The organism is Actinoplanes couchii (assembly GCF_016862075.1).
In the GTDB taxonomy this organism is placed as follows: Bacteria; Actinomycetota; Actinomycetes; order Mycobacteriales; family Micromonosporaceae; genus Actinoplanes; species Actinoplanes couchii.
The window spans coordinates 1-57671 of sequence record NZ_BOMG01000120.1 but is presented as its reverse complement, the minus strand read 5'-3'; the positions used below and the strand labels follow the sequence as shown (position 1 = coordinate 57671).

At 68.2% G+C, this 57671-nt stretch carries 45 protein-coding genes and 3 pseudogenes (1 of these 48 running past the window's edge); 21 read left to right on the top strand and 27 right to left on the bottom strand.

What is annotated here, in order from left to right; genetic code table 11:
* The 8 genes from Aco03nite_RS47655 to Aco03nite_RS47620 form a co-directional block, all read left to right on the top strand.
* A protein-coding gene (locus Aco03nite_RS47655) for a LuxR family transcriptional regulator (protein WP_203808914.1) crosses the window boundary here: on the top strand, positions 1–2424 show its 3' portion. It extends 324 nt beyond the left edge of the window; the window shows 2424 of its 2748 coding nt (coding positions 325–2748); the start codon falls outside the window, past its left edge; it ends in the stop codon at positions 2422–2424.
* Positions 2425–2791: 367 nt separating this feature from the next.
* Positions 2792–10888, top strand: a complete 8097-nt coding sequence (locus tag Aco03nite_RS47650; RefSeq protein ID WP_203808912.1) for an RHS repeat-associated core domain-containing protein — start codon at positions 2792–2794, stop codon at positions 10886–10888.
* Positions 10889–10920: 32 nt separating this feature from the next.
* Positions 10921–11487 carry a phage tail protein gene (locus Aco03nite_RS47645; RefSeq protein ID WP_203808910.1) on the top strand — a complete coding sequence of 189 codons (567 nt, stop codon included), beginning with the start codon at positions 10921–10923 and terminating at the stop codon, positions 11485–11487.
* Between the two features lie 9 nt (positions 11488–11496).
* On the top strand, positions 11497–12120 hold the full coding sequence (locus Aco03nite_RS47640; RefSeq protein ID WP_203808908.1) for a phage tail protein: 624 nt from the start codon (positions 11497–11499) through the stop codon (positions 12118–12120).
* The gene (locus tag Aco03nite_RS47635) at positions 12117–12713 is read left to right on the top strand and encodes a phage tail protein (RefSeq protein WP_203808906.1); all 597 of its coding nucleotides are present in this window, start codon (positions 12117–12119) and stop codon (positions 12711–12713) included. Before Aco03nite_RS47640 ends, Aco03nite_RS47635 begins: the two co-directional genes overlap by 4 nt.
* A gap of 862 nt (positions 12714–13575) precedes the next feature.
* The gene (locus tag Aco03nite_RS47630; RefSeq protein ID WP_203808904.1) at positions 13576–15267 is read left to right on the top strand and encodes a condensation domain-containing protein; all 1692 of its coding nucleotides are present in this window, start codon (positions 13576–13578) and stop codon (positions 15265–15267) included.
* A 52-nt stretch (positions 15268–15319) separates the two neighbouring features.
* Entirely contained in the window at positions 15320–15760 is a 441-nt protein-coding gene (locus tag Aco03nite_RS47625; protein WP_203808902.1) for a hypothetical protein, read from the top strand.
* A gap of 14 nt (positions 15761–15774) precedes the next feature.
* A complete protein-coding gene (locus tag Aco03nite_RS47620; protein ID WP_203808900.1) occupies positions 15775–17076 on the top strand; it encodes a cytochrome P450 in 1302 nt (433 codons plus the stop codon).
* Positions 17077–17078: 2 nt separating this feature from the next.
* On the opposite strand, the gene Aco03nite_RS47615 is transcribed toward Aco03nite_RS47620, so the two are convergent.
* Complete coding sequence (locus Aco03nite_RS47615; RefSeq protein ID WP_203808934.1) at positions 17079–18335, bottom strand: WD40 repeat domain-containing protein; 1257 nt, start codon at positions 18333–18335, stop codon at positions 17079–17081.
* Between the two features lie 58 nt (positions 18336–18393).
* On the opposite strand from Aco03nite_RS47615, the gene Aco03nite_RS47610 reads away from it, so the two are divergent.
* Positions 18394–18885, top strand: coding sequence for an SRPBCC family protein (locus Aco03nite_RS47610; protein ID WP_239146024.1), 492 nt, complete (start codon positions 18394–18396; stop codon positions 18883–18885).
* Between the two features lie 47 nt (positions 18886–18932).
* Here Aco03nite_RS47610 and Aco03nite_RS47605 read toward each other — a convergent pair whose 3' ends face one another.
* A complete protein-coding gene (locus Aco03nite_RS47605) occupies positions 18933–19130 on the bottom strand; it encodes a helix-turn-helix transcriptional regulator (RefSeq protein ID WP_239146023.1) in 198 nt (65 codons plus the stop codon).
* Between the two features lie 178 nt (positions 19131–19308).
* Here Aco03nite_RS47605 and Aco03nite_RS47600 point away from each other — a divergent pair, with 178 nt between their 5' ends.
* The 3 genes from Aco03nite_RS47600 to Aco03nite_RS47590 all read left to right on the top strand — a co-directional run bounded on the left by Aco03nite_RS47600 (position 19309) and on the right by Aco03nite_RS47590 (position 20440).
* Entirely contained in the window at positions 19309–19449 is a 141-nt protein-coding gene (locus tag Aco03nite_RS47600) for a hypothetical protein (RefSeq protein WP_203808895.1), read from the top strand.
* A 60-nt stretch (positions 19450–19509) separates the two neighbouring features.
* Positions 19510–20010 (top strand): hypothetical protein, encoded by a 501-nt coding sequence (locus Aco03nite_RS47595; RefSeq protein WP_203808893.1) that lies wholly within the window; start codon positions 19510–19512, stop codon positions 20008–20010.
* Between the two features lie 70 nt (positions 20011–20080).
* Entirely contained in the window at positions 20081–20440 is a 360-nt protein-coding gene (locus Aco03nite_RS47590) for a PQQ-dependent sugar dehydrogenase (RefSeq protein ID WP_203808930.1), read from the top strand.
* Positions 20441–20445: 5 nt separating this feature from the next.
* Here the strand turns inward: Aco03nite_RS47590 and Aco03nite_RS53795 are convergent, their stop codons facing one another.
* Positions 20446–20736 (bottom strand): hypothetical protein, encoded by a 291-nt coding sequence (locus tag Aco03nite_RS53795; protein WP_239146022.1) that lies wholly within the window; start codon positions 20734–20736, stop codon positions 20446–20448.
* On the opposite strand from Aco03nite_RS53795, the pseudogene Aco03nite_RS54610 reads away from it, so the two are divergent.
* Positions 20732–21051: pseudogene (locus Aco03nite_RS54610) on the top strand (aldo/keto reductase); the annotation flags it as partial. The gene Aco03nite_RS53795 and the pseudogene Aco03nite_RS54610 overlap by 5 nt on opposite strands.
* Here the strand turns inward: Aco03nite_RS54610 and Aco03nite_RS47580 are convergent.
* From Aco03nite_RS47580 to Aco03nite_RS47565, 4 genes and pseudogenes are all read right to left on the bottom strand, one after another.
* Positions 21047–21163: pseudogene (locus Aco03nite_RS47580) on the bottom strand (aldehyde dehydrogenase family protein); the annotation flags it as partial. The pseudogenes Aco03nite_RS54610 and Aco03nite_RS47580 overlap by 5 nt on opposite strands.
* 250 nt (positions 21164–21413) lie before the next feature.
* Positions 21414–21620 carry a tautomerase family protein gene (locus tag Aco03nite_RS47575; protein ID WP_203808891.1) on the bottom strand — a complete coding sequence of 69 codons (207 nt, stop codon included), beginning with the start codon at positions 21618–21620 and terminating at the stop codon, positions 21414–21416.
* A gap of 28 nt (positions 21621–21648) precedes the next feature.
* Entirely contained in the window at positions 21649–22554 is a 906-nt protein-coding gene (locus Aco03nite_RS47570) for an SDR family NAD(P)-dependent oxidoreductase (RefSeq protein WP_203808889.1), read from the bottom strand.
* Positions 22554–23288: an SDR family oxidoreductase gene (locus tag Aco03nite_RS47565; protein WP_203808887.1), complete on the bottom strand. Its 735-nt coding sequence runs from the start codon at positions 23286–23288 to the stop codon at positions 22554–22556. The genes Aco03nite_RS47570 and Aco03nite_RS47565 overlap by 1 nt, the downstream gene beginning before the upstream one ends.
* Before the next feature lie 191 nt (positions 23289–23479).
* Here Aco03nite_RS47565 and Aco03nite_RS47560 point away from each other — a divergent pair, with 191 nt between their 5' ends.
* Positions 23480–24169 (top strand): TetR/AcrR family transcriptional regulator, encoded by a 690-nt coding sequence (locus tag Aco03nite_RS47560; RefSeq protein ID WP_239146021.1) that lies wholly within the window; start codon positions 23480–23482, stop codon positions 24167–24169.
* A gap of 35 nt (positions 24170–24204) precedes the next feature.
* Here Aco03nite_RS47560 and Aco03nite_RS47555 read toward each other — a convergent pair whose 3' ends face one another.
* Together Aco03nite_RS47555 and Aco03nite_RS47550 are read right to left on the bottom strand one after the other, a co-directional pair.
* Positions 24205–24606 (bottom strand): cyclophilin-like fold protein, encoded by a 402-nt coding sequence (locus tag Aco03nite_RS47555; RefSeq protein ID WP_203808883.1) that lies wholly within the window; start codon positions 24604–24606, stop codon positions 24205–24207.
* A 166-nt stretch (positions 24607–24772) separates the two neighbouring features.
* A complete protein-coding gene (locus Aco03nite_RS47550; RefSeq protein ID WP_203808881.1) occupies positions 24773–25225 on the bottom strand; it encodes a DUF6334 family protein in 453 nt (150 codons plus the stop codon).
* Positions 25226–25343: 118 nt separating this feature from the next.
* On the opposite strand from Aco03nite_RS47550, the pseudogene Aco03nite_RS54945 reads away from it, so the two are divergent.
* From Aco03nite_RS54945 to Aco03nite_RS47535, 3 genes and pseudogenes are all read left to right on the top strand, one after another.
* Positions 25344–25526: pseudogene (locus Aco03nite_RS54945) on the top strand (transposase family protein); the annotation flags it as partial.
* A 253-nt stretch (positions 25527–25779) separates the two neighbouring features.
* Entirely contained in the window at positions 25780–26685 is a 906-nt protein-coding gene (locus Aco03nite_RS47540; protein ID WP_344316680.1) for a transposase, read from the top strand.
* 53 nt (positions 26686–26738) lie between these two features.
* On the top strand, positions 26739–27536 hold the full coding sequence (locus Aco03nite_RS47535) for a mannan-binding protein (RefSeq protein ID WP_203808875.1): 798 nt from the start codon (positions 26739–26741) through the stop codon (positions 27534–27536).
* Here Aco03nite_RS47535 and Aco03nite_RS47530 read toward each other — a convergent pair whose 3' ends face one another.
* Complete coding sequence (locus Aco03nite_RS47530; protein WP_203808873.1) at positions 27537–27845, bottom strand: STAS domain-containing protein; 309 nt, start codon at positions 27843–27845, stop codon at positions 27537–27539.
* A gap of 119 nt (positions 27846–27964) precedes the next feature.
* A complete protein-coding gene (locus Aco03nite_RS47525; RefSeq protein WP_239146020.1) occupies positions 27965–28261 on the bottom strand; it encodes an ATP-binding protein in 297 nt (98 codons plus the stop codon).
* A 203-nt stretch (positions 28262–28464) separates the two neighbouring features.
* Between Aco03nite_RS47525 and Aco03nite_RS47520 the strand changes: the two genes are divergently transcribed.
* A complete protein-coding gene (locus tag Aco03nite_RS47520) occupies positions 28465–28950 on the top strand; it encodes a hypothetical protein (protein WP_203808871.1) in 486 nt (161 codons plus the stop codon).
* An 879-nt stretch (positions 28951–29829) separates the two neighbouring features.
* Here the strand turns inward: Aco03nite_RS47520 and Aco03nite_RS53785 are convergent.
* On the bottom strand, positions 29830–30822 hold the full coding sequence (locus Aco03nite_RS53785; RefSeq protein ID WP_239146025.1) for a VldE C-terminal domain-containing protein: 993 nt from the start codon (positions 30820–30822) through the stop codon (positions 29830–29832).
* Between the two features lie 266 nt (positions 30823–31088).
* On the opposite strand from Aco03nite_RS53785, the gene Aco03nite_RS47510 reads away from it, so the two are divergent.
* Complete coding sequence (locus tag Aco03nite_RS47510; protein ID WP_203808868.1) at positions 31089–31673, top strand: dihydrofolate reductase family protein; 585 nt, start codon at positions 31089–31091, stop codon at positions 31671–31673.
* Here the strand turns inward: Aco03nite_RS47510 and Aco03nite_RS47505 are convergent, their stop codons facing one another.
* From Aco03nite_RS47505 to Aco03nite_RS47450, 12 genes are all read right to left on the bottom strand, one after another.
* On the bottom strand, positions 31674–32672 hold the full coding sequence (locus Aco03nite_RS47505) for an RNA polymerase subunit sigma-70 (RefSeq protein WP_203808866.1): 999 nt from the start codon (positions 32670–32672) through the stop codon (positions 31674–31676).
* A gap of 94 nt (positions 32673–32766) precedes the next feature.
* Positions 32767–33627, bottom strand: a complete 861-nt coding sequence (locus Aco03nite_RS47500) for a DNA-processing protein DprA (RefSeq protein WP_203808864.1) — start codon at positions 33625–33627, stop codon at positions 32767–32769.
* A gap of 127 nt (positions 33628–33754) precedes the next feature.
* Positions 33755–34135 (bottom strand): hypothetical protein, encoded by a 381-nt coding sequence (locus Aco03nite_RS47495; protein ID WP_203808862.1) that lies wholly within the window; start codon positions 34133–34135, stop codon positions 33755–33757.
* 26 nt (positions 34136–34161) lie between these two features.
* Positions 34162–34902, bottom strand: a complete 741-nt coding sequence (locus Aco03nite_RS47490) for a hypothetical protein (RefSeq protein ID WP_203808860.1) — start codon at positions 34900–34902, stop codon at positions 34162–34164.
* A 94-nt stretch (positions 34903–34996) separates the two neighbouring features.
* Positions 34997–35725, bottom strand: a complete 729-nt coding sequence (locus Aco03nite_RS47485; RefSeq protein ID WP_203808858.1) for a hypothetical protein — start codon at positions 35723–35725, stop codon at positions 34997–34999.
* A 184-nt stretch (positions 35726–35909) separates the two neighbouring features.
* Positions 35910–36794, bottom strand: a complete 885-nt coding sequence (locus Aco03nite_RS47480; RefSeq protein ID WP_203808856.1) for a replication-relaxation family protein — start codon at positions 36792–36794, stop codon at positions 35910–35912.
* 193 nt (positions 36795–36987) lie between these two features.
* Positions 36988–39348, bottom strand: a complete 2361-nt coding sequence (locus Aco03nite_RS47475; RefSeq protein ID WP_203808926.1) for a helicase HerA domain-containing protein — start codon at positions 39346–39348, stop codon at positions 36988–36990.
* A 2-nt stretch (positions 39349–39350) separates the two neighbouring features.
* On the bottom strand, positions 39351–41078 hold the full coding sequence (locus Aco03nite_RS47470; RefSeq protein WP_203808854.1) for a VirB4 family type IV secretion system protein: 1728 nt from the start codon (positions 41076–41078) through the stop codon (positions 39351–39353).
* Complete coding sequence (locus tag Aco03nite_RS47465) at positions 41075–41959, bottom strand: PrgI family protein (RefSeq protein ID WP_239146019.1); 885 nt, start codon at positions 41957–41959, stop codon at positions 41075–41077. The genes Aco03nite_RS47470 and Aco03nite_RS47465 overlap by 4 nt, the downstream gene beginning before the upstream one ends.
* Positions 41960–42003: 44 nt before the next feature.
* On the bottom strand, positions 42004–42897 hold the full coding sequence (locus Aco03nite_RS47460) for a TrbL/VirB6 family protein (protein WP_203808852.1): 894 nt from the start codon (positions 42895–42897) through the stop codon (positions 42004–42006).
* A gap of 3 nt (positions 42898–42900) precedes the next feature.
* Positions 42901–43203, bottom strand: coding sequence for a pilin (locus Aco03nite_RS47455; RefSeq protein WP_203808850.1), 303 nt, complete (start codon positions 43201–43203; stop codon positions 42901–42903).
* A 769-nt stretch (positions 43204–43972) separates the two neighbouring features.
* Positions 43973–44662, bottom strand: a complete 690-nt coding sequence (locus Aco03nite_RS47450) for a hypothetical protein (RefSeq protein ID WP_203808848.1) — start codon at positions 44660–44662, stop codon at positions 43973–43975.
* A gap of 315 nt (positions 44663–44977) precedes the next feature.
* Between Aco03nite_RS47450 and Aco03nite_RS47445 the strand changes: the two genes are divergently transcribed.
* Entirely contained in the window at positions 44978–51151 is a 6174-nt protein-coding gene (locus tag Aco03nite_RS47445) for an RHS repeat-associated core domain-containing protein (RefSeq protein ID WP_203808846.1), read from the top strand.
* 414 nt (positions 51152–51565) lie between these two features.
* Here Aco03nite_RS47445 and Aco03nite_RS47440 read toward each other — a convergent pair whose 3' ends face one another.
* Both Aco03nite_RS47440 and Aco03nite_RS47435 read right to left on the bottom strand, forming a co-directional pair.
* Complete coding sequence (locus Aco03nite_RS47440) at positions 51566–54649, bottom strand: hypothetical protein (RefSeq protein WP_203808844.1); 3084 nt, start codon at positions 54647–54649, stop codon at positions 51566–51568.
* Positions 54650–54984: 335 nt separating this feature from the next.
* A complete protein-coding gene (locus Aco03nite_RS47435) occupies positions 54985–55944 on the bottom strand; it encodes a GlxA family transcriptional regulator (protein ID WP_203808842.1) in 960 nt (319 codons plus the stop codon).
* A 70-nt stretch (positions 55945–56014) separates the two neighbouring features.
* Here Aco03nite_RS47435 and Aco03nite_RS47430 point away from each other — a divergent pair, with 70 nt between their 5' ends.
* A complete protein-coding gene (locus tag Aco03nite_RS47430) occupies positions 56015–56692 on the top strand; it encodes a DJ-1/PfpI family protein (RefSeq protein ID WP_203808840.1) in 678 nt (225 codons plus the stop codon).
* Positions 56693–56953: 261 nt separating this feature from the next.
* On the opposite strand, the gene Aco03nite_RS47425 is transcribed toward Aco03nite_RS47430, so the two are convergent.
* Positions 56954–57671 (bottom strand): dihydrofolate reductase family protein (locus Aco03nite_RS47425; RefSeq protein ID WP_203808838.1); only part of this gene is annotated, 718 nt, incomplete at its 5' end.

The following is a 57671-nucleotide window of genomic DNA, read 5'->3' as shown; positions in this document are numbered from 1 at the left end:
TTTGCGGTCTTCCTCGCAGCGCTCAACCTCCTCAGCCGGGCCGCCAGTGAACGCCCGGTCCTGGTCATCGTGGACGACTTCCAATGGTTCGACGGAGAGTCGGTCGCGGCCGTCCTGTTCGCGGCCCGGCGGCTGCGCGCCGAACCGGTCGGGATCCTCCTCGCTACCCGGATCGCGAAGTCGCCGCCCGGATTCACCTCGCTGTTACTACGCGGGCTCGACGTGACCAGCGCAGCGACCGTTCTGACGACCATGTCGGGCCATCAGGTCGCACCTGACGTGGCAGCACGGCTGACCACAGCGACCGGCGGCAACCCACTCGCGCTGACCGAACTCGCCCGGTTACTGGGTGCCGACAAACTGACCGGCGTCGCACCGCTCACCGAGCCTGTCACCGTGCATGCCCACCTCGCATCCGCGTTCTGGCAGAGCCTCTCCCTGTTGCCGACCGCGACCCTGAACGCTTTGGTCGTACTCGCCGCCAGCGAGGCACCCGACACCACCACGGTGACCACCGCTCTGCAGACGATCGGACTCGACATCGAGGTTCTCGAAGCGGCCGAGGATGCCGGGATCCTGCGAACCGACGGCCACCAGGTTCGCTTCACCCATCCACTATTGCGTTCGGCTGTCTACCACGGTGCTACAGCAGCGGCCCGGCGCACTGCCCACACCGCACTCGCCGACGCACTCGGCACGGTCGGGGCCGCTGACCGCCAGGCATGGCATCGAGCCTCGGCGTGCATCGGACCAGATCCGGACGTGGCCGACGCATTGGCACGGGTGGCCGAGGAAGCCGGGCGCCGCGCCGGTGCCGGCGCGGCATGCAGCGCTCTGGAACGGGCCGCAGCACTGACCGTCGACCCGTGTTTCCGGGCCGAGCGACTGTGCGCGGCTGCTGCCTTCTCTGCATGGGCCGGTGGTTACCGACGAGCCGCACATCTTCTCGAACGAGCCGCTCGGGAGGACGACGATGCCGCCAGGAACCAGCGGATCGCGACCCTTCGGGCGTCCGTCGAAATGGCATGCGGCTCCCATCAACTGGGCCAACGCCTACTCGCCGACGTCGCCCGACAACAGACCCACGACGGAGACAACACCGGTGCCACGGTGAGCTGGGCAGGCGCCACGATGGCCGCGATGCTGTGTGGCGACCTGCCGACCGCCCGGAACCATGCGAAGGCGACCGCGCACAGCGCAGAGCTGGCACGACTACCGGCTGGTCATCCGATCCGGACAGCCGCTGACGCCACTACCGGCGTGATCCAGTGCTACATCGGCGAACTCGACCAGGGATATCCTGCCGTACGCGCGGTCCTGCAACCCGGAAACGAGAGCCTGACCCGGATGGTGGCCAGCGTGCCGGTGTTCGCCGCGCACATCGCCGCCACGATCGGCGACACCCACCATGCACGTGGCGCGCTCGAGAATCTCGTCATGCATCAGCGCACCGCTGGCGAACTGGGACGGCTGCCGGTGTACCTTACGCTGCTAGCCAATGTCGCGTTCCAAGACGGCCGGTGGCTGGAGTCCGAAGTCCTGGCCGACGAGGCGCTCGAACTCGCCCGGGAGACCGGCCAGGACACCGTCGTAGCCGTGGCACTCGGCGCCCTCGGCAACCTCGCGGCGGCCCGCGGCGAGGAGCAGTGCCACGCATTTCTGACGGAAGCCGACGAGAAAATCACCCAATCCGGGAACGGCGTGTTGCAGTTCGACACGAACACGGCACGGGCGCTCTTTCATCACTCCACGGGCCAGCCCGACCTTGCCCTGCCGCCGCTGCGCCGACTGGTGGCGACCGCGGCGCGGATCGGTGTGCGGGAACCACGCCTATCGCCCTGGCTGCCGATGCTCGCCGAGACACTTGCGCTAACCGGGCAGCCCGACGAAGCCGCCACAGTGCTTGGCGGCCTCACCACAGCAGCCACCGGGTTCAGTGGAAAAGCACTGGCGGTAGTGGTGGAACGTTGTCACGGCATGCTGTCGGCCGACGACGACGCCGATGCCCGATTCCACGAGTCGATCCAACTGTGCGGTGACGAACTCCCGTTCGAACGGGCTCGAACCCAGCTCGCGTGGGGACAGCGGCTCCGTCGTCGCCGACGCCGGGCCATGGCCCGGGAGCCATTGAGGGACGCGGCGGCCACGTTCGACGCCCTCCGCACGGCGCGGTGGGCCGATCTCGCCCGTAGCGAACTGATCCTCTGCGAAGGCCGGTCGGAAGCACCGCCGGCCTCCGTTTTTCCCAGCCTCACCAACCAGGAGACGCGAGTAGCACTGCTCGTCGCACAGGGGGCAACCAACCGTGAGGTGGCGGCAAGCCTGTTCCTGAGTGAGAAGACCGTCGAGGCACACCTGGGCCGGGCCTTCCGGAAACTCGGCGTGCGATCCAGGGTTGAACTCGCCCGCAACCTGCCGGTCTGACTAACCCTCCCCTAACCCCAATGTAGGGACTCCACGGATTTACTCGCTTTTGGCGGCTTCATAAGGTGAATCCAGTCGGCCACCGCAGGCCGATCCCAAAGACACCTTCCACCTCAATTTTCACGGCTTTCTCATCGCGAAAATGCCGCGACACTCATTCGTCTTCTTGAAACCGGCCTGGCATCACCCTGCGCAAATCCGGAAGCTGCAAGCGGATGACGGCACCCTGAATCGATGCGTGATCCACCCGGGCCTGACACCTTTCCGCGTTCGACCTGTCTCTGGGCCGCGAGGAAAGAACGAAATGGGGATACCAATGACAACCACGGCGCAACGCGCGGCAGCACCGGGTGTGCGAGCAAGTCAGATGCTGGTCGGCAACGACGTGGCCAACCTGATCAATCTGTTTCGCGGCGAGGTCACCATGCCGCTCGACCTCGTCAGTCTACCCGGCCGTAACGGCCTGAACGTGGCGATTACGGCGCTGTACGGCAGCGGCGTCCACCAAGCCGCGACTTCCTGGAACCGCAGCGAACCGACAGGGATCCTCGGGACCGGATGGTCCATGCCGCTCGAGCAGATCATCGTCGACCGGCAGAGCGCCGGAACCAACCTCGACGACACCTTCTACCTGGTCTCGGGCGGCGTGCCCCGGTTGCTCACCCGAGTCGGGCTCGCCGGGACGGCACAGCTGTTCCAGTCACAGGAGCACAATTTCTGGCAGATTCGGTACGTGCCCGACGCGGTCCGGCCGCAGGCGGAGTATTGGGAGGTCACCCGCACCGACGGGACCGTGTGGGTGTACGGGTCCGGTGCCGTCCAGTGGGGCGTTCGCTGGGGCAACTGGATCGGCCCGTCCACAGCCGATAACGGCACCAGGTATCCGGTGGCGTGGAACCTCCATGAGGTACGCGCAATCACCGGAGATCGGCTATCCCTCGAGTTCGACTATGACGAGGTGCCCATCGGCGATGGCACCACGGCCTACACCCGCGCCTGCCGGCTTCGCCGGATCGTCGCCCCCGACGCCACCACCATCGATCTGCGTTATCTACCGAAGGAGCCAGCCGAGGCACCGCCACCTGAGATCCCACCCCCGGGCGGACGGCAGGCCTACCAGTACCACCTGGACCCCTTCCACTTGGACCGGGTCGAGGTCAACGACCCGGCCGGCAATCTGATCTCCACCACCCGCCTCGGGTACGAGCTACGCAATGTCAGCCCTCAGCGCCACAACACCGACTATCTCAAGCGCTTCCTGACCAGCGTCCGGCAGGAGACTGCCGACGGTGCCGCCCTGCCCGATTTGCGGCTGGACTACCACGACGCGGACCAGGCCTCCCCCGGTGCGCTGGCCACGGTCACCAGCCCACAGGGCGGCCGGCTGCATTTCACCTACGCCTGCACCCCGCTGCCCAACAGCATCCTGCACCAGTCGATACCCAGCCCCGGCACCGGCTGGACACCCCGCATCTGGCACGGCCACCGCTATGCCGTCGTCACCTGGGTGAACACGGCAACCGGCGCGGTCACGGTCACGGTGTGTTCGTGGAACGGCAGTTGGTCCAGCCAACAGGACACCCGCGACTGGAGGGCAGTACCGAACAGTCTGCGGGTCTCCACCGGAGACGATTTCTTTGCCGTCTGGTACCAGGACTCCCACACCCAGCAGTACCGGGTACAACTGTTGCGCGCTGACCCGTACCGGTTCGGTACCTGGCAGCGCACCCCACACGAGGTGATCCTGTCCCGGCCGATGATCGCGCCCGCCGTCAGCACGGGGGCGGGTTTCGTCTCGGTCGCTGACGCCGCAGCCGGACAACTGGCTGTAGTGTCCTGGGACCCGATCGGGAATCAGTGGACCACTGCCGGTTTCGGTCTGCCCGCAGGCACCGGGCACACCGCCCTGGCTGCCGGGCTGAACTTCTGCGTGCTGTGCACCGCACCGGCTAGCGGCACCGGGCTCACCACCACCCTGTATTACAGCGGTCCCGACCGGCGGTGGCTGCGCGGCGGATCGGTCACCGACACCGTGAGTGTGGACTGGACGCTGACCCGCGCCGATCGGATGCTAGCAGCCGGAAACTCATTCGCCGCGGTGGGTTTCGTCACCGGCGTCGACGAGCTGGCTGCAACCGTCGCCTACGCCACCCGGTTGCTGCCATGGTCGACGAACTACCAGTTCGGGACGATCCTCAAGGCCGAGGGCAGCCAGCCGCTGGCGACCCGCAACCCGGTCGGGTACGTTACGGTCAACGGCTCCACAGTGGCCAACGGCCAGCATTTGTTCCGATTCGAAGGGTCGACCTGGCGTCAGGTGAGCACCGTGGCGCCGGTGCTCGGACCACGCTACGTCTATGCCTACGACACCGACGCGGCATACACGGTAACGGTACAGGACAGCGGCGCTTGGACTGCGGACCTGCGCCAGTACAACCCGTACACCGGCTCGTGGAGCACACCCACCCGAATCTCCGGGTCCGGCAGCGCGGTGCCGGTGATCGGCGGCGGCTATCGCACCGATGGTCGCAGCCTGTTGCGCCGCGAACCGGACGGCAGTTGGGTCACCGTATACACGCTGCCCGCTGACGCCGACCTGACCACACTGATCAACCACGCCCCCAGCTATCTGGTCTACCAGAACACCGCCGGATCGACCAGGGTGCTCACTCTCGCCGACGGCGGCGTCCGCACGTCCGTCACGCTTCCCGGCGAACACGTGATCGTGGCCGATCCCCGACCCGGCCAACATCTGACCGGACCGACCGCTCTCGTCACCTTCCGCGGTTCCGACTTCGACAATGCGACCAGCCTTACCCTTTACCGGTTAGTGGACGGACAGATCACCAACCGTCTGGTCGCCCGGCAGTTGGTCAGCGTCGCCAACGACACCGGGTACGGGGTCACCCCGACCACCGTGGACTACGACACCGCCACCGCCACATACGACCCGTACGGCCTGGTCACGCAGTACGTCCGGGTACGTGTCACGGTTGGCGACGGAAGTGACGGCGCGGTGGAACGGGTGTTCTTCAACGGGCTCAGCCCGAGTGTGCCCGGTGTGGTGTACCCGGTCTCGGACGCTTACACCAACGCCCGCACGTTCTTCAGCGCTCTCCATGGGCAGCTGTACCGTACTCGTGGTTTCACCGCCGACGGTCGGCTGATGAGTGAGAGCCACCGCTATCCGTACGTCAGCACCGGTGACACCGACCTGCGCATCTGCGGCACCTACACCCGGATCCGCCGGCAGACCGAGGCTGCCGCCGCGGAACTGTTCCCGGTCACACTGGACTACACGGCGGCGCTGGATGCCCGGACCGTCCCGGACGGGCTGAAGGACCGGTTCAGTGCCGCGGGGCTATCCCTGGCAGCACCGGTGACCGTCGTCGTGGAGCAGACCGGGCGGCGGTGGGCCGTGCTCGACGCGTCCGGCGCGCGCTACCAGGTGGCCACCGACGAGCAGGAACTACAGGTGTACGGGTGGCTGACCAGTTCGGCGGAGTTCGGGTACAACACCCGGGGACAGGTGTCCCGGCGGGTCTCGCACGGCATCGACGGCAGCGGGGTGACCCGGAAGCGACACGTCGACACCACCTACGGCTGGGAGGTGTACCCGGACCTACTGGCCTTGAACTGTCTGGACCCCGTCGCCCAGGTCACCGCCATCGACGACACCGCCGGATTGGTCACCGACAGTCGGGTCACCACCTACACCGACGTGTGGGGCCCGTGGGTGGCCGACTCCGAGTACGTGTGGCAGGGCGGGAACCCACGAGCGGACTTCCACGCTTGGGGACATGAGGACGAACCGGGTGACGGCTGGCTCCGGACCCGTGCCGTGCTGGCCATCGGTGACCACGCACAACCGTTGTCCGCTGCCGACGAAGGTGGTCACGTAGCCACGGTGATCTTCGATCGGGCTGGCCAGCTTCAGGTAGCCAATACCATCAATGCCGACCCGGGCGCCGGTGAGGCCAGCTCCTACGGGTTCGAGGCGTACGAGTCGACCGGCGGCTGGACGCTGACCCCGGCCGGTCTGGACCCGGACCGGTATCTGCTGGCCGGTGACGCCCACACCGGTAGCCGGGCCCTTGTGATCCCATCCGATCCGGATCTGACAGTCGGCATCACCAACCGGCTGAGCCCGGCCCGGGGCAATCTGGTCTATCTGCTGTCCTGCTGGGTGAAGACCACCGCCGGATTCGTCGTCGACCCTGACCGGTCCGCCTGGCGGATCACCGTCGAGGGTGAGCAAGGCACCGCCGTACCGATCGTGCTTCCCATCCCGGACACCGCAGGCTGCTGGCAATGGCTGTGCCAGAGCGTCGACCCGGACGCCCTGGGTGTCGGCACGATCCGGTCGGTCAACCTCGCGTTGACCAACCGACAGGACCACGCCGATCTGCTGGTCGACAACCTGGGCTTCGCGCCGGTATCCGGAGCCCTGCAGGCTACCGTGTACTCGCCGGACGGCTGGCAGTTGTGGGCAACCGTCGACCTGTTCGGCCAGACCAATCGGCTGGCCTACGATCGTTGGCAACGCGCGGTCATCGAGGTCGGACCGGACGACAGCCCACGGTCGATGGTGGCCACCCAACTATGGCGCCAGACCAGCGATGGCGAATTTGACCCCGCGACGCCCAGTTCGACCGTGCACGTGGTGCTGCGTGGCGGCGGTACCTTCACCGACTTCCGACGGGGCGAGCAGTGGCGCGATGGCTGGGACGCCACCGGCACGTGGCAACGCGGCCCCGGCCGGCTCAGCTTCTCCGGCGGCGGCCGGGCCACACTGACCTCACGGCCGTTGCTGGACGGCGGCGACCCGTTCGACGCGGTGGTCTACCGGTTCGCGCTGGCCGATCCGGCCCCGACGATGCCGCTGCATCTGTCCTTCGGTGGCGGCTGGTCAGTGGACTGGGCGGCTGGCACCTGGTCCCTGCTCGCGCCGGACGGCGAGCCGGTCGGCACATGCGAGTCGGCGCCCGGCAGCGACCTGATGCTGCTGCTGTGGCAACACCGGTTGCTGCTGCTGGTCGACGGCCGGGTCACCCTCCAACATGTGGTCGCCCCGGCCAAAACCGGAGCCGGGTTCACTGGTGCGGTAACGCTGGGCACCGAAGGCCCCCTGGCGCTGAGCTGGCTTGCGGTCGGCAGCGCCCCGGCCGCCGGTCTGACCTGGCTGGACAATGTCGGCCGGGCCAGGCAACTCCAACGTCTGGACGACACCGTCACCCGGGTCTCGGCTACCCTCCACGACCAGGCCGGCCGGGCGTACGCCGACACCAGAACCGCCCGGTTCGACCAGTCACCGGTGGGCTACCGTGCCAGCCTGGTCACCGAACTGAACCCAGCGACCGGGGCGTTGAACGATTGCGAAATGACCCGCCAATATCCCGATGACAAGGGATATCCCTTCGCCCGGACGAGGTTCGAACCGGCACCAGGGGGTCGCGCGATCGAGACCGGTCTGCCCGGCGAGGAGTTCGCCATCAACCCGGCGGTGCCGGCGGCCCAACGGCACACCACCCGGCGGCGGTTCCAGCTCAACACCGCCGAACCGCTGATGGCGCGACTACCGGCCGGCCGGTACCCGGTGACCGCCACTCTGGACCCTGATGGGCGACTCATCCGCACCTGGCAGGACCAGTTCGGCCAAGTCGTTGCCGAAGCCGCCGGTGACCTGACCGGGACATCCGGAGTCGCTTCATTGGAACGCACCTACTACGACGTCTTCGGCAATCCGGTCCGCCGGGAACAACCCAACATGTTCGATCCGGGTGTGGCCGATCGCGAGCATTTCGTGACGACGACGACCTACGACGCGGCGGGCAATCCCACGTCGGTGACTTCCCCGGACGTTGACGGCCCGGTCCAGTCGGTCTTCGACCGGCTCGGGCGGCTGCGATTCAGCAGCAGCCCGGTCGCGGCCTCCGCCGACTACCTGTGCTACCTGTGCTACGACGACCTCGGCCGGATCGTCGAGGAAGGCACCTGCCATACACCGTGGAACCTCGACCTGCTGCGTCGGCACGCGGACGACCCGGCCTGGCTACCGGCAGTCGGCAAGTGGCTGCACCGCTACCGCTATGACGGTGATGGTACAGACCTGAACCTGCACGGCAGGCTGTGGCAGGCTCGGTCCCGCAGTGAGTCAGCGGCGCGTAAGGGCAGCGACACCGGGGTGGTCACCACCCTCGGGTACACCTCTACCGGGCTGGTTGCCACGAGAAGCACAAGCGTTGACGGCTACGACGGCGGGCAGCCGCACACGATCGGGTACCGCTACGACGGCCTGGGAGCGATCACCGCCATCCGCTACGAAGCTCAGCGGGAGCCGGCGGCCTTCACCGCCCGGTATCGGGCCAACGGCTTCAACGAGATCGTTGAGGTCATCGGCGTCGCCGCTGACCGACCGGGCGTTCTGGCCCGGTTCGACTACACCCCGGACGGGAGCCTATCCAGCGAGGTGATCGCCCCGGGCACCTCCGGTGAGCTGCCCCGTTCCTACCGGTACACCTCGACCGGCTGGATGGCCGAGGTCAGCGACCGGTACCTGACCGAGACGACCCAGTACACCAGTGACGGGCTCACCGGCGTCGGCTACTACAGCGGTATCGTGGCCCGGGTAGCCAGCGTCTTCTCCGACGTGGACGGCCCCGGCTTCGTCACCGATCACGACTACCGATACGGCTACGATCCGCTCGGCCGCCTGACCACTGCGGTCGGCAGCGCCAGTGAGAGGCACAGCTTCCTGGATCTGGGCTACGACGCCAACGGCAACGTGCGCCACCGCGACGACCAACTGTTCACCTATACCGAGGGGACCAACCGGCTCCGCGCGATCGGGACGGGCGGGCCGGACGGGTACGCCTACAACGCCGACGGTGATCTCGCCGAAGCCCCGGCCCTGTCCCTGACCGGCGTCACTTATGACCCGGTGTCGACCCTGGTCACCGACATGGACACGGCCACCGGCACGGTACACTTGGACTACGCAGCCGACAACGGCCTGGTCTGCCGTAGCTACCCGGACGGCCGGCGACTCTACATCCCCGGCGCCGACGGTGAGCCGCTCGTTCTCGGCCACACCGGCAACGACGGCGGGTCCGCCCTCAGCTGCCTGATCCCCGGACCGAACGGACCGGTCGCGGTCTGGTCACCGACCGGGACGGCATACGTGCTGCGTGGTCGATTGGGCACCACTCGGGCGATCTACGACGGGACGGCCGTCGTCGGCGCGTTCAACTACCTGCCCTACGGCGGGTTCCTCGGTGCCCCGATCGAAACCGGTGCCACCGGCACCTTCCCGTATCTGTTCGCCGGAGCCGAGCGGGAGACAGTCACCGGCCTGTACATGTTCCCATTACGCCTCTACGACCCGGTCAGCGGGCGGTTCCTGTCCACTGACCCGGCCGGCCAGTTTTCGAGTCCCTATCTCTACGCCGGCGGCGACCCGGTCAACGGCTGCGACCCCACCGGCGGGTTCGCCTTCTCCTGGCAGTCGTTCCTGGCGGCGACGGCGGGTGTGGCACTGGTGATCGGTGGGGCGGCCCTGACTATCTTCACCGCCGGAGCCGCCACACCGCTGGTGACGGCTGGGGGCCTCCTGCTCGGTGGCGCGCTGATCGGGGCCGGTTTCGGTAGTGCCGCCTACGGAGTCACCCATGTCGATGCGGAGAAGCAGCCTTTCGACGCAGTCGAGTGGGGTATATCGGTGGGCCTGGGCGCGGCCTTCGGTACCGCGTCGGCCGGGCTGGGTTTCGCCATGGCGCCGCTGAGTTCGGCAGCCGCGTTCGTCGGGGAGACCGCCATCGGCGCCGGCTTCGGGGCACTGGACTCGGTTATGACCAACGGCGCCATCAACTCCTACTACGGCCGGAACTTCGGTGCGGGCGCCGCCACTGCGGCCTGGCAGGGGGCGCTGGGTGGTGCGGTCGGCGGGGCAATCGGCGGAACGCTGGGGCGCGGCCCGATCGCGCGGACTAATCGGGTGGTTCGCGCTGGCCGGACCGGCCCGGGCGGCCAGGTCGGGCACGTCGTGCAGGACACCTTTCACAGTGTCTGGCACTCGGTGGCTGCCGCCCGGCAGCAGCCGGGGGCCTGGTCGTTCACCCATCTGGTATTCGCCGGCTCTGGTTACAAAGGCAAAAGCAGCGTGTTCCTCGGCGGCATGGGCACCTCAGCGAGCAGACGCTCGCTAACCGAGATCATGAACTACGCGGGTACCCGGCGCACCGCGATGATCGAGGTGCCCGGCCTGAACGCCCAGCGTGCCGTCGCCTATGGCAATGCAGCCCTGGCACAAGGCTCTCTGGGCCCGTTCAACTTCCTCACGAACGGTTGCACCTCCTACGCGCGTGGCGTGCTACGTGCGGCCGGCCTCGAACCACCCGTGTGGGCCCTCACCGCCACCGGCATCGATTTCTGGCTACGAACCCTCGGAGCACGGGCGATCCGATGACCGCCCGGCTCTCCGCCTGGAAAGGAGACACCATGTCCACCACATCACCCTCGATGGTGCCGATCGGCACCATCGCCACATTCGCCGGCGGGCTCGACACCGGCTGGCTCAAGCAGCAGGGCTGGCTATACTGCGACGGCTCGGAGGTGATCAAGTCAGATTACGCCGACCTGTTCTTCGCCATCGGCGGCAACTACGGCTCCACTCGTACCACCTTCTTCCTGCCCGACCTACGTGCCCGCTTCGAACGGGGCGTGGACGCCCAAGCCAAGCGTGACCCCTATGTCGGCGACCGGCAGGCCGCCAACAGCGGCGGCCTGACCAGCGACAACCCCGGCTCGGTGGAAGGTTGCTACACGGCTCGCCCCGGCAACGCCTTCACCACCGCCAGTGGCGGCGCGCACAGCCACGGCGTGCCGCACATGCCGACCGAGAACAGCGCGGGCGCCATCGCCGGCAGCCACTACGGCATCTGGAACGACAACACCAGCCAGACCGACGCAGCCGGCGACCACAGTCACACCATCGTCACCGGCGGTGACATGGAAACCCGCCCCATCAACAAGTACGTGTACCACGTCATCAAATTCCAGGGCTAGGAGACGATCATGGCACAGACGCCACACACCCAGCAGCAACCGCAGGCCACCATGACCGACGGTGATGTCCTGGTCGGCACCGTCGTGAGTTACGGCTGCGTCGTGACGGTCAACTCACCGCCGCCCAACGGTTGGCTGTTGTGCGACGGCAGTCCGAGATCCCGTAAGGACTACAACGACCTGTTCACCGTCATCGGCACCCTGCACGGTGGCGGCGACGGGGTGACCACGTTCAACTTGCCCGACCACCGTGGCCGGTTCTTGCGCGGCGTGGACGACGGGACCGGCCATGACCCCGACGCCAACACCCGGCTGGCCGCGAACCCCGGCGGCATCGCGGGCGACGCGGTCGGCTCGGTGCAGAACCGGGCGACCGCCCGGCCCGTCGGCGACAACACCGGCTTCGCCACCGACCTTCAGGGCAACCACTCGCATACCGTCGCTCACCTACCGAACTCCAATTCCTGGTACGCGCTGGCTGGCAGCCATTACGCCAACTGGAACGACGGTTCCCCGCAGAGCGGCACCTCCGGCACGCACACCCACACCGTCACCGGCGGCGGCGACCTGGACACGTGCCCGATCAACATCTACACAAACACCATCATCTACTACGGAACGAAGGCCCCATGATGACGACCAAAAGCCAGGCCAAGCCGCTGGTACCCGTGGGTCAGATGGTGGTCGGCACGGTAACCCCGTACGCCGCACGGGTCGACGCCGCCGCCATCGAAGAACGCGGCTGGCTGTACTGCGACGGGCGTGAGCTCAGTCGTTCGGACTACGAGGACCTGTTCAGAGTGATCGGTACCCTGCACGGTGGCGGGGACGGATCCACCACCTTCAACCTGCCCGACTATCGTGGCTATTTCCTGCGCGGGGTCGACGCGGGCGCCGGACGCGACCCGGGTGCGGCCACCCGTACCGCGGCGGCACCTGGCGGGATGGGCGGCGACGAGTGCGGCTCCGTGCAAGGCGGCGCCACTGCCGCACCTCGACAGTCGTTCACCACCAGCACCGACGGGCAGCACACGCACGACGTCTGGCACATCCCGACCAACAGCTCGCTGTACGCGATCGCCGGATCGCACCTGTCGATCTGGAACGACGGCAATGCCGGCACCGACACGGCCGGCGCTCACCAGCACACCGTCACCGACGGCGGCGACCAAGAGACCCGACCAGAGAACGCGTACGTCGCCTTCATCATCCGCTACCGCGCCTGACCGGGTCCGGGATGGCGACCGCACTCCGGCCGCCATCCCGTCCGGTAACCGGGTGTAATCTCCACCTCCGACCGCCAGCAGCAGCGGGAGGCAGCACGCCCCGAGACACTCCCGAAGAGCCATCCCACTGGGGAACTCCATGTCGATCGGCGCCAGCCCGGCGGCGCCCGGCTCACCGACTGCGACCTCATCCGTCCCGGCTGGCATCTACGGCTCCCCGACGACGCCCGGCGAGAAGCCCGAGCGCCACACCAGCCGGCCCCCACACCACCACCCCGATCTCCGGTAGCCGATCGGCCCGTCACTACGCCGAGCCCGGCACGCCGACTCCGTCGCCGCCGTCGGCAACCACGTCGCCCGAAGCTGTTACCAGCGACGACGGCATCCACCTGCCCAGCGGCACTGTCATCACCTGGAGCCTCGCCGTTGCGATCAGCGCCACCGGGGCCCTGCTCTGGCGCCAGCGCAGCCGTAGACGGAGTCATCCCGCCGCTAGCATGCGGCTTCCGGCGCCCCGGGCTACCCGAGCCGGTCGACACCCTCCACCGGCACGCCCGCCGCCGTCCCGGCACACCCGCCATCACGGTGCTGCCGTCGCACCCGATCGGCGTCGACGGGCCCGGCGCGCCCGGAGCCGCCCGCGGGCTGCTCCTCGCCGCTCTCACCACCGGTGCACCGGACGACCCCGCCCAGCGCGCCGAGGTCATCATCGACCGCAACACCTTCACCGATCTCTTCGGTACGGGTATCAACAGCTGGTCACGGCTGCACATCGCCGCCGACTTCACCGACGCCGTCAACGCCGTCGGCACCCGCATCCTGCACCGCGCCCGGATCCTAGAGGAACACCACCTCACCACCCTTGCTGCCGTGCGCGAACACGCCCGCCGAAGAAGCAGTCCCGCCGATCCTGCTCATCGCCCCGGCCACCGAACCCGCACCGACCATCCAGCCCGTCGACCAGACCACCGGCGAACCCACCAACACGCAACCCGTTCAGATTCGGGTCCTCGGCACCCTGCGCATCGACGGCATCACCCGGCCCGGCAACAACCTGCGCGCCAGAGCCGCCGAACTCGCCGTCTTCCTCGCCTGCCACCCCGACGGCACCGACACCGACACCATCGGCGAACACCTCCTCGGCGACGTCCGCCTACGCCAGGCGAAACAGCATGTCGACACCAACGCCTCCAATCTGCGCCACGTCCTGACCCGAGCCGGCGGCCCCCACCCCGACGACCACCTGCTCAAACGAGGCACCACCAGCCGTTACCGCCTCAACCCCACCACCGCCACCGTCGAGCTGTGGCAACTACACGACCTGCTGCAGCGTGCCCGCCTCACGCCCGCACCGGAGCGCATCGGCCTGCTTCAGCAGGCTTGCGACCTGTACGTACCAGGTCGCCTCGGACGTCTCGGATACACGGTGAGCCTGGAGTATCAGGAGCTTTCCGAGGAAGAGCTGTACGAGGGGATGCAGGAGGCCTCGGAACGCCCGTTCGACCTCGAGCGCGACCTACCCCTGCGAGCATGGCTGTTCGCGCTGGGACCGCGGGAGCACGTCCTGCTCCTCTTGATTCACCACATCGTCAGCGACGGCTGGTCGCTGGAGCCGCTCACCCGAGACCTCGCCCGGGCCTACGCGGCGCGGCGCCACGGTGCCGCGCCGGACATGCCCCCGCTGCCTGTCCAGTACACCGACTACGCACTCTGGCAGAGACGGTTGCTGGGCAGCGCGGAGGACCCGGGCAGTCTGGCGTCGAGACAGCTCACGCACTGGCGTTCGGTACTCGATGGCATGCCCCAGGAACTGCGGTTGCCGGTGGATCATCCGCGCCGGCCGATCTCCGACTTTGTCCCAGGCGCCATCGAGTTCACCCTTGACGCCGATCTCCACACGGCACTGACGGAGATCGCCCGTGCGGAGAATGCGACGATGTTCATGGTCTTGCAGGCCGGATTCGCAGCGCTGCTGAGCAGACTCGGTGCGGTCCCCGACATTCCGATCGGAATACCCGTGGCCGGGCGCATGGACGACGCGCTGACCGACCTCGTCGGATACTTCGTCAACATGTTGGTGTTCCGCGTCGACACCTCCGGCGACCCGAGTCTGCGAGATCTCGTCAAGCGGGTCCAAACCGTAGCCCTCGATGCCTACGACAACCAGGACATCCCCTTCGACCACCTGGTCAGAGAACTCAATCCGGCCCGCTCGCAGACCCGTCACCCGCTTTTCCAGGTCATGTTCACCCTGGCGAACAACACCGACGCCGGGCTCGACCTCGACGGATTGACCGATGTGCCGTTGGACGTCGACGCCAGCGGCTCCGTGTATGACTTGACGTTGAGTCTGCGGGAGAACTTCGGTCCGGACCAGGAGCCGGCCGGCATGGACGCGTCCCTGGAATACCAGCTCGACCTGTTCGAACCGGAGACCGCACAGCGCGTGGCCGAAGGCTACCGGCGGATGCTGACCGCCCTCGCCGCGGACCCGGACGTGCCAGCCGGCACCGTTGACGTACACACCGCCACCCGGGAGGTGGCCTCGTCATGAGCGCCAGAGCCTCATTCTCGCCGACATGATCGACGAGTGACATCATCGGCGCATGATCGATGCGCAGACGCTGCGGGACACGTTGCCGGGTCAGTGGCGGGTGCTGGCGAGCACGTTCCCGATGTGGTTGTCCGGGCGGAGGATCAACCCCACCTTCTCGTACGGGCTACTGCCCGGCCCCGATCTACGTTTCAGTGACGACGTCGGCTACCGCACCCCGGCCGGCAAACAGCGGCGCATCTCGGGAGTCGACCGGTTCGACCCGGACAGCGGGTGGTTCACGTGGCGGGGCCGCGGCGTCCTGAGCGTGCTGACCAGCCGGTGGCGAGTGGAACACCTCAGCGACGACCGGGACCTGATCGTGCTCACCTTCGACCGCTCCCTGGTCACCCCGGCCGGTCTGGACGTCATCGGCCGGGGACCGGACCCACGCCCCGGCGCCCGTGACCGGCTGCCGGAACTGACCGCCACCGATCTTCAGTGGCTGCCGTAGTTCACAATGCACCGGTGACATTGCCACCGAAAGCGCCCGGACTGCCCCTGCTCGGCAACGCCCTGCGCATGATGGGCGACGTCGAACAGTTCTTCGCCGACACGTACCAGCAGCTGGGTCCGGTCTTTCGAGTAAAAGCACTCAACCAGGCGTTCGTCATCATGGCCGGCGAGCGCGCCAACCGGTTCCTGCTCGAACACGGCGAAGACGTCTTCTCCAGCGAAGTCAGCTTCGGCGGGCTCAACCGGGAATTCGGGATGCGCGTGCACGTGCTGCGCGGCCGCCCGCACCGCCACCTGCGCAAGGTCCTCGCCACCGGACTGTCGCGGGAACTGCTGGCCGCCCGCTGGGACGACGTCGTCCGCGAGACCGAGCAGGCCTTCGACGGCTGGCAGGGACAGCGGGCACTACCGGTGGTCGACGCCTGCCAGCGGCTGGCCGCCGCGCAACTGTCGGTCGCGTTCACCGGCGCCAGCTCGGCGGACCGGTTCGAGACTCTGCGATCGGCGTTCGAACTGGTCCTGGACGTCACCATCGCCGGGAAATGGCCCGCGGCCACGCTGCGGCTACCTCAATACCGGCGGGCGCGCGCCGAGATCCACGCCTTCGCCCGCGACGCCCTCACCGAACGGGCCGCCCATCCGACCGGTGGGCCGCGGGACCTGCTCGATCAGGCGCTCGACGCGGTGGACGAGAACGGCGAACCATACCCGCTTGACGTACGGGCGGGAATGGCTCTGCAGGGCTACTTCGCCGGGGTCAACACCGTCGCCTACCTGTACAGCTTCATGATGCGGGCGCTGCTGGACAATCCCGCCGTGCTCGCACGGGTCACCGCCGAAGCGGGCGCCGAACCGATCACGTGGGAACGGCTGCGGGAGCTTCCGGCGCTGCGGGGGCTGGTGATGGAGACACTGCGCGTCTACCCGCCGGCGCCTGGCTCCGCCCGTACGGTGACCAAGGCCTTTGACTTCGAAGGGTTTCACATCGCCGAGGGGTCACGGGTGCTGGTGGCGACCTGTGTGCCGCACCACTTGGCCGAGCACTTCCCCGACCCGCAGCGCTTCGACATCGACCGCGATTTCACGGCGGCCCGCCGGGCCTCGGTCTACGCCCCGTTCTCGGTCGGCGGCCACACCTGCCTCGGCGCGGGGATGACCGAGGTGCTCGCGGTCGCCACGGCGGCCCTTCTGGTACGGCGACTGACCGTCACGCCCACCCACCCGGGCCGGCCGTTGAGCATCACCGCCACCCCCGGCCCCAACCCGGGCCGCCGTTTCGCGGTATCGGTCGCGGCGGCCGGCGGGGTGCGCTGAGTTCAGGACCTCTGTCGAAGAAGGCTCGGCCAGCGGCGGAGGACGCCGTCGCGGATCTCGGCCAGTTCGGCGGTGCCGGGGTGCCGGCGCGACGGGCTGAAGCCGGGGATCCGGCCGGTGCGGTCTCCGGTCGTGGGATCCCAGATCTCCAGGCCGTCCGGGGCCACCGCGAACAGGCGCCCACCAGAGGCGAACAGGGCGCTGCGCGGGCCGGCGAACGTGTGCTGCCCGGTGCCGGAGGCGGCGTCGAAAATCTGGACACCGGCGAGCATGCTCACGTCGTCGGGGCCGATGCCGCTGACGGCCAGCAGGTCGTCACCGATCCAGCACATCGGTGCGTTCCAGTAGTAGTCGCGGCTGGTCAGGGACCTCAGGGACGGGCCGTCCTCGGATTCCCCGACGTTGCCGCCGAGCCACGCCCGCAGATCCCAGACCGACGGGCTGCCGACCGGATGCCAGACCCAGCCGTCGTCGGCGATCCACCGGCCGTTCGGGGAGACGTACAACGCGCCGTGGAAGTAGCCCAGGGAGTCGTCCGTCGTCCGCGCGGTGAGCAGGGCACCCGTCTGCGCGTCGCTGACGTCGAGACGGTTCCACGCGGTGCGGTGAACGACCACGGTCCGGCCCGCATGGACGGCGAAGGCGACCGAGAACGGCACCTGCTCCGGGTGGTAGTCGCCGCCGTCCAGGGACAGCGTGGTCTCGCCGGTGTCCAGGTCGAGCACCGCGCCATAGCGGCCGAAGTCGTTGGCCACGGCGGCGAACCGGCCGTCCGCCGAGACATGCAGTCTCAGTCGCGCTTTCTCCTCCTCGACGGCGACGCCGTGCTCCCGGACGACCGCGCACTCGTCCGGCCTTGCGGCGGTGGCGTCGAACCGGACCAGCCAGCCCGACTCGGTGAGCAGCAGCCACCGGGATTCTCCACCTACCGAGGGCAGAGCGGCGAAGTCCAGGATCGGGCCCAGCCCGGCGGGCAGCGGGCTGTCGGTGACGGCGCCGACGGGTTCGGGCCGGTCGACGATGCCCGGCTCGCCGCGCCACGCCAGGAAATAGCCGTCGTCGCGCAGGTCGAAGCAGGGCTGGCAGACCGTCGTGAGCGTCACCGGGGTACCGGAGGCGCACACCTCGCAGCTCAGGTCGTAGTCCATGCGATGCCCGGTCAGCACCCGGACCGGGGCCAGGCCGGGGTTGTCGATCAGGTGCCGACACATCCGGCGCGGACCGGCCGGGGCATCGTGTCCACAGGCGAGGGGTGTCACGGGCACCGATTATGCACTCCGTCCCGGAACCGGCCGATCCGGCGGTAACGTCGTGGACGTGCCAGCGGTGATCGAAGTCGTCTCCGTGATCGCCGCTGCTCCGGACCGGGTGTTCCACCTCGAACTCGACGTCGACGTGCACGCCGAATCCCTGTCCGGCAGTGGCGAGACCGCGACCACGAGCACCGGGCACCGTCAGTTGGCCCTCGGCGACGACGTGACCTTCGACGCCCGCCACTTCGGTGTGCGCTGGCGCATGACCAGCAGGATCACCGCCTACGAGCCGCCGCACCGCTTTGTCGACGAGCAGACCCGCGGCCCGTTCCGCGCCCTGCACCACGAACACCGTTTCGAGGATCTCGGCGACGGCCACACCCGGATGACCGACCGGATGACCGTCAGCGCACCACTGGGGCCACTGGGCGCCCTGGTCACCAGGGTGCTGCTGGCCCCGTACCTCAAAAAGCTGTTGACCCAGCGTGCGGCGCACATCAAGCACTTGGCCGAAGCGAGCGCACCGCCAAGCCCTCGGTCGGCACCCGGGTCCTGAGCGGCAGAGTCGCAGCCGGCGTCTAGCGGGTTGAGCCCGCGACAACGCTACTGCTGTTGGTCCTCTGGGACGCGGTTCGGTCGGCGGGCCGCCCACTCTCGTACGTCGGTGATGCGCCAGATCCGGCCGACGGACAAGTGGGCGATCGGAGCGGGAAAGTCCGCGCGTTCGACCAGCACTGCCACGCGCTGGCGAGTCACGCCGAGGTATTCGGCGATCTCCGCGGCGGCCATGACCTCGTTCATCGACGCCGATCCTAGGCCTTGGCGGACCTCTTGGAAGCACATGAGATCCCGGTCGGCAATCCGGCAGAGCCGGTGCCGCGGCCCGTAACGAGGGGAGCGTTCTTCTAAGATCGACTGTCGTCTTCGGGAGGAAAGGGCCACCTGTGTCGAAGAGGGCGACAGTGGCGGCGCGATCTTCGTGACCAACGGCGGCCCGACGGTGCGAGCCGTCGGTGTGCAGAGCGGTGGGGGCACCAAGGGCATCGGATCCGGAAACCTGATCATCTACCAGGACTTCTGGACGGCCGACAAGCACTGGAAGATCCGCCCCATCACGTAGTTTCGAAAGTCCGGGGTGCCCTCTTGCGGGCACCCCGGGATGACACGAGAGGCAAAAGAGTTGTCAAGGACGCTGTGGTGCGCCGCGCTGACGGTGATCGTGGCACTGTCGGCAGGTTGCGACGCCTCCGATCCCGGCCCCCGCACGGACGGATACCAGCTGCCCGCCGGTGAGAGCTGGGCCGAGCAGCGCAAACTGGCCGAATCCATCCTGGCCGGCTACCCCGCGACGGCGAGCCCGTCCCAGGACCTCCGCGGTACGGCCATCGAATCCGCCACCGTCGACCCGGCGGGCACCACCATGGTCGTCACCTTCACCGGCGTCCCCGACCCGGCGGCATCGCCGTGCGGTGCCGACTACGCCGCCGAGGCCGTGGAATCAGCCGAAGCCGTGGTCGTCATCATCCTGGAACAGCGGCATGCTTACGACGAGATCTGCACGGGGCTCGGCATGACCCGGACCGCCACGCTCCACCTGTCCCAGCCGCTGGCCGACCGGGCAGTCCTCGACCTACCGCAATCCCCGCCGATCACGGTCTCGGCCGCACCCTCGCCCAGCTGAACCCGTTGGTAGCCCGCGACCGCCGCATTCGGCCCGGCGGTCGCGGGGCCGGCCCCGACCCCACGCGAACCTGATCCGTCCCGGCGCCAACTACGGCTGGCCCGAGGTAGAAGGCGAGGGCGACACCGACGGCGGCCGCTACACCGACCCCCTGGTCACCTGGCCGGTCCGCGAAGCCTCCCCATCAGGAATGGCCATCGCCGGTGACACCACCTACGTCGCCGCACTGCGCGGCGAGCGCCTGTGGACACTCCCGCTGAACGGCGACACGACCGGCGAACCCGCCGCTCGCCTCAACGAGGAATACGGCCGCCTGCGCACCGTGCAGATCGCCCCGGACGGCGCGTTGTGGCTGACCACGTCCAACATCGCCGGGCGCGGTGACCTCCGCGACGGCGACGACCGGATCCTGCGTTTCCCGGCTCGCTGACCACGTCAGGAGACGGGCACCGGGGTCTCCCTCCGGGTGGGCCGGGCCAGGACGGGCAGGCCCACCATCGACAGTCCGGCCCCGGCGATCATCAACAGCGCCATCGGTACGGCGGTGTCCTCGCCGCCGAGCCCGGCGATCGGGGCGATCGTGCCGGCTGCCGGCCACTGCACAAAACCGAGCATCGCCGAACCGGTGCCGGGATGCTCGGGCGCCTCGGCCGAGGCCAGCGCCCCGCCGTTGGGCTCGATCAGTCCCTGGGCGCAAGGTCTTCCAGCCGATGAGACCGGCCCCAACGACCGGCGCCTGTCGGCCTACCACATCCGGTGGGCCGCCGAGGCCAGCCTGCGCCGGCTACGGACCGACCACATCGACCTGTACCGGATGCGCCACGTCGACCGGGCCACCCCGTGGGAGGAGACCTGGCAGGCGATGGAACAGCTGATCCGCGACGGCAAGATCAGCTACGTGGGCAGCAGCAACTTCGCCGGCTGGGACATGGCCACCGCCCAGGGCATCGCGACCCACCGCAACCTGCTGGGCCTGGTCTCCGAGCATAGCCCTTACCACCTTCCGCTCGTACGATCGAACTGGAGGTCATCCCGTCAGCGCGGAGATGGCCATGCACCGCTCGCCGGCCGATCCGAAACCGGCGTTGACGGCGGCGTCGGCGGCCAGGTCGAGGTCGGCGTCCGGCAGGACCAGCATGTGGTTCTTCGCGCCGCTGTTGCCGGCGGCGATCGCGACGGGGCCGAGGGGCTGCGGGATGGAGAACATGGTCGGGGAGCCTGGCCACCTCCGCGTAGTCGGCCTCGTCATCCACCAGCCGGAAATCGGTACCCCTACGTGCGGTGTCGCGGATCCACTCGCCGGGAAACGTGTGCACATCGCCGGGGGTGGACAGACAACACTGGCGACCAGGACGAGTACGGTGTGCGGCCGGCGGCTTGCTCCGGCCGCACACCGTATCGGATCAGCTGCGGCCGAGCATGTCGGCCGTCAGGATGGTGCCGCCGAGGCCCCAGCCGCCCTCGACGACCTCGTCGACCAGGACCAGCGTGGTGGCGCGGGCGCGCTCGCCATAGACATCGACGTAGGCGTCGGTCACAGCGTCGATGAGCTTCTTCTTCGATTCCGGGGTCAGGGTCTCGGCCGGGACCTTGAGGTTGGCGAATGGCATGGTGTTTCTCCTTGCTCGATGGTGGTTTTCAGAGCGAGGCGTTCAAGGGCAGCAGGCCCTCGATGCCAAGTCGGTGGTAGAACTCGGCCCGGATGCGGTCGGCCACGGCGGAGACGACCTCGCTGCCGTCGCGGCTCGGATCGACGTGAGTCCGGAAGGGGCGACGGTCGTCCGGCAGGTCGATGATGCGAGCGATCTCGTCGGCCACCGACTGCACGTCGGCGTCGGGCGGCACGAGTTCGGGCAGGCGCTTGTCGATCGTGGCGCGGATCTCACCGTAAAGGCTGTCGTAGGCAGCCGCGGTGGCTTCGTCGGCGGGGTGACCGGCGTGCAGGAAGTGGTTGGTGCCGGAGGTGAAAGCACCGGGCACGATGATCGTTGTGCCGATGCCGAAGCGGATCAGCTCGGCGGCGTAGCTCTCGGCCAGCGCGTCCATCGCCGCCTTGGCCGCGAAGTAAGGTGCCAAAAACGGTGGATGGCCTCCGCGGCTGGACGAGCTTCCGACCCAGACCAGCAACCCTGAGCCTTGGCCGCGCAGGACTGGCAGGGCGGCACGGTTGACTCGCTGGGTGCCTACCACGTTGATGTCGTGCACAGCGGTGATCTGCTCGGGCGTGAAGGCTTCGGCGGGGCCGAGCACCATGTGGCCGGCGTTGTGCACCACTACGTCGAGGCGGCTGTGACACTCGACGATCTCGGCGACCGCAGCGTCGGCCGAGGCCTGTGACTGCACGTCCAGCTCCACGGAGGAGAGCAACAGGCTTTCGGTGGTGGCCAGTCTGCGGATCTCCTCCACCGCGGGCGCGTTGCGTTCGCGGGTGGCGCGCATCCCGGCGATGACCACGTGACCGGCTCGGGCCAGGGTGTGGGCGGTCAGTCGGCCGAATCCGCTCGAAGCACCGGTGACCAGGATGACTTTCCGGTCGGCGGCCATCAGATGATGCCACCGTTCGCGCGCACGACCTGACCGTTGACCCATCGTCCGCCCGTGCCTGCGAGGAAGGCAGCGACTTCGGCGATGTCGGCGGGGGTGCCGAGCCGCTCCAGCGGCGGCTGCTTGGCCAGACGCTCGATCGTCTGTTCGTCCTTGCCGTCGAAGAAGAGCTCCGTAGCGGTGGGGCCGGGCGCGACCGCGTTCACCGTGACATCGCGGCCGCGGAGTTCCCGGGCCAGAATCAGTGTCATGGCCTCGACCGCTCCCTTGCTGGCGGCGTACGCGCCGTAGCCGGGAAACTGCAGACCGACCACCGAGGTCGACAGCATGACGATCGCGCCGCCGGACCGGACGCGGCGAGCGGCCTCGCGGGCGATGACGAAGGACCCGCGGATGTTGGTCCGGTGCATGTCGTCGAGCGCGTCGAGATCGAGCTCGGCGATCGGCGAGAGCGCCAGCCGTCCCGCTGAGTTGACAACGACATCGACCCCGCCGAAAGCCTCGTCAGCGGCGTCGAACAACGCCGCCACATCGCGCTCGTCGGCCACATCCGCCTGCGCGGCGACCGCTCGGCCCCCGGCCGCGGTGATCTGGTCGACCACCTCCTTCGCCGCGGTCTCGTTACCGGCATAACCGACGACGACGGCTTGCCCAGCCTTGGCGAGAGTGGTCGCGATGGTGCGGCCGATGCCTCGTGACGCGCCGGTGACGACGGCGACCCGTTGATCTGCCATGACACTCACTTTCCTTGATCTATAGCGCTGCTAGCTTTTTACCGTATCGCTGATAAGACGAAGGTAACACGACGATCGAAGCATCGCTAGCGATGTGACGTAGCATTGATTTCATGCAAGAGCGGAATACAGCTGCCGCCGACGGACGACGTCGCCGCAGCGGTGCCACAGGGCCGGCAAACGACGCCACGGTGCGCGCGGCTCTCGTCGAGGCGGCCCGGCGTCAAATCGCCTCAGCCCGAGGAGGCGACATCTCCACCCGGGCCGTATGCGACGAGGCCGGAGTGACCCAACCCGTCCTCTACCGGCTCTTCGGCGACAAGAACGGCCTGCTCGACGCCGTCGCGGATGATGCCTTCGAGCGCTACGCCCGGCGTAAGCAAGCCCTGGAGATTTCCGACGACCCCGTCAAAGACCTTCACACCGGGTGGCGCGACCACATGTCCTTCGCCGCCGAGAACCCCGCCGTCTACCAGCTGATGTTCGTGCCCCGGCCGCACTCCGCGTCCAACGCCTACCGGCGGATTCTGGAGCTGCTCGAAGCGACACTGCTGCGCTGCGCCGCCGCGGGCGCACTCGCGACCACGCCGCGGCTGGCTGCTCAGCTGATCCTACCGGCCAACATCGGCGTCGCCCTGAGCCACATCGCTCAACCGCACCTGTTCGACGACCCGGCTCTGTCCGACCGCACCCGGGAGGCGATCTTCGCCGCCGTGCTCAACAGGCCGGCGGATCCAGGCCCGTCCAGCCGGACGGAGCCGACACGGACCGCCGCGTGGCAGCTGCGGGCTCAGCTCACACTCACCGGAACCGAAAAGCTCGCGCCGGTCGAGGCGGCATTGCTCGACCATTGGCTCGAACGTCTCGACGAAACCCCCTGACCGCGAAACCTCGACACCGAGGAATCGGCCGTGCATCATCCGGCGACCGTGATGGTCACCTCGCCGGCCTCCAGGCCTCGGAGATGTTGCTCCGTGGCGTCGTAGCGGCCCAGGCGGATGACGTTGTCGCCGAAACCGACGCCGGCGATGTTGTAGTAGAAACCGAGATTGCCCCACGGTACGAAATAGATGAGGTCACCGTCCTCGGGATCGGAACCGGAACTGCCGCTGGTGTCCAGCTTCCGCGGCAGGTAGCCGACCTTCTCGCGGCCGGCGAACTCCTCGAAGCCGATCCGCAGCGGCAACATGCTGAGGAAGTCACGGACCGCCGGGCTGCCGGAGTCGACGTGCGCATCGATCGTGGTGCTTCCTGCGGTGAATCGGATGGTCGTCGTGGTCGCCGGTTCCGTCAGAGTGAGGGTGGGGGTTCCCGACAACCCGGCGGTGCTGGATGTCGTCGCGGGCTCCGGCGGTGTGGTGCAGCCTGTCGAGGCGATGCTGATTTTGCCAGCGAGTATCAGGTTCTGCCTTATTGCGTTATTGATCTTGTCGAGGCATTCGGATCACATTGGAGTGCGCTCGGCAGATTTCGGCAAGGCCGGGTCATCGGTGATGCCGGCCGGCCGGGGGATCCGCTGTTGCCTGGTTCGCTTCGGCGACGTGACGCAGATGCAAGCGTGAGGCGATCGCGAGGTACTGAAACGTCATGGTGGAGGATGCCGGCCCGAGTTCTATCTGGAAGCCATCCTCGTACTGCTGTTGGTTCCGCAGCAGCCACCACCAGGCGGAGTCGCTGCCGAGAAGGTTCCCGTAGCGCTCGTTCATCGAGATCGATACCGATTCTGACGCCCAGTGGCGAAGCGCTGGGCGATGCGATGCATCGAAGGACACCTCGACGGAGTCGTCATCCGGATCCACCTCGACCTGGAGAAACCCCTCTTTGAACCGCAACTGAACCGCTACGAGCCATGACGGATCCTCCGAGAAGGTCACATGCACGATGTCGGCCAGGTCGGTCAAGGCGGCTGGCGCCGTAAACGCAGAGCCGGGTGTCACCCGATCACGATGACACACCTTGATCTCGCTCGCTGACGGAACATCGGTGTCTCTGTGATCGATCGTTGAGTGACAGTATGACGAGGCCAACTACCAGCTGTTGCCGCATCTTGAACAAGTGACGATCGAGGAAATCACTGGGTCTGGTAGTGAGGTTCGTCTGCAGGCAGCGGCTCGGGGAACCAGATCGCAGTGCCCGAGGTGTTCGACCTGGTCGGTGCGAGTGCACTCCCGGTATCGGCGGCTGTTGGCTGATCTTCCGGTTGTTGGTCGGCTGATGGAGTTGTCGTTGACGGTTCGCCGGTTCTTCTGCGGCAAGGCTGTCTGCGGGGCGAAGACGTTCGTCGAGCAGGTTGACGGTCTGACCCGCCGCAGAGCCCGTCGCCGTGAGCCGCTGCGGGAGATGCTGACCTCGATTGGGCTGGCTCTCGCCGGCAGAACGGGAACACGGCTGGCATCGAAGATCGGAATCCGGACGAGTCGCAACAGCCTGTTGCGACTCGTCCGAGCGCTGCCCGATCCTGCTCACGGTCCGGCGGTGATCCTGGGAGTTGATGACTTCGCCATCCGGAGAGGTCAGAACTACGGAACCGTGCTGGTCGAACGAGTCCCAGAGGGTGATCGATCTGCTGCCGGGACGGGACGCCGCACCACTGACCGCATGGCTGCACGATCACGAATCGCCGATGGTCATCTGCCGGGACCGAGCGAGCGCCTACGCTGAGGCCGCGAAGACTGCCGCACCTGATGCGGTGCAGGTCGCGGACCGCTTTCACTTGTGGCAGAACCTCGCCACCGCTATCGATCGCCTCGCGCGACGACACCGAACCTGCCTGACCGAACAGCCCACCGCCGATACCGGCAACGACGCCGAGGCAGTCCCCGAACCGACGGGAACGACGGCGCAACGCCGCCGAAGACACCACGCCCTGGTCCACGAACTGATCGCGCAGGGCGCTGGCTTCCGGCAGATCGCCCGGCACCTGGGCTGGAGCCACAACACCGTCTCCCGCTACGCCCACGCCGCGACCTGGCAGGAACTCATGACCACCCACAAGCGGCGCCCGAGCTTGCTGGACCCGTTTAAGCCCTACCTGACACCCGAATCGACGACGGCTGTCTCAAGGCCAAGCCGCTGCACCGCGAGTCACCGCCCAGGGTATTCGCCGGCGGGTACGGCATCGTCCGAGCCGTCATCGAACAGCACCGCATCCGGCCCGATCGGCCAGTTCCGCATCGGTCATCGGGTAGCGCGCCACGGTGAGTGGGCGATCGGGGCGGGAAAGCCCGCGCGTTCGACCAGTACTGCCGTGCGCTGGCGAGTCACGCCGAGGTACTCGGCGATCTCCGCGGCGGCCGTGACCTCGTTCATCGACGCCGATCGTAGGCCTTGGCGGACCTCTTGGAAGCACATGAGATCCCGGCCGGTAATCCGGCAGAGCCGGTGCCGCGGCCCGTAACGAGGGAGCGCTCTTCTAAGATCGACTGTCGTCTTCGGGAGGAAGGGTCACCTGTGTCGAGGCAAGAGATCACCGAGTTGTTGTACGGGTGCGCCGGCGCGGTGGACGCCCTCGACGTCGAAGTGTGGTTGGGCTGCTTCACGGAGGGCGGCACGGTGCGGGACGCCTCCGGGACCTACGCCGTACGCCGAGATCCTGAGCGGATCGGTGACGGGCTGCCGGTGGACGGGGTTCGGCGGCACTTCCTGTCAGGGGTGATCGTCGAGGTCGACGGAGACGCGGCCGTCAGCCGGTGTTCGTTCCAGATCGTGGTGACCCCGCCGAACGGGCCGAGTGTGATCGCCCGGGTGGGGGAGTACCGCGACCGGCTCCGGCGGGTGGACCGGGACTGGCGGATCGAGGCGCGGGTCGTCGTGGACGACAGCGCGGGGCCGGCGCAGACCGGTGTCGGGGACTTCGCGGAGTCCGCGCTGACCTCGATGGAGCCGACCGTCGTGAAGGGCGGTACCGGGACGTTCAAGGTGACCGTGCCGGCGGGCCCGCTGTGGAACGACAGCCACGCGCAGGAGGTCGGGCCGATGATCGCGGCGGCGCATTTCGGGCGGTTCACCGGGCAGTGGCGCACAATGGTGCCGGGGCTGATGAGCGTCGTGGAGATCGAGGTGACCGCCGAACCGACCGGCACCTCGGAGTTCACCATGGACGTGCCGGCCGGGCCGATCTGGAACCACGACGACGCCAAGCAGAAGTGCCCGGCGATCTGCGCCAGTTACGGCGGTACGTGGAACGGGCACTGGACGACCGTGGTCCCGGGCCGGTTCAGCGTCGCGGGCTGCACTTTCCGGATCTGATCAGGGCCGGGTCAGGACATCCAGCAGACCGACGATCTCCAGAACCCGGCGGACCGGCGACTGGAGGTCGGTGACCCGCAGGCGGACGCCTCGCCGGTTCGCGAGGTCGAGGGCCTCGTCGAGTACCGCGAGGCATGAGGAGTCGCAGAACGTGACGCCGGCCATGTCGATCTCGATCGAAGTGATCTCGTCGCAGGACAGCAGTTCCCGGACGGCGCGGTCGAGATGCGGTGCGGTGGCCAAGTCGATCTCGCCGGCGGCGGTGACCTGCCCGGCTCCGGTGGATGTCCGGTTACTGCTGACGTGCAACGTTTGCTCCGTCCCCCGGACGATGTGACGACCTGATACGTGAAGGCGAGCGTAGCCATCCTCAGGTTCCGGAACGGCCGGGTAGGGGTGTCGACTCGCTTTTCGTTGCCGTATAGCAACTATTCGCCGAGGGTGGTGAGGCGGAACGTCACCCACACCCGCTTGCCGGTTCCTGTCGGGTGCCGGCCGACGTCCTCGGCCAGGCGCTCGGCCAGGACCAGGCCCGGACCCCCGTTCCCGGCCGGTTCGGTGGCGACGGGCGTGCGATGTTCGGTCAGGTCCTCGCAGTTGGCGGAGACAGCAGTGACGCCTTCGACGGTCTTCCGCAACGCACTCAACTCCGAAGCGGCCACCAAGATCCACTCCGCGAGCTCCTCATCGATGACCGGCAGCCGCCGCACATTCCATCCCGTCACGAACGATCATTCCTTTCGCAGGGATGTCTCCAGGGCGCCAGTTCATCCGCCGACCGGACGGGTACAGCGCCGGTGTGGACGCGCCACGCCGGCTTCCCGGTCGAACTACCAGGATGCGGCGTCGACCGTCGCGGAGGTCTTGTGAATGTTTGGTGCCTTGCCTTTCCTGAGTTCCGGCCGGAGCGGCACGATCGTCGCTGTCGATGTCGGCCGGACGATCGCGGGGGATCACCATGGCGCAGTTGTCGGAGTTGCTCGACCAGCAGGGGACCGGGTCCGGGCCATCGCGGCGGTCCCGGTCCTGGGCCGTCATGGGATGTCTGGTCCTGACCGCCGTCGTCGCGATCGCCGCGGCCGTCTGGCACTCGTCGGAAGGCGATTACGTCGACCATCTGTACCGGGTGCATCGCGTCGCCCTGGGGGAGTTGGCCGAGGACTACCGGTCCGGAAAACTGCCCGCCGAACCGGATCTACCGGCCGACCTACGTACGCTGTGCCCGTCGGGATTCGCCTACGCGAACGACACCGTCCTGTTCGTGCAGGTGTGGGAGAACTGGCGGTCCGAGTCGGGGATCGGGCTCGGCTATTTCACCCAACCGCCCACCGGACGTCCGAGAGTCACCACCGCCGACGGGGACTACGGGTACCCGGTGCGGGAAGTGGGCGACGGCTGGTGGTGGGTGGCCTGACCACGTGATCGGGCGCCTCGCCAGGACTCGTCGTCCTCGCCATTGCCACCAGCGGCGATCAGCCCCGATAGTCGTCGATCTTGTCGTGCATCACCCATAGGTCGTCCTGCAGACCGGCGATCCGCTGCCGCAACTGCTCCCGCTACCGGGTCAGGATCTCCAGGCGACGGACGCTGTTATCGGGGGTGCCGGGGCCCATCCGGACGAAGTCGCGCACCTCGGCCACCGGCATGCCGGTCCGTCACAGCGCCTGCACCAGCCGGATGAACGGATCGTGGACGGGCCGTACCGGCGGCGGCCGTCTGAGGTTCGCCACACCAGCGGGATCAGGCCCTCATGGTTTCGTACCAGCGAAAGGCGCCGGGCTGAGCCCGGTCGGCTTGGACACCTCCCTGATGCCCAGGGCGATCGACGTCGTCACCCGGCCACGATCGCCGTTTGGTCAAACCTGCCGTGCCGTCGGAAAGACCCCCGCGCGTGCAGGGACGACTAGAGGTCCGGCAGGTCTTTGATCTTGCAAATAGAAAGTCCCCCGCGCGTGCAGGGACGACACGGTGGCGGCAGCGCTGGCCGAGGCCGGGGAGGAAAGACCCCCGCGCGTGCGGGGACGACCCGTCCAGGACCCGGTTGGGGTGCACGGTGCCGGAAAGACCCCCGCGCGTGCGGGGACGACGTGCGGCGGGCCCCAGCCGCAGTCGCTCACCGCGAAAGACCCCCGCACACGCGGGGGTCTTCCACCCTTGAAGTCCGGGGCGTTGCCGATTACTCAGTCGTCCCCGCTAACGAGCGAGTCCGGGAAACGGTGGTGGGGTCATGAAACGGCGGCTATTTGAAGACTTCTCTCGCCTGCCACCGCCCGAAAACGCCAAATCATCAAACTTAATGGATACTGATGTGGACGTGGTTAGTGTGCCAGCCCGACGGGTCGTCGCCGCCGACGGGGTTGTGGTAGGCGTGCCAGCCTCTGCCGTCGTCGGTCCAGATCATGCGGAACCAGATGACGTAGCGGATGGCGAGCCGGTCGGCGTTGGCGACCGTCCACGCGGCCATCGTGTCGCCACGGAGTTTCTGGGTGCCGGATGCTTCGCCGCCGGCGGTCATCATCCAGTCGCAGGCGCGGCCCTGAGGGTGTTCGCCGTGGTCGTCGACGCGGTAGCAGGACGGCTTCGGGAATCCGGCGGCCGTGGCCTGCTGGACCAGGTGGAGCAGGCGGGGTGTGACACAGCCGGTGCCGGTGGTCGGATCGGGGCGGATGACGCAGCTCTCCTCGGGCCAGGAGCCGTCGGTGTTACGCGGGGCCGGCTCGGCATCGCCGATCATCGCTGGCAGACAGCCGAGTGTCGACCCGCTGGCCGGCGACTGCTGCTGAACTATCGCGACGGCGTCGTCTTCCCATTTGGCGTATGCGTCGGGATACGCCGACCGTTGGACGGCCTGCGCGGCCTCGGTCAGCGGCATGCCCTGCCAACCGGCGACCGTGGCGAGCCGGTCGTAGAACTTGCCCGCGGCATAAGCAGGGTCGTGCAGCTGGGCGGGTGTGCCCCAGCCCTGGCTGGGGCGTTGCTGGAACAGGCCGACGGAGTCGCGGTCACCGCCGGTGAGGTTGCGCAGCCCGGACTCCTGCATCGCGGTGGCGAGGGCGATCACCCAACCCCGGGCCGGCACCCCGCGTTGCGTGCCGACGGCGATGATCGTGCGGGCGTTGGCCAGCTGGTCGCTGTCCCACCCGCTGACCCCGGCCCGCTCACTGCCGGAGGCCGCCGACGCGAGCGGCACGACACACCCGGCACCGCCGCCGGACAGCAGGGCCGTACCGGCTACGGCGGTGAGGACGAGGACCCCGGTGAGTCCGGCGACCACCCCGATGATCATTTTGTGCACGACCTGGCTCCTTCCTGATCGGGACACGAAAAAGGGCTCTGGTGTGCCGCCCGGGGGAGGGGAGGCACACCAGAGCGGAGGGGGTTATCGGCTGTTTTTCAACTTCAAGATCAGCTGGTCGTACGCTCGTGGCACGGCCGGCAGTGAACGGCGTGCCCGGGTGGCTGGCACCGCCACCGCAGTCGGCGCGCACCGATTAGGTTCTCGCGCCGAGCCCGTCGGTATGTGGGAAGACCGACCCACGAGAGGCTGGAATGATGCGCACAGTGACCTTCGGCATGAACGTCACCCTGGACGGCTACATCGCCGCGCCCGGCGACGACCTCGGCTGGAGTGGGGGTGACGGACCGGACTCGTCGCCCGGCGACGAGCTGTTTCAGTGGTGGTCCGATCGGGTGGCGGCGACGGACCTGGCGCTGTACGGGCGCAAGGTGTGGGAGGGGATGAGCTCCCACTGGCCTACCGCCGACCGGAGGCCCGGCGCCACGACGGCGGAGATCGAGTACGCCCGCCGCTGGCGGGACATGCCCAAGGTGGTGTTCTCCTCGACCGTCGACACGGTCGACGGGAACACGCGCCTGGTCGCCGGGGACGCGGTCCCTGAGATCACCCGGCTCAAGACCGAGGGCACCGGCCGGATGGACATCGTCGGCGCGACGCTCGCCGGTGCGGCGATGCGTGCCGGGCTGATCGACGAGTACCTGCTGGTCACTCACCCGGTCCTGGTGGGCGGGGGAACGCCGTTCTTCACCGTGCTGGACAGCTGGGTGAAGCTGACCCTGGTGGAGACCCGGACGTTTCCGGGTGGGGTGCTGCTGACCCGGTACGAGACAAGGCGATGATCACAGCGTCTCCGGCAGGCCGAGCCACGGTTTGCCGGTGGCGTCGAACCCGGTGAGCTCGGCGATCTTCCCGTCGACGATGTTCAGGACCGCGATGGCGGACAGCCGGTGGTTCGGGTCGCCGGGGGTACGCAGGTAGAGCGCGGCGGCCGGCGTGTGGTTGACCATCGTGGTGACACCGCGCCAGTCGTCGTGGCCGGGCTGGAAGAGCCCGCCGGAGACCCAGCCGTCCACGGCGTCCCGGGCCGTGACGCTCGAGGTGCCTGCCTCGGGCAGCATCACGAAGTGCAGGTCGTCGCGCAGCAGGGAGGTCAGCTTGTGGAGATCGTTGCGTTCGTGGGCGTCGATGTACGACTGCACCACGGCGCGTTCGCCGGGCGACAACTCGTGGGCGGCGGGGCTGCGCCAGTCGAGGCGGCGCCCGGGTAACTGCCCGCGCATCGTCACGCGGGCCCGCTGTAGCGCGCTGGTCACCGACGCGACGCTCAGTTCGAGGGCGCCGGCGGCCTTGGTTGCCGGCCAGCCGAGGACGTCACGCAGGATGAACACCGCCCGCTGCCGTGGCGGCAGGTGCTGGACCGCGACGATGAACGCCAGCTCGATCGTCTCCCGTGCCACCACCGACTCCTCCGGCAGCATGTGGTCGGGGTACGGCTGCAGGTACAGCACTTCGGAGCCGAACTCCGTCAGTCCGGACGGTACGGGGGTGCGGTCGTTGCGTTTCTCCAGGAAGTCGAGGCAGGCGTTCGTCGCGATCCGGTACAGCCAGGTTCGCAGCGCCGCGTGCCCCTGGAACGTCTCCCGCTTGTTCCATGCCCGAAGGAACGTCTCCTGCGTCAGGTCCTGGGCGTCCTCGTAGTTCGCGAGCATCCGATAGCAGTGCACCTGCAGCTCACGCCGGTGGCGCTCGGTCATTCGTGCGAACCGCGCCGGGTCGCCGGAACGGACCGCCGCGAGGAATGTGGTGTCGTCGGCGCCCAGCGGCCCAGCGTCGGTCACGTCGGTAATCCTTCCACCGGTGCGAAAAGCTAACAGAACTGACGACGCGGCGGATGATTTCTCATCGGCGGGTCCACGGAAAGCCGCCCCTCAGCTAGGAGTCGATGACGTTGAGGACGTCGGCGGCGTCGGTGACCAGTAGGACGCGCGGGTCGCGCAGCATGCGGTGGCAGGCCACTGACAGGGCTGAGGTGACCGGTCCGGGTACGGCCATCGCGGCGCGTCCGAGGGTCATGGCGGTGGTCAGGGTGGTGACGCTGAGGCTGCGCGGGGCGGCTTCGACCAGCACCGTGCCGATGGTGAGCGCTGCCAGCAGACGCTGGCGTGCCTGGAATCGGGGCCGGGTCGGGTCGGTGCCGGGCGGTGCTTCGGTGAGCAGCAGCCCGTGCTGGGCGATTCGGTCGAAGAGTGCGTTGTGGCCGGCGGGGTACCAGCGGTCGATGCCGCCGGCCAGGACGGCGACCGTCACCGTATCGTCGGCCAGGGCGGCGCGGTGGGCGGCGGCGTCGATCCCGAATCCGCCGCCGGCGACGACGGTCCAGCCGTTGCGGGCGCAGCCGGAGGCTATGTCGGTGGCGACGGTGACGCCGTAGGCGGTGGCGGCGCGTGCGCCGGTGATGGTGACCGCTCGGGTCAGGGCGGTCGGTAGGTCGGCGGTGCCGTGGGCCCAGAGCGCGAGCGGCGGCACGAAGTCGTGTTCCGGGGTGTCGGCGGCCAGGTCGAGGGTGTGCGGCCAGCCGGGTTCGCCGGGGATCAGCAGCCGGTCGTCGGTGCGGCGCAGCGCGATCCGGGCGCGGCGGGCCGCCGGGGTTTCCGTCCAATCGGAACGGTTGCCGTTCAGTAACCGGTAGGCGGCGATGGGGCCTTCGCTGTCGACCAGGTGGTGGGTGCGCGGGTCGCCGGGACCGGTGAGGTAGGTCAGGGCGACTCGGGCGAGTCGTTCGTTGGTGGTCACAGGGGGTTCCTTCCGGGAATCAAAGGGGGAGTCCCGGGCACGGCCATGCAGGCCGTGCCCGGGGTGCGCGGGTTCGCGCGGTGGCCGGGCGACGGCCAGAAGGTCGAGGAACGTGGGGGAGCGGTGGCTAGTTGGGCCGGTAGCGTTCCGGGTTGTCGCCGATCAGGACGGCGTCACCGCGGGCGGTGAGGCGGCGCAGGGCGGCCAGGATGGCAGCCGGGGTGTGGCCGGGCAGGTGGACGGCGGCGCGGCCGGCGGTCCAGCCGGTGATACCGGCGAAGCCGGGCAGCGGCTGGGTGCGCATCATCCGGCCGATCGCGTCGTCGAGGTTCGCGCCGCTGTCGACGGTGGGCCGGTCGCGGTTCGGCCGGCACCGGATGCAGTAGGACGGGGTCTTCTGTCCGCAGCCGTCACACACGGCCGGCATCCGGTCCTGGCAGCTGCGGCACACCTTGGGCCGGCCGGCAGCGCTGCGGCCTTGCGGCGGGTACGGCGGGTTGATGTCCACGAGGTAGGTCCTCCTTGTCGATGAGTTCAGTCGGCCAGGGCCGCGCGGTCGGCGGCGCTGAGGTCGGCCGGGGTCCGGTTCTCCCAGCCGGGGGAGTCCCACCAGTGCCACCAGCGCAGCAGCGATCGGCAGGCGGCGTCCTGGGTGTCAGCCGGCGGCAGTTGGTGGACCAGGTGCCCGGCGCCGGCCAGGTGGTGGGGGTCGGTGAACGCGGTGACCTGCCAGCCCTGCTGGCTGTGCCAGATGCTGCCGACCAGCGACCGGGTCCGGGACGGGATCGCGAAGGCGTCGGCGGCGACCCGGTCCGGGCAGACCCACCAGGCCAGCCGGGATTCGTCGGTGGTCAGTTCGGCCATCCCGCAGCGGGGCTCGTACGGGCGCAGCAGCAGATGCTGGCGGCGCGCTTCGAGGGTGATCGGCCGGTGCCGGCGCCACATCGCGTACAGGGTGAGCAGGTGTTCCCGGCTGCGGTCGAACCGGTCCAGGCGTATCGCCAGGCCGGTCAGGGCGGCGGGCAGGTTGTCGTGTTGCACGGTTGCCCGTTCCAGGACGGTGGTCAGGTGCCGGCCGCCGGCGACGGCGAGGTCACCGAAGATGGTGGCCAGGTCCCGGGCGTCGGTGTCGAAGGTGACGGCGGCCCGGCCGAGTGCGGCGGCGATCTGGGTGACGGGGTCGTCGTCGGTGGGGGTTTCGCGCAGCCACAGTGGTTCGGGTAGTGCGTCGTTGGTGGCCGCGGCGATGGCGACCAGCGAGGGATCGTACGACAACGGGTTTCTCCTGTTCGTGAAGCCCGGGCGACCGGGGCGTGGAACGGCGAACAGCCGACCGCGGGTGCGGTCGGCTGTTCGAGGTGATGGTGGTTCAGTGGAGCCGGACGGCCATCACCTGGTGGTGTTTCGGCAGGCTGTCCAGGTAGGAACCGGCTTCGGCGTAGAACCGCAGCCGGTCGGCCAGCGATGCCGACCGCGGCTCGATCAGCCGTCGTCCGCAGGTGACGACCATGTCGCCGAAGGCCGCCCGCCGCCAGTGCAGCGCGGCGTAGGTCGTCTGCCCGGCCTGGTAGGCGTCCAGCTCGTCCAGGTCGAGGACGACCTGGGCCCGCGGGTGGGTGTTGTAGGCCATGATGGCCAGCACCCGCGGCTGAGCCTCGAACCGGCGCCGCAACTGCGCGACGTCGACCGTGACCGGCTTACCGGACCGGCCGCGCTTGGCCGCGCGGGCTGTCTGTTCGGCGTGGGTCAGCATCTCCGCCCACGGCCGTGCCGGCGCAGTACCCCGCACCACCAGCTGCCACATGTTCCACCGCGTGAGGGCGGCCGCATTGGCAGCCTTGATCGCGGTGGTCGCGTCCAGGCGGCTGCGGCGGCCTCCCGCGGCTTGTACGACCGCACCGCAACGGCGGGTGGCGCCGATCAGGTGGCGGGCCGACCAGCGGGTGAACCAGCCGATGATGCGGCGCCGCCGGACCGGGAACATGGTGTCCGGTGAACCGGACGGTAGGTGGAGGTCCTCGAGGATCTCCGAGGCACTGAACCAGTCGAGTAGTTGGTCGTCCGGTGAGCAGACGATGACGGTACGCACGGTGGACATGCGGGTGCTCCTTACGCAGCACGGGCAGGGTGTTGCCACCGAAGCCGTCGCGGGGCGGACACCAGCCGACCGAAGAGGTGGGCATGTGGTGTCGCAGAGAGGCGACGGGACAGGGGGTGCGGCAACAAAAAAGGATGTGCCCGCACGCTAACCACCCGACCTGACAGATCCCCGTGCCGAGCAGTCACGTCAGAGGGTCGTGACCAGCGCTGACAGGTCCTGCCAGGTCCAGGTGGCCGTCGACGAAGTTGGGATTGCCCGCCACCGGCCGGCCGTGGTCGCTGGGCAGGTCGGCCAGGTGCAGCCGCTGCCGGCCGTCGGCGAGCAGCCACACCGCCCCGGCCGGGTCGCTGCCGTGCACGGCGGTGGCCACCGGTATTCCCGGCCGGTAGCGGCGTAGTTCCTGCTGCAGGTTGGCCTCGCGGACCGGCCCGGGCAGCCAGAACAGCACCGGGTACGCCGGGCCGTCGCGGTGGGCCAGGTCCTCGTAGGCCTGCAGTTTGCCGATCAGGCGGGGCAGGGACTCGGTGCCCATGTCGCATTCCAGGAACCAGCCGGCGAGGCGGTCGTGGTGCTGCCACAGGCCGTGGGCGTCCGGGCGGATGCCCCGGAACCGGGCGGTCGCGGTACGTTCGGACCACCACCGCACCAGCCGCGCCTGCGGGTCGGTGCGGGCGTGATGGAACAGTTGGACCCCGAACTCGTTGGTGGCCGTCAGATGTTGCAGGTTGACGTAGCTGCTCAACCGCAGCAGCTGGTCACGGTGGGCGTGTTCGCTGGGCATCGGCCGGCCCTGCCCGCCGGCGACGAACCGGGCACCGTACAGGCCCAGCGCCCAGTGCCAGGGGTACGAGCCGCCGCCGACGCGGGCGTACCGGAATCGTTGCAGCAGCCCGAGTCGCATCAGGTGCAGCAGCCGGGTCTGGCAGGTGCGTGTCGCGGTGAAGTACAGGCGGCTGATCTGGTCGCTGGTCAGTGCCCGGTGTTCGTCCAGCATGCCGAGCATCGCCTGGTCTCGTGGGGTCAGGTGGGCGTAGAACTCGAGAATCTGTTGCAGCCATGGAGGCATGAGGTCGTCCCCTCAGAGAAGGATCTCCCCGGACAGGGGAGTCCGGCTGTCCGGCCGAAACCGGTAAAACCCTGTTCCCGCGGGTCAGCGGCCTGACAATGGACGGTGGCGGCGGCGTTCGGGTCGGCGTTTCACCACCCGGGCAGGCGCCGGCCCGTACGCCGTCCCGGTTGCCGGCCTGAACGCCGCCCTGTCAGGAGTTGCGGCGCCGCATCGCCCGGCGGGCCACCCGCTGCATCGGCGATTCCCCGCCCGGGCGGGCGTGCAGCTGCTCGTGCCGGGCCCGGATCTGCGCTGCTTGTCCGCGTACTTCCGCTGGTGGGTTGGTGGTGAACGTGAACGCGGGCATCTCCCGGTTGGCCACCAGCAGCCGTGCCGCCGCCGTGTAGGCGTTGAGATGCGACAGATCGTGGGCGTCCAGCTCCGGCAGGGTGTGCCGGGCGAGGTCCTTGGCGTCGGCCGGATCGACGTTGAACACGATCTTGCTGCGGGCGTTGGCCGAGATCGCGTCGGCGGTCTCCCGCGGTAGCTGGGCCAGGTTCTGATGCGCCAGGACCAGGTCGAGGCGGAAGCCGCGGGCCTCGGCGAGCATGTCCTCCACCGAGCCGGGCAGGTTTAGGAAGTTCTGTGCCTCGTCGATGTACAGCGACGCGTCGCGGCGCTGGTGTTCCGGTTGCCGGGCCCGGGCGATCGCGGCCTGCCAGGTCCGGGCCACGATCAGCGAACCCAGGATCCGGGCGGTGTCCTCACCCAGCATTCCCTTCGGTAGCCGGCACAGCAGGATCCCGCCGTCGAGGATCTTGCCCAGGTGCAGTGAGGTGTGTGCGGTGCCGATGACCTCCTTGACGAAGTCGCGCAGCAGGAACGCCCGTAGCCGGGCCAGGACCGGGCCGATGACCTGTGCCCGCTGGCCCTCGTTCATCGCGTCGTACCAGGACCAGAACCCGCCGAGGCCTTCCGGGTCGGACAGGTCGTGGGTGAACCGGCCGCGGAAGGTCCGGTCGTTGAGCAGCGGCGGCACCAGCGACAGCGTCGGTTCGGGCTCGCGCATCAACGTCAGGCAGGACACCCGCAGGGTGTCGTCGATGCGTGGCCCCCAGTGCCGTTGGAAGATCTTGGAGAACACGCCGACCAGGTTGTCCACCGCCAGATGCGGATCCCCGCCGTCGTCGAGCGGGTTGAAGTGCGCCGGGTTCGGCTGGTCCGGGTCGATGATCGCCACCCGGTCGGCCATCGTCGCGGGGATCCGGTCCAGGACGTCCAGGACCAGGTCCCCGCGCGGGTCGATGACCACCACCCCACGGCCGGCGTGCACATCCGACATGATCATGTTCAGCAGCAGCGTCGACTTGCCGACGCCGGTCTTGCCGATCACATGCACGTGCTGGCGGGAGTCGACCACGTTCAACCCGACCGCGTGGCCGCCGATCTGGGCCCGGCCGAGCACCTTCACCTGGCGCCCGCCGGACGGGATCGCCGCCGGCGCGGGCATCGCCTTGGCCCTGGCCCGGTCCAAGCCGGGAACCGCCAGGTCCTGCGGCAACCCGGCCAGGACCCCGAGTTCCTCCACCGTGGCCAGGAATCCGCGGCTCAACCGGCGTGCGCCCAGCACCGCCACCGGCTGTCGCATCGGCAGTGGCCGTAGCCGGTTCGGGCGGGTGTAGGCCGCCGCGGCGGCGGCGAACCCGCGGGCCACCGTGCCCAGCCGCTGACCGCTGCCGGTGTCACCGGCGGCGGCGTACCGCACGGCGATCTCGAAGTGCGGCACCCGGACGGCTTTCTCCCCGATCGCCCGCTGCCGGGCCTCGGCCACCGGATCCCGCAGCCGCACCCCCACGCCTGCCCGTGTGCCTGCCGACGGGCGGCGGCCCGAACCCGGAAGCAGCACCTCCAGCAGCCACAGGACCGGCTCGGTCAGGATCTGCACGAGCACACCGGGCCCCGGCCGGGGATTGGCGGCCAGGCGGGTGGCCCGCCGGATCCGCCTGGCCGACGCCGGGCGGGCCAGGATCTGCACACACGCGAACTCCCCGTCGCGGATCCCGGCGCCCGCCGCCAACAACGCCCGCAGCGGGTCGCTGTCGTGGTCGGTACGCAACGGCAACGCCTCGCTGTGCTGCGGCCACAACGCCCCACCGGCCTGACCGGCCACGTCGGCGGGGATCGGGTCGCCGGCCGGGCCGACGGTGACGGTGCACGACGGCCACGCCGCGAGCACCGCGTTCTGCACCATTACGGCGGGCACCGTCCCGGGCACCCACACCCGGATCGTCAACGTGCGCCCCGCCCACCGGTACTCCCACGCCACGTGCGGCAGCCCGAACAGCCACCGCCGCCACCCGGAGCCGGCCAGCACCCCGGACACCCCGGTCCACCAGCCGGCCGCCGCCGTGGCGGTCACCTCCGGCGGCGCCGCGATCGTCACCCACCGCGCCCCGCCGGTCAGCCGCCGATGCCGCCACACCCCCAACCAGATCGCCCCTGCCGTGTACGCCGCCACCACGCCGACCGCCGCGACGACGATCGGCCACGGCCGGTCGATGAGCTCCTGCATGCTCACCGGTCACCGCCGAGGCCGGTCACCGCGAGGCGATGCTCACTGGCCGAGGCCAGCGACCGGAACGGCACCCGGGCACGGCCCGCCACCAGCAGACCTTCACCGCGCTGCGCGGTCAGCAGCAGCCGGGCCTCCCCGTCGGTCAAGCCGAACGCCTCGCTCACCTGGTCGATGGCCTGCGAAGATTGGCGCATCAGGATCTGGGTGGCCGCGTTCGACACCACCGCCAACCCGAGTTCGGAGGCGAGCAGGTCGGCGGCGTCCTGGGTGGCCACCGTCAAACCGGCCCGCCGTTTCCGGGCCGCCTTGGCCATCCGCACCAGGAACTTCGCGCCCTCAGGGTCACGCATGAGCAGCCACGCCTCGTCGACCACCACCAGCCGCCGCCGGGTGTCCACGCTCTGGTCGATGGCACCCCAGATGTGGTGCAGCGCCAGCATCGTGCCGACGGTGCGTAACTCGTCCGGGAGATGCCGCAGGCTCCACACCACCAGATGCCCGGCCGGTACGGTGGTCGTCGGCCCGTCGAACAGGTCCTTGAACGCTCCGGACACCCACGGCCCCAACCGCGCCGCCAACCGGGCCCCGGCCGCCTGCGGATCAGCACGCAACACCCCGGCCAGATCCTTCAACAGCGGCGCCGGCCGGCCCCACGTGCCCGGATCATGACTGATGCCCGCCGCCGCGTACACACCCGCGATCGCCCGATCCAGGGCGGCCCGTTCCTCCGCGTCGAGGCCGGCACCGGCCATCACCCGGATCACCGTGTGCAACGCCAGCTGGTGGTCGCGCAACGCGGTCGGCTCCCGGTTCACCGCCGGCAGATCAAACGGATTGAGGCGTACGCCGGGCGCACCCAACCGGATGACCGTGCCACCCACGTGCTCGGCCAGTGCAGCGTATTCGTCCTCCGGGTCGACGACCGCGACCTGCACCCCCTGATACAGACTGCGCAACACCTCCACCTTCACCAGGTACGACTTACCGGCCCCGGACCGGGCCAGGACCACCTGGTTGTGGTTGTCCTGCTCCCACCGGTTCCACATCACCACCCCGTTGGAGGTGGTGCTCACCCCGTACAACACCGCCTCCGTACTCGGCACCACCCCCGGCGCGGGCACCGCCAGATCACCACTGCCGAACGGGAACGCCGCGGCCAGCGCGGCGGTGTCGAACACCCGCCGCATCCCCAGAGCGTCGACCCCCAGCGGCAACGTCGACAGATAACCCAGCTGGTGCCGGAACGTCGCCGGCTGCAGATCCAGCAACACCGACGCCGCCGCCGAGCGCACCCCGGCCACCGTCTGCCGCAACTCGGTCCGGGTTCGGCCGTGCACCGTCACGTACACCCCGGCCTCGTGCAACTTCGACGCGCCCCGCGCCACCTGCTGCGCCAACCCGGACGCGTCCGCGGCCGCCGCCTCCACCAGGGGATCGGTCAACCGGCCCCGCACCTGGTCGATACGCCGGGTGGACTCCAGGCGGGCCTGCTGACGGGTCAGCATCGGCGCCGCCACCACCGCCGGCACCGGCCGGGTGTGCACGGCCACCGTGACCCGGCCCGGATACGACAACAACGGGCTCAGCCAGGCGGGACCGACCTCAGCCGGATACCCGCACACCACGAACGTGGCCGCGAAACCGTCACCCACCCGTACCTCATCGGTGAAGATCTCCAACGCCGCCGCCGTCGGCTGCGAACCCGCCGCACCCCGCCGCCACCTCATCGGGCCTCCCCGCGCACCGCGATCGGAACATCGGGCACCGCCCTGCGGCCCGGGACCGGCGCGTCGAACGGGTCAGCGGCCGCCGCCAGCGCCGCGGTCACCGCACCACCATCCAGGGGCTGCGCGCTGACGCCGAGACCGGTGAACGCCCGCACCGTCGCCTCACCGCCCGGCCCGGCACCGACCACCGTCAGCACCTGACGGCGCAACGGCTCCCGCTCACCGTTTAGATCCAGCAGGAACCCCGCATACTCGGCGGCCGCCGCCCGCAACGCCGCATCCGGCAACCCTTCGGCCTGGTCCCGGGCCGCTTCGGCATAGCCGGACAGGTCGTGCCGGGCCGCGGACACCACGATCTGCGCCGGCCCGGTCAACGCGTTGAGCCACGCCCCGAACCCGTCCAACAGCGCCTGCTGCTCGGTGCCGGTCCGTAACGCGATGTCCGTGGTGCCGCAGGCGATCACCTGACGGGCGGCACCGTCGACGCTCACCGTGCCGTCGACGGCGATCACCGTCGCCGGCGACCGCAACACCCCGGGAACAGCCGGGCCCGCCACGGCGAGCAGCTGCTGCCCGGCCGGTGTCCCCGGCACCTGACGGCGGGCGCCGGCGGCCATCGACAGACCGTGGCGCAGCCACACGTCCAGGGGCAGCCCGTCGCGGCGGCCCAGGACCACGAGCACCGTCACCGCCGTCACCGGCAGCGCCGCGACCAGCCACACGATCGGCGGCAGCAGCGGCCCGAACCGGCCGTACACCAGCCAGCCCCCGGCACCGATCGTGCCGAGGATCGCCAGCTGCCGAAACGTCAAACCCCAGGCGATCGTGTCCGGGGCACCCACATCGGCGGGCACCTTCACCCGCGAAACATCGTCATCCATCACACACTCCGCTTTCAGAAGAAGAAGATGAAACGAAAAGAGAGTCAGCGCAGGCCGGCCCGGCGCATGACCACCTGCATCGCCGCCGCCCGCACCAACACCGCCGCCGAACCATCCGGCCGCGGCTGCGTCACATACCGCGCCACCATCCGCGGAATCCGGATCGTCACCACGAGCAGACACAACACCGCGAACAGGTGGACGACCTCCAACCCGACGCTGGTCGTCAAACCCAGCAGGTGCGGCAGCGAATACACCGGCCCGAGCAACAGCCCCACCCCGGTGGAGAAGAACGCCGCCTGCAACCCCGGAACACACAAGCAACCCAGCAGACTGCGCCACCACAACGCGGCCACCGGCTGGGTCTGCGGCAACCCGTGACATGCCAACGCCACCGGCGCCACCCCCGCCACCACGATCAGCACGGCGATCCGCAGAAACAACCCGACCAGCAGCTGATAGATCATCACGACGATCAGCAGGGCCAGCACCACGGCCAGAATCCCCGCCGCCGGGTTGACCATCGCGATCAGCAACCGCTGCTGAACCCACTGCACGACCTGCGGCCCGGACGCCGCCTCCCCGGCCAGCGCCACGGACAGCGCATTCGCCACCTCGATCAACTGCTGGCACAACACCAGCCCGAAGTTCGCCGCGATCAACCCGACGACCAGCCGGGGGAGCAGGTCCTTGACCTGATAGCGGATCTGCAGCGTGCCGTAGATCATCTGCAGCACCCCGGCCGTGACAACCGCCAGCACGTAGACGGCGTTCACCACCGCCAACGACCGGCCCGCCAACTGCTGCACCTGCGGGAACACCGTCACATCCGGCGACCGGAACAACGTGTCGGACAGCAGCGACATCAACGCGCCGAGCATGTCGACGACCCGCTCGGCCAGCCACTTGATCAGCCCGTCATACAGCCAGTCCGGCATCGGTCAGGCCCCCAGGATGCCCCGCAGCACCTGCAGCAGCACCGGAGCCATCACCGCCAGGGCGTACCCGATCAACGCCGACCGGAAGTTCGACTTGGCCTGCTCCAGCCGGCCCGGATCCCCACCGGCCGAGGTGTACTGCAGGCCCGCGAGCACCATGAACAGCGTCGCGACCCCGACAAGGATCCCGATGATCCAGTTACGCAGCCCGTCGACGACCTGCGGGATCGACTTCACCGCCCAAACCTCCGGCGGTGCGGCGGCGATCAGATCAGAAGTGAACGAGACAACGGCATAGATGTGCATGAGCGGTCTCCGCAACAGCGTCGAGACCGTCCCGGCGGCAACCATGCCGGCCGAACCCACCGGCGGCGTCCGTCTCCCTGCCACGAACGAAGGTCGAGGAGAGTCACACCGAACCGGCGACAGCCCGGCCGCCACGACAACACGCTGCCACCGGGACGGGCACACCCACCGGGCATGCGACACCCCAGACCCGTTCTGTCAGCCGCAACGAACCCCCACCACCCCTGACAGCACCCAACAGAACCCGACACCCCAGCTCAGGCGGCACCCAGCCAGACCCCGAAGTCTGTCCGTCAGACAGAAGCGAGCCGGCGCTGTGTTGTGGTCTTGCCAGGACGTCCACCACAGTGTTCGGTGCTGGGCTGTCAGGTGGCATTCGATGATTTGTTGTCTGGTTACGAATCACTGGTGAGGCGTCCCATTAGCGCCTTCCGGCTCCTGTCATCTATTGAAGTAGCCACGGAAGGCCGACTGTCACCCGTTCTGTGAATAAACGTGCTCGGGATTCCGTTTGACGTAGGCCTGACCGTGAGCCGCAGCTTCTGACGGGTGTGATCTCGCTCGGCTCTGTCCAGAGTAGATCTATCGCGTGACCGCTCGCCGCGCGTACCTCAGCGACATCTCCGACGCCCGGTGGGTGCTGATCGGGCCGACCCGGATGGGCCCTCATCTGACCGGAACAGACAGGCTCTCACCAGCAGACATCCGTACCAAAACGCGGGTTGATCAACCAATTGATCAACCCGCGTTCAACACCAGTCACCTAGGGTCAGTAGTCGGTGGGTAGAAGGAAGAGCCGCGCCAAACTGACCCATAGTGTCCAGAAGGCGGGGGTTGGTCCGTCGTGCAGTCCGACGATCAGTCCAGCCACGAACAATGCAGCAACAGGGACGAGCGCGAGGTTCGGGATAGCGAGGAGCACTAGCGTCAGTGTCGGCCGACGGCGCCCGACCAGTGTATAGCCAGCAACTCCGGCTAGCAGGCCGATGGTCAGCCCGACCAGCATGCCGACACTGGCCCCGGTCGTGGGGCGGTAGAAGGTGATGACCGACCCAATCGTGTCGTGCGTGTAGGCGAGAACGACCTTTCCTCGCTCGGCACGCCAGTTCGAGCAGGAGGGGTAGCCCGAGATCTCATGGAAACCTTCCCATCCGGCAGTCGCTGCGCCGATGCGCGCTTGCTCGTCAAGGCGGCACTCGTCGAGGCTGGGGCCTGCATGACCCTCGTCCGCCTCGTAGGCGATGGCAACGAATCCAGGGCCGGATTCCTCGTCGCCGAGCGGGGAACCATAGATGTAGTCGCGTCGGTCGATCCCGCCCGTTGGGGAGACTCCAGGAAGGATCTCCTGCGCCAGACGTAATGCCTCGGCGTTGGCTGGCAGCGGGGAGGGATTGCTGTCGCCGAGCCACGAGCCGGCGGTAGCGCCAGTGATCCCGAGAAGCAGTGCGCTGAGCACCATGCCTGCCCCGCGGAGCCATCTTCCCATGGTGTCACTGCCTTTCCTCGGCCGTCTGACGGGACGGTGGTCCCGCGCGGCTACACACCGTATAGAGGATCTTGAAATCGTGGATCACCCGATCAGCCCATTGCGTTTACCCTTAGCGCCCGTTCGCTCAGGCCGAGCAGGAGAGTTCCGTGCTTCAGACGGATCGATAACCTCCAAGATCCACTTAGGTTTGGAGATGTCTTGGGCAGATGGAGACGGGGATTCGCGGTGGGTGCCTACCGATCCCCTTGGAGTGCGTTACGCGGCATTGTTGCGTCGGGACTCGTGATGGGCTTGGTCGTCACGTTGGTGGACCAGGTGGTCATATCGCCGGCGGTTGCCGACCCGATTGGATCCCAGCCATCCGCTTCGGAGGTGGTTCTGGAGCGAGTAGATCAGACCTCCGCACTGATCACCGCACGTCTCAATGGCAAGAGAGTCCGAATCACCGGATTGACCTCGGAAACCGCCGAGTACTTTGCACTGCCCTCGGGCCAGGTCGAGGCCACCGTCCATGGCGGCGTGGTGCGGATGCGTCGGGGTGACGACTGGGTGCCGGTCGATCTGACAATGCATCGGCAGGCCGATGGAACGGTGACACCGGCAGCGCATCCCTACGATCTGAGAGTTTCCGGAGCCCGAGGCTCGGGGACGCATGAACTCGCAGCGGTGGGTGTGGGCGCCGATCGGCTGTCGGTCGGGTGGTCGGGTGAGTTGCCCGATCCCGTTCTGAATGACAACAAGGCTACTTTTGTGGACGCTTTGCCTGGCGTGGATGTGGTGGTCGAGGCTACCCGTGCGGGCATGGAGACCTTTGCCGTCGTAAAGAGTAATGCTGCGGTTGACCAGGTGGCTAACCTGACGATGCCGATCACTGGGCCAAACGCCGCTGAGGTAGTCAGCGATGAGCACGGAAACCTGGCCTTCAAGGATCATGGGGGCCGGGTTTTCGCTCGTACGCCCGCTCCCCGGATGTGGGACGCCCGCCGGAGCGCCAGCGGCGCTCCCCTCAGTCGGGAGCCGGTTGAGGCGAAGACGATCAGACGGACCGCGCGTACGGGAGCGGCGCGAGGCGTCGATCTGGCCTTAAGGCCAGACCGGGAGTGGCTGAGTGATCCGGGGCGCCAGTTCCCGGTGACGATCGATCCGCAGATCAATCCGGTTGCAACGACCTTCGACACGTACGTCAAGCAGGGGGACTCCACGGGTAATGGCGGTGCTGACGATCTCCAGATCGGCTACTTGCCTGACGGCGTGACCCGGTCGCTGATCAAGTGGAACACCAGCGCGCTGGTCGGCAAGCAGATCACCTCAGCAAACGCATACTTTTGGAACTGGTGGTCGCCGTCGTGTTCTGCTGCATCATGGGATATCTGGACGACCGGTGATATTCCTGACGCGGTGGTGTGGACGACTCAACCTGCATGGGTCACCAAAGAGGCCACCTCAACCGCTACCAAGGGGTACAGCTCCTCCTGCAACGATGGTTGGGTCTCGGTGTCCGCGACCAGTTTCTTCCAGCGGGCCGCCACTACCGGTGATACCCGAGCGGATATGGGTGTCCGGGCAACGTCAGAGACGGCGGCGAACGCTTTCAAGCAGTTTCGGTCGCGTAACGCCACAGACGCTGCACAAGTGCCCTATGCAGTCATCAATTACAATTCATACCCAGTGCTCGGCGCGCGCACGACATCACCGAGTTCGCCCTGCTCGACCGGTGCCGGACGCCCATACATCGCATCGCGGACACCAGTTCTCAAGGCAGTCGGAACCGACACCGACGGATCGAACGTTACCGCCCAGTTCGAGTGGTCGACCTTGGCAGGCGTCGTGATCTCCAGTGCTACCTCCGCAGCAGCAGCATCCGGCACGGTATTAAGCACCACAGTGCCGTCGGGCGCCTTCGCTGAGGGCGGCTCCTACCGATGGCGGGCACGAGTCGGTGACGGAACGACCTGGTCAACCTGGTCCTCCTACTGCGAATTCACCGTAGATACGACGGCACCGACAGCGGCGCCGACCGTCGCCTCGACTGACTACCCTTCCGGAGCCTGGTCGAAGGCGGCCGGACAGGCGGGAGCGTTCACATTTGGCTCCGGAGGCGTCGCCGATGTCTCGTCATATCTCTACGGACTCGACACCAACCCGCCCTCGACCACAGTCAACCCAGCTTCTCTAGCCGGCTCGGCGAGCGTATCCATCACTCCGCCCACCGACGGCCCTCACACCCTTTACGTGCGCAGCCGTGATCGGGCAGGCAATCTATCGGCGATCACCAGCTACCAGTTCGCCGCTGGATCCAGCGGCATCACGTCGCCGAAAGACGGTGACCGTACCGCTGGCGAAGTAGTGCTCAAAGTGTCGGCTCCGTCGAGTTCCACTGGTGTGCGATTCCAGTATCGGCGTTCGGAGGTGGAGCCCTGGACGGATGTTCCAGCGGCACACGTACGGAACCGATCGAACGGTGCTGGCGTCTCCTGGCCTCTCCCCATGTCCGAGGGAGCCGTACCCGACTTGGTATGGAAGGTGACTGACTCCGTCATTGACAACCCCACCATCAAGATCCGCTCCATGCTGACCTCAGCTACAGGGGAGTCTGCATCGGCACCGATCCGCCTTGTAATCGACCGGACAGCATCCAGAGCTACGACCGATGACGTCGGCCCGGGAACCCTGAACCTGGTAACCGGTGATTATCTCATCACCGGCACCGACGTCGACGTCTTCGGGATGAGCACGACGCGTTCCGCCTCTTCCCGAGTTCCGTCGCTTGGTCAGCAAGCCGGCCCGGCTGCGATCTTCGGCAGGCAATGGGGCTGGGGCTACTCTTCGGGAAGGTTGAAAGGGACCTGGCTGCGCAGACCGACTGCGAAGACTGCAGAGGTGGTTTCACAAACCGGCGCTTTGTTGAGATTCGCGCAGTTGGCAAACGGCGGATGGGAATCCGAGCCAGGAGCCGCCGATATGGTTCTCGCCTACGACTCCGCGAGTGACCGTTTCACGGTCACCAACACCACCAGCGGCGATCGGGCGACGTTCGGAAGGATCCCCACGGTACCGGACATCTACGCTCTGTCTTCTTCTACGACCTCGGCACAGAATTCGACATTCCAGTACGAGCACGAAGCCGTCACCGGCACGGATGGCGTTGTTCGATTTCGGCTACGCAGGATCAGCGCACCCACCAGCGCGGTCTCCGCGTCGACGTGTTTGACGGCTCCCGCGACTGTTGGCTGCCGAACCCTGGAACTCGAGTACGCCACCACTACGACCGCCACGGCAACAGTCCCCGGTGATTACACCGGTCAGGTCAGTCGCATCCACCGATGGCTCACTGCCCCAGGCGCTGCAGTCGCTACCCGCGCCACGATGACGCAATATGCGTACGACGCGACAGGCAGCCTGCGTGAGGTATGGGATCCCCGAACGAGCCCGGTTCTCAAGGTCAGGTACGCCTACGACAGCAACGGGCGCGTCAGCGCGTACGCAGATCCGGGGCAACTGCCGTGGACTTTCATCTACGGAACCGCTGGGTCGGCAACTGCGGGTGCCGGCACTCTGCTTTCAGCGTCTCAGCCTACCCTCCAGCCGGGTACGGCCGACACTGTCAACGGCGTGGCCCGTACCTCGGTGGTATACGACGTGCCAACCTCACGTGCCGACGGCGGTCCCTACGACCTTCGGGCCGCCGATGTCGCAACATGGGGCCAGCAGCAAGCACCGCAGAATGCCGTAGCGATTTTCCCGCCAGACGCGGTGCCGACGAGCAACATCGGTCGCGGCGTCCTGCCAAGCAACGCATACTCGCGCGCTACCGTCCATTACCTTGACCCCAACGGAAGGCAGGTCAACAACGCCGAGCCCGGTGGATACCTCTCCGCCTACGACTTCAACAACCTCGGATCGGTCGTACGCGCGCTCACTCCCGGGAACCGGGCACTAGCCCTAGGCGCAGGTGAAAACGATGGCACCAAACTGATTGAACTCGGTCTTGAACAACTGCCGAGCGCACAACGAGCAGTGATGCTGTCCACGGTGAAATCCTACCGCCTCGACGGAGTTCGTCTGTTAGAGACGACCGGAGCCGTGCACCTGGTGACACTTGCCCAAGGGATGCCAGGCTCCGGCGGTCTGCCTTCCCTGCCCGCCGGAACGGAGGTAGCGGGCCGCGTGCACACCAGTTTCAACTACGACCAAGGGAGGCCGACCGACGGCACGGCAGCGGTGGCAAACCTGCCTACTCGAGTGTCCACCGGTGTTCAGACGGCAGGATATGCGGCGGACGGCGAAGTCCTCCATCACGACACCCGATACGACTGGATACTCGGGGCAGCTACCGAATCGATCAGCGACCCCGCAGGTTCGCCGATCATCGACAAGAGTTTCTATAACAGCCAGGGCCAGTTGATCGAGACCCGGCTCCCGGCGTCGAACGGCAACGACGCTGGGACCACCATCACCTCCTACTACACCGCAACGGGAGCCGCCCCGTGCGGCGGACGTCCCGAGTGGGCCGATCTCGAATGCAGGATTGGGCCAAAGACCGCTGTCACCGGTGGCGGCACCCAACCCGACGAACTTCTCACCACCACAACCACCTACACCGCAACCGGCCAGACTGCGTCAACAGCCGAAGTCGCCAACGGAGTCACCCGGGTCACCACTTGGGGCTATGACGCCATGGATCGCGAGACCACGGTCGCTACCACCGGGGGCGTGGGAACCCCGGTGTCGACGCAGATCACCACATACGACCCAGTCACGGGACTGGTTACCTCGACCGCTAGCGCCACCGGCAACACGACGATAAATCGGATGACATCCGCCATCGACACCACAGGGGCCGTCCTCACCGGTTACGACAGTCTTGGCCGCATGACGTCCTACACCGACGCGACTGGCGCATCAACGTCGTACCGCTACGACAACCTTGATCGGGTCACCCTGACTCAAGACTCGATGGGAAGTAGTACTGCCTACTTCTACGACACTGCAGCGGATCCGCGCGGAGTGCTGACCTCCGTCAGTGACAGTGTGGCAGGAACCTTCACCGCCAGTTACGACGCTGATGGCAACATGGTCGCCCAGGTCTTGCCGGGCGGTGTGGTTCAGACGACGGCTGTCGACCCGGTTGGAATGCCAATGGCACGGTCATACCGGACGGCTGACGGGACCGTAATTCTAGCCGAGCGGCTAAGCGTCGATTACGAGGGTCAGCGGCTCAAACAGTCGAGCTTAACCGAGCGGACATTCACCAATGACGCGATGGGTCGGCTCACACAGGTCGACGAGACGAGCGGGAGCGTTTGTACACGCAGGACATATACCTTTGCCGAAGGATCTGGAAAGAACAGTAACCGCACATCGAAGAAAACGGCGGTCGGAGAAGCAGGCGAACCCTGTCCGGGAACGGGCGGCGCCATTGAAACCTATAGCTACGATACCTCTGATCGCTTGGTGAATGCTGGCTATCAGTATGACGATCTTGGGCGTACTACTGCCTTGCCGGACGGATTGAAACTTGAGTACTACACGGATGACCAGTTACGTCGGCAAACCTATGCAGCCGCGCGGATCACTTGGACGATCGATCCGCAGCATCGAAATGTCTATGCCGTCGCCGAGACGCAGGCCGACAACGCGTGGGATGTAACCCGGACAACGGTCAACCACTACCGCAGCAACGGCGACCGGCCCGACTGGATCGAAGAAGAAGCAGGAAGCGGCATAATTACTCGCAATGTAAGCGGTGTGGATGGCGACTTTGCGGCGACTACGGATAGTGGAGGTGCACTGCGCTTGCATCTGACGGACCTGCATGGCGACGTAAAAATGATCCTTGATCCCGTAGGCTCTACTGTCGATGTCCTCGATTTCGACGAGTTCGGGGTTCGGCACGAAGATTCACCGATCCAGAGATATGGCTGGCTCGGAAGCCAGCAGCGCTCCGCCGAGGCGTTTGCCGGCACGGTGTTGATGGGTGCCCGGGTATACGACCCCGGCACTGGCCGATTCCTGCAAACTGACCCCATCCGAGGTGGGGGTGCCAATGCGTACAGCTACTGTTCGGCTGGGCCCAACGACTGCTTCGACTACGGCGGCGCCGGGGACTGTACTGCCGCGATGTGGTGCGGTGTTCTTCACAACAACAGCAAGGTGACCATGTGGGCGGCTGGCATCGTAAGGTATTACGATAAGCATTATGGTAATTGCAAACTCTACAATCCATACAAAAACAAAAATCACAAAAAGGCTTTCTGTAGCCCGAAGGTAACCGTTAAGGCGAGAACCTCAAGTAAGAAGAAAATTAGAGACGCAGATGCCGGAACTGTCGTCTACATTCGATGGTATTTCGAAGGTAAGCTGATGAATCTTCAGCACTACGTGAAGTTTGACGACTTCGACGACATGTATTGCTGGGGCGGCGGAGGTGGGAAGAAGCCGTCTTGTGAGCGTGGTTGATCAATGAGTTGAACGAACGGCCAGTGCCTCAGGCACTGGCCGTTCGCGTTATGATCAGGATGACATCGACAGGCATTGGTGATCGGGGTCGGCGAGTTCGATCCCGCCGAAGGCGAAATCACCCCGCTGCCGTTCGCTGATGACACTCGACGCAGATCAGCGCCGCACTCAAGGACTACCACCACGGCGTTCCCCGCCGATCTGCTCGGCAATCCCGACCGGGAGAAGATCCACGACGCCTGGCTACGGATGAGGGAAGTAAACGGCTCGTATGGAAAGCCCGGGGCCAACAAACGTCGGGGACTGGGTGTCGGCCGCTCAGGATAGTGGCATACCCACCCTGTTCTTGGTGGACCTGCACGGCGCCGGTCGGGCACGGCACCTGCGCTTCGCCAACGCCACGGTGCGCCCGGACTACCGGGTCATGGGCCTCCGGAGTGCTGCTTCGGCTACTTCCGGGTGTGGGTGGCGGCGCAGGTGGTTCATCTCCTCGACCCACGGATCGGACCAGTACCCGTACTTTCCGCCGGCCGTGACCAGGCCCAGCGCGAGCAGCCCGCCGGTCAGGTCACCGCGGTCGGCCAGCTCCCGGGCGGCGGCGGGCGTGGTGTCCGGCTGCCGGCCGGTGATTCCCGCGGCGATCTCGGCGGTCAGCACCGTGTGCCCGGCCAGCAGGTCGGCCACTTCAGGGGTCGGCCCGTCCAGTGCGATCAGCAGTTCGGCGCCCTCGCCGCGGAAGCCGGGCCGGGTGGCGAGGTGCCGGGCCAGCCGGCGGGCCGGTTCCCGGTCGGCGCCCGGATTCGCGCGGGCCCACAGGGCGACGGCACCGAGGATCTCACCGGTCCGGCGCCGGGCCAGACGGTCCTGTTTGCCGGTGGACGGCCCGGTGTCCGCGGCGTCCCGGGCGGCGTACCCGTCCAGCAGTGGTTGCAGCACGTCGGCTCCGGGACCGTCCAGCAGCGCCCCGACCAGGGACAGGGGAAGCCCGTACAGGCCGCGGGGTTCCGGGTCGGCGAGCGCGGCGACGGCCAGGCCGGGGGCCTGCGGCGACCACGGCATCCACGTCCCGAGCAGGGCGTAGGCCCGTCGCCGCACCTGGGCGTCCGGGTCGGTGCACGCGGCCGTCACGAGTGCCGCGAGCCGCCGCCGGCCGGGTTCGTCGAGGTCTTCTTGGGCCCCGGTGTGCAGCAGGTCGAGCAGGGCCAGGGTCTCCGCGGGCGTTCCGGGCCCGGCGGCCTCGGTGTCGACCTCCCAGGCCGGCGGGGACAGCCGGGGCATCGCCGTGACGACGGCGGCCCGCACGTCCGGGTGGGTGCCCGGGGTCCGCCACAGCTCGGTGAGTGTCCGCGGGAACTCCGGCGGGCCGTACCGGGCGAGCAGCCGTACCGCCGCCTTCCGGCTGGTCACCTTGGCCGCCGGGTCGAACAGCACGCCGCGCAGCAGGTCCGGCAGGTCGGCGGCCCCGACAAAACGCGCCGCCCGGGCGGCGGCGGGTAGAGCTACCCGCGCCCGGTCGCCGCCGGCGTGCCCGAGCAGCACCGGCAGTGCCTCGCCGGGCCGGTCGGTCCAGGACAGCGCGGTCAGCGCGGCCTCCACCAGCGGCACCTCCGGCCCGTCCAGGAACCGGGTGAGCAGCTCCCGGCCGGTCACCGGCACCCGGGCCAGATGCTTCACTGCCGCCGTACGGGCCCGCTGCGTCCGCTCGTCGTCGGCGGCCACCGCGGCGACCGTCTCGGCGTAGGCGCGCTGCTGCCGGGGTGTCCAACGGCGGACGTGTGTCGGCGGCCCGGCCAGTGACGGGTCGAGCAGGGTGGTGCTGTACCCGGTGATCTCACGCCACACCGGGGCGAGCAGCGCGGCCGCCGGATCGGCGCGGACCAGTGCGGCGGCCCGTTCGGCGCGGGTCGCCGGATCATCGAGCCACATCGTGGCGGCCCGCTCCCGCACGTCGGCCGCGGTGGTCGGCGTGGTGGCCCGGCGCAGCAGCTCCTGGATCTCCGGGACGTGCCGGGCCCGGGTCTCCAGCAGCCCCACGAGGGCGAACAGCTCCTGCACGTCGGCGCTGATCCGGGTGGACAGGGCCGCGGTGACCAGGTGTTCCTGCCCGGTGCGCAGCGGGGTCTCCAGGTACCACGGGATGGGCACCCGGGCGATCATGCCGAGTGCCCAGCCGGTCAGGTCCCGGCCACGCACCATGGCCAGGGCCTGCCAGGCCAGCTCAGGAAGTGTGTCCCGATAGCGGATCGAGACGTCCGGGGCCTCGATCGCCGCGTCGGTGATCGCGGTCAGCGTGGGCACGACCTCCGGGGTGAGGTGCGGGATCAGCGCTTTCAGCTCGCCCAGCATCTGCCCGCGGACCTTCTCGCGCTCGTTGCGGGCCCGCAGGAGCCGGTCCATCACGTCCGGGAGCGCGGCCGGCTCGCGGACCGCCACCCGGATCATCGCGGCGTACGCGTCGCCGCGGGTGGACGGATCCCGGTCACGTGCCTGCTCGGCGATCTCCGGCAGGACCTCGGCGGCCGGACGGTACCGGCGCCACAACCGGGTGGCCTGCTCGTCCGCGGCGACCAGGGCCAGCACCCGGCGAACCTCCCGGGTCCGCAGCGGCTCGGGCAGCAGCTCGACATGCCCCTCCCAGGGGATGTCCTTGCCGGGTGCGGCCGCGTAGACCTCGGCGCGGCGCTGCGGTGCCAACAGTTCCAGGAACTCGAAGTTCAGCACGTGCAGCCCCGCCAGCCGGTCCGTGCCCAACCCCATCAGATGCCGCAGTACGTGCAGGCCACACTGGTTGAAACTGGTCCCGTCCTTGCCACGAGCGATCAGCAGCGCCGCCAGCCGATCCGGGGACCGTCTCGCCAGCGGCTCGGTGTCGACGTCCGGAAGGACCTCGGGAGCGTGTCGTTCCAGCAGGTCGAGCACCATCTCCGGCTTGGCGGCGGTACACGCCTGGACCGCGTCCAGCACCCGGGACCAGTCGTCACCGGCCGTCAGACGGTCGTCCGCCCAGGTCAGGACCACAGTGCTGTGCCGCCGGGCCAGAGCCTTCCAGGACCCTTTCACGTACGGCAGCAAGCGCGCCACCGTGTCCGCGGTGCACGCCGGGAGCAGCGCCGCCGCCTCCTGATCCCCGTGGCGCTCGCGGATCATGTCGATCAGCGGGTCGCCCGAACCGGGCCGCCGTCGCAGCTCCCGCACGATCAGCCGGCGCAACACCGGTGGCGCGTCCGCGAGCAGCTCACCGGCATCCGCCCAGCCCTGCCGCATCGCCTGCCGGACGGCCTCCGACCGTACCGAAAAATCGGGGTCGTGCAGTGCCTCGACCACGACGTGCCGGAGCCCGGACGCGGCCGCCGCGACCACCGCCAGATATCGGTCGTAGGGGCCGCCCGCCGCCATCTCGGCGATCCGCCCGGCCGGGTCGTCCCGCTCCCGCAACAGGTTCAGCAGCGCGGGGATCCGGTCCGGATAAGGCACATGATCGAGTTCATCGGACAGCACCCGCGCATTCTCCCGCACCGCCAGCCGCAGTACCCGTCCAGGTCGTCGGCAGGCGGCTGCTCCGGCGTCGCCGGGTACTCGGCGAACCAGACAGGTGTCAGCAGTTCGGCATGGGGGGAGTGGACCGCATCCGCAGCGTCGAACCCGGCAGGCCCTCGTCGGCGGCGCCCCCCAGGAACGACACCACGACCGCCACTCCGGACACGATGCAGTAGCCGGCCCAGCCGGGACCGCCGAGTGCCAGCAGACTCAGCGGATGCTCCCGCGGATCGAAACCGCCGCGCGTGTGGTCCTGCCTGTCCGCCTGACGACACTCACCGCGCAGCGGGCCGCTTTCAGCGCGCCGAGAACGTACGGCGGTAGTCGGTTGGTGTGGTGCCGGTGGCCTGGCGGAAGTGGTGGCGGAAGTTGGCCGGGGTGCCGAGCCCGCAGGCCCGGCCGATGTGGTCGACGCTGGCGTCGGTCGTTTCGAGCAGTTCGCGGGCTCGGCTGATGCGGGCGGCGGTGAGCCACCGGATCGGGCTGACCCCGAGCTGCGCGGTGAACGTCCGGGCGAAGGTGCGTTCGGACACCGCTGCGTGCGCGGCCAGGTCGGCGACGGTTAGCGGAGCGTCGAGGCGGTGCAGGGCCCATTCCAGGGTCGCGCTCAGTTCGCTGCGGTCCGGGGGCGCGGCCGGGTGGGTGACGTACTGGGCCTGGCCGCCGTCGCGGTGTGGCGCGGCCACGATGCCCCGGGCGACCGCGGTGGCGGTGGCCGCCCCGCAGTCACGGCGTAGCAGGTGCAGGCAGAGGTCGATGCCGCTGGCCACCCCGGCCGAGGTGATCAGCGATCCGGTGTCGACGTAGAGCACACCGGGGTCGACCTCGATACGGGGGTGCCGGCGGGCCAGTTCGTCGGTGAACAGCCAGTGAGTGGTCGCGCGTTTCCCGTCGAGCAGGCCGGTCGTGGCCAGGGCGAACGCGCCGGTGCAGATGGTGGCGATCCGCGCGCCCCGCGCATGCGCTTCACGCAGGGCGTCGGCGACGTCGTCGGTGGCGTCCGGTGGGGTGTCCTGCTGGAAACCGCCGTAGGCCGGCACGATCACCGTGTCCGCCGTGACCACCTGGTCGAGGCCGTGCGGTGTGACGACCGGCCAGCCGCTGATCGTCTCGACCGGCCCGGCCGTACGCCCGCACAGGATCACCTCGTAACGACGCTCGTGCATGCCGAAGGTCTGGAACGGCATGCCGAGTTCCATCGGCTGCACCTGGTCGAGGGCGAGCACGGCGACACGATGACGAGACGAACCGGCCATGGCGGAATCCTATCGACCATGGGCATTCCTGCTACTCGCCGTCGCGCAGCAGGCCGCGAAGGATGAAGGCATGACTGACACGCAGCCCTTCCGTATCACCGTGTTGCTCTTCGACGGCGTTGAGGAACTCGACTTCACCGGCCCGTGGGAGACGCTGCGGAGCTGGCAGATGGTGACGACCCGGAACGTGCGCGTCCGGACGGCCAGCCTCGACGGGGCGCCCGTACGCTGCTCACTGGGTCTGACCGTGACCCCGGACGGCGGGATCGACGACGAGCCCCGCCCCGACCTGATCGTTCATCCCGGCGGTCAGGGCATCGACACCCTGCACACCGACCGGGCCCACCTGGACCGGATGCGGGCCCTGGCCGCGCAGGGCACGATGATGACCTCGGTCTGCAACGGTGCGATGGTGTACGCCGCCGCCGGGCTCCTGGACGGGCGTCCCGCCACCTCGCACTGGCTGGTCCTGGACGAGCTGGAGAAACAGCACCCGCGGGTCGAGGTCGTCCGGGACCGCCGCTGGGTCGACGCCGGTGAGGTCGTGACCAGCGCGGGCATCACCGCCGGCATCGACATGGCCCTGCACCTGATCGACCGCCTGGACAACACCGACATCGCCCGCGCCGTGGCCGGCATCCTCGAACACCCGTGGGAACCCGAGGTCGACACCCTCGCGGCGACCAGCCCGGAGAACATGCGGCAGGCGCTCACCACGATCGTCCCGGTCATGCAGGCGGCGCGTTAGGACAATCGGATCACGACCTGGACGCCCCACTGACCCTGTCTGTGCTTACCCAGCACCTGGCTTCGTGCGTGTGAACAGGATTCTGTGGCCATCGCCGTGAGTACGGACACCTCCGGTTCATCGATGGCGGATTCTGTTTCCGCGAGGTTTGACACCACGGTGTCAGGAAGGTCGACGCCGCCGTACCGGTGGGAGGCTGGTTGGTCCGGCGGCGTTGGGGTGAGGCCGACGTCGTCCTTGCGTTGGAGCCTCTGGCTGAGTTCAGCTCGGGCTGTCCGCGTTTTCGGGGGTGTCGTGGTGGACGGCGTAGTGGATCCAGACGAGGCCGTCTTCCAGGGTCGTGCTGGTCTTCAGTTCGAGTTGTTGTCCGTCGGCGGGCAGGAAGTCCGGGCTGCCGGTGGCTTCGAAGATCGCGGGGGCGCCGGCGAGTCCGTCGATGCCGGGGTGCAGCAGCACGCTGATCTCGTCGATGAGCCCGGCGGCGAGGAACGCGCCGTTGATGACGCCGCCGCCCTGTAGCAGGACGGTGGACATGCCGAAGGTGTCGCCCAGGATGCCGAGGGCCGCGGCCAGGTCGCGGCCGTCTTCGCCGGCGAACAGGTAGGAGACGCCGCGCTCACGCAGATGCTGCAGGTACTCCTCGGAGACCCGGGTGCCGAGGACGCTGATCACCTCGTTGCCGGCGAGTTTGGCGTCGTCGTACCAGGTTTTGCCCTTGGCGTCGAAGACCACCGTGCGGAATCCGGACTGCTGGGGTGCCACGTGGGTCACCGGCGACGGCGTGGGCACCAATCCGTCGGCGGGAAACTGTTTGCCGGTGAAGTCTGCGGCGATGGTGCCCCGGCCCATGAGGGTGGCTTCGGCACCGAACTCGTCACCGATGCGCATGTAGGCGGTCATGGCGCCGTCCAGGGTGCCGTTCAACGGTGGTGTCCAGCGCTGGGCGAGCAGCGTCTCGGTTTTCCTATGCGATCCTGTG

What these genes read in the sequence shown, in the direction of transcription:
- Aco03nite_RS47510 (WP_203808868.1), top strand. Translation starts at nt 31,089, where the DNA reads ATGCGCACAGTGACCTTCGGCATGAACGTCACCCTGGACGGCTACATC.
- Aco03nite_RS47540 (WP_344316680.1), top strand. Translation starts at nt 25,780, where the DNA reads ATGACTTCGCCATCCGGAGAGGTCAGAACTACGGAACCGTGCTGGTCG.
- Aco03nite_RS47650 (WP_203808912.1), top strand. Translation starts at nt 2,792, where the DNA reads ATGCTGGTCGGCAACGACGTGGCCAACCTGATCAATCTGTTTCGCGGC.
- Aco03nite_RS47450 (WP_203808848.1), bottom strand. Translation starts at nt 44,662, where the DNA reads ATGGTGCTCAGCGCACTGCTTCTCGGGATCACTGGCGCTACCGCCGGC.
- Aco03nite_RS47480 (WP_203808856.1), bottom strand. Translation starts at nt 36,794, where the DNA reads ATGCCTCCATGGCTGCAACAGATTCTCGAGTTCTACGCCCACCTGACC.
- Aco03nite_RS47430 (WP_203808840.1), top strand. Translation starts at nt 56,015, where the DNA reads ATGACTGACACGCAGCCCTTCCGTATCACCGTGTTGCTCTTCGACGGC.
- Aco03nite_RS47570 (WP_203808889.1), bottom strand. Translation starts at nt 22,554, where the DNA reads ATGGCCGCCGACCGGAAAGTCATCCTGGTCACCGGTGCTTCGAGCGGA.
- Aco03nite_RS47645 (WP_203808910.1), top strand. Translation starts at nt 10,921, where the DNA reads ATGTCCACCACATCACCCTCGATGGTGCCGATCGGCACCATCGCCACA.
- Aco03nite_RS47640 (WP_203808908.1), top strand. Translation starts at nt 11,497, where the DNA reads ATGGCACAGACGCCACACACCCAGCAGCAACCGCAGGCCACCATGACC.
- Aco03nite_RS47520 (WP_203808871.1), top strand. Translation starts at nt 28,465, where the DNA reads ATGTCGGCCGGACGATCGCGGGGGATCACCATGGCGCAGTTGTCGGAG.
- Aco03nite_RS47485 (WP_203808858.1), bottom strand. Translation starts at nt 35,725, where the DNA reads ATGTCCACCGTGCGTACCGTCATCGTCTGCTCACCGGACGACCAACTA.
- Aco03nite_RS47635 (WP_203808906.1), top strand. Translation starts at nt 12,117, where the DNA reads ATGATGACGACCAAAAGCCAGGCCAAGCCGCTGGTACCCGTGGGTCAG.
- Aco03nite_RS47625 (WP_203808902.1), top strand. Translation starts at nt 15,320, where the DNA reads ATGATCGATGCGCAGACGCTGCGGGACACGTTGCCGGGTCAGTGGCGG.
- Aco03nite_RS47605 (WP_239146023.1), bottom strand. Translation starts at nt 19,130, where the DNA reads ATGAACGAGGTCATGGCCGCCGCGGAGATCGCCGAATACCTCGGCGTG.
- Aco03nite_RS47460 (WP_203808852.1), bottom strand. Translation starts at nt 42,897, where the DNA reads ATGCCGGACTGGCTGTATGACGGGCTGATCAAGTGGCTGGCCGAGCGG.
- Aco03nite_RS47575 (WP_203808891.1), bottom strand. Translation starts at nt 21,620, where the DNA reads ATGCCATTCGCCAACCTCAAGGTCCCGGCCGAGACCCTGACCCCGGAA.
- Aco03nite_RS47465 (WP_239146019.1), bottom strand. Translation starts at nt 41,959, where the DNA reads ATGGATGACGATGTTTCGCGGGTGAAGGTGCCCGCCGATGTGGGTGCC.
- Aco03nite_RS53785 (WP_239146025.1), bottom strand. Translation starts at nt 30,822, where the DNA reads ATGATCATCGGGGTGGTCGCCGGACTCACCGGGGTCCTCGTCCTCACC.
- Aco03nite_RS47445 (WP_203808846.1), top strand. Translation starts at nt 44,978, where the DNA reads ATGGGCTTGGTCGTCACGTTGGTGGACCAGGTGGTCATATCGCCGGCG.
- Aco03nite_RS47455 (WP_203808850.1), bottom strand. Translation starts at nt 43,203, where the DNA reads ATGCACATCTATGCCGTTGTCTCGTTCACTTCTGATCTGATCGCCGCC.
- Aco03nite_RS47470 (WP_203808854.1), bottom strand. Translation starts at nt 41,078, where the DNA reads ATGAGGTGGCGGCGGGGTGCGGCGGGTTCGCAGCCGACGGCGGCGGCG.
- Aco03nite_RS47435 (WP_203808842.1), bottom strand. Translation starts at nt 55,944, where the DNA reads ATGGCCGGTTCGTCTCGTCATCGTGTCGCCGTGCTCGCCCTCGACCAG.
- Aco03nite_RS47475 (WP_203808926.1), bottom strand. Translation starts at nt 39,348, where the DNA reads ATGCAGGAGCTCATCGACCGGCCGTGGCCGATCGTCGTCGCGGCGGTC.
- Aco03nite_RS47565 (WP_203808887.1), bottom strand. Translation starts at nt 23,288, where the DNA reads ATGGCAGATCAACGGGTCGCCGTCGTCACCGGCGCGTCACGAGGCATC.